The following is a 55,321-nucleotide window of genomic DNA, read 5'->3' on the forward strand; positions in this document are numbered from 1 at the left end:
CCTGCCGACTCGTGCTATTTGAGGTCAATGACCCCATCAGGGGTGAATGCGCCGAGCGGGGTTTCGATCAACGCGCCCGATCCGCCGGGGCCCCGAACGCTGGTCACGGTGGTCCACACGCCGATGCTGGCGGGCATGCCGCCACGCGCCGCGACGCTGATCGTCAGCGGCCCTTTCACCGCCTCGCCGTTGACGTGACCCTCCCAGCTGAAGCTGATGGCCCCTTTCGCGGCGCTGACGTGATGTTCGGTGTGAACCACGACGCCATTGGCATCGGTGAACGTGACGTCCACCTCGGCCGGGCCATCGACCAGCACCTCGCCGGCGTAGCTGCCGTCTTCACGGGGCAAGGCCTTGCTCGACGGCACCAGCGCCGATCGACCGAGCCACGCGGCCGGGTCGTATGTCGAACCTTTCCCGAGAAGTTGCCTCAACAGCCCGCTGATTTCCTGAAGCGAGGACACCTGCGTCAGTGCAGCCAGTTGCTGCACGGTTTCCCCGGGATCGGCCGGCGACAGCGGATCCTGGTGCTGCAACTGGGTCACCAGCAATTTCAGAAACGCCTGACTGTCCAGGGGCGGCAAACCCGCATTGGCCGCAGGCAGACCACTGGACGGGCTTATTGCGCTCTGTAAAACATTAGGCTGGAGCATCGACGCGATCCTCATCGTTTATTGACGACCCCCTATGGCAAGCAAAGGTCGATGAACTTGTGCGGAAACGCTACCTACTAGAAGGTAGTTTATTAGGTCAAAAAAAACGGCCGCGCAGCGACCGCTTTCCCTGATCAGGCAATCATGAGTTTTTCGATCATCGGCTGGGTGATCACACCGAACATTTCAGGATCCCCATAGGCCCGTGCGGACAGCATCGCGCCATGGACTGTCGCCATGAAGCGTTCCGCTTCGCCACGGGCATCGCCGGACAGCGTCATGCTGCCCTGTGCATGTCCGCGTTCGAACACAGAAGTGAGCCAGGCGGACAAAGCGCGGAAGTGCGCCCTGACCTCCACGACGATTTCCTGGGGCAGCACCGGGATCTGGGTTGCCAGCAAGGCGCAGACGCAATAGCCTTTCGCGGCATCCGCTATGCATCCCTGCCAGTAGCCCGTGTAAGCTCGAAGCTGATCCGCCGGCCCTGCGCTGACACGCTCGATATGGGCGATGCCGGCTTCTGCTTCTTGCCGATACTGACTGACCAGCGACCGGACAAGGTCGACCTTGGTGGGAAAATGATGATGGATGCTCGCTTTGCGGATACCCACGGTTTCAGCGATGTCCGCATAGCTGAAGCCACTGTATCCGCCTGCAATGATCAGCGAGCGAGCGCAATTGAGAATTTCGTAGAAGGTGTTCGAGTGATTAGCCATAGGGCCAACCTACCTTTCAGTAGGTTTTGAGTCAAGCTCTGATCTTCTAAATTGCGCAGCGTGTGCGTAGAAGAGGCAACTGAATTCCGGTTGACCAGGACGGGCTCACCTCACCATGTTTAATGCTGCGGACGCCGCGTTGCGCGACCTCAACCGCTCGCGGCTGCACACTTCGAAGAATGCATTCATGCGAGGGATCCTTGATGTCGGCCGCCCATTTGTCAGGTTAACTGAGACGTTTCGAGACTAAGTTCCTTCACCCATCGGGCTCAGACTAACGGGAGATGTAACGCTCGAATCGCGAGTTGCACCGATACCTACCTTCTAGTAGGTTAATAATCTCGATGCCGCTTGCTTACCCAAACATCCGCCCCTGTCCGCCGAGGTCATCCCATGGAAATACCCGTCTATACCTACCTTCTCAAACCCTGGTTACCGTATGCGCTGGCGGCCATGGCATTCGCTGCGTTCAATGCCTCTGCCAAGTCGATGGAACCGGGCGCATCCGGTCCAGGCCCCGAAGCCTTGAAGCCGCTGCTGATGACGATCAAGGAGCGAATCGAAATCGCTGATCAAGTGGCGCTGACTAAATGGGACAGCGCGCAACCCGTCCAGGACGCGGAGAGAGAAGCCAGGGTTATCAGCGACGCCCGACAGCAGTCGGGGGGTTACATGCTCGCAGCGGACGACGCAGCCCAGCTACTCGCCGCCCAGATTGAGGCGAACAAGCTGGTCCAGTACGGTTTGCTGGCGGCTTGGCACACCGCGGGGAAAGCCCCGGAGACGGAACGTCCGGATCTGAAGAACAACATTCGGCCGCAGTTGGACAAACTTCAGGACCGGCTGCTTCGGTCTTACGCGACGTTCAGCCCGTTCAGAACCAGCAAGGCCTGCCCCGGCTGGTTGAGCCAGACGCTGCCTCGGCTGGCCAAGGACGAACTGCACAAGCTGGCGCTGATCCGCGCGACGGGCGAGCTGTGCGTTCGGCACGTCTCCGTCGCCGTTCCGCAGTCCTGAGAGCTCGGCTGTCGTTCTGAAATTTGCGCGCTGCGTGTCTGCAAGCTGGACCACGTCATTGTCGAGCGATTGGAGTCGAATTAGGGCGCGCTGCAGGATGCGCGGTTAAACGGCCACGCTTGTCTGCGGAAACTGGGCCTGATGACAATGATCGTAATGCCACTGAAAAATGCTGCCGACCAGCTTCGCGAATATGACCAGAACGTCGATCGCTTCTTGCCCCTCCAGCCGGTCTGCATCGGGATCAAGCACACAGAGCGACCCGAACAGACTATCGTCGCGCAGGAAAATAGGAATCGAAATCGAGCTTTCAAAGCCGAATCGCTGGGAAGCGACATTGCCTCGATGGACCGGACTCTGGCTCACGCAACCCACAATGAGATTGGAGGGATCCGACAGCAGATTGCTGCACATCGAATGCTCTAAAGGAAACCGCTCACCGTCCTTGATGCCCAGACAGATCTCGTCATTTACGCTGCAGGCCACCCACTCCTTTTCGCAGAACTTGACGATCGCCGCAAAGCGCATGCCAGTGAGTCGCACAATGAGTTTCAGAATATTGGTGGTCGCCTCGATTTCGGCGATAGCATTGAGCTCCTCGACCGACAGCTGAGCATTTTGCTTTTTATCCACGGTGAAAACCTCGTTCCATGACACTGTCTCGGTTTCTTGACAGCTACCGACCGGGTATACCAGAAGCTAAAACGCGTAGCAATGCGCTATCAGATGAGCGTGTACTGCCTGATTGCGTACCGGCAATGAAGCGCAGTGGAGGGCTTGCGGCTGGTCAAGTCGAGGAATCAGCAGTAGATCCAGAACAAGCACAAGACAATGCCTACCCACATGATCGGAAGCAAAAATAATAACCCCTTAACGCCTGAATCCAAGGTGCCACCGAAGTCCACATGCATTGATAGAGGTCTGAAAGGTCGGCGTCGGGCCCATACACATCCAGCGCGGGAACGGTTTGCTGTACCGCTGTAAGTCATCTCCATTTTGGGCGGGGCTCCTTTCCGGCCTTCCTGCGTGCTCGAATACCCAGTGTTGTCCGATTAAAGCACCCAGCTCGGCTCGCATAGCAGCCGCCACCTGGTACGGGATACGACGCAAGCTCCCAGGTGCCAGCTGCCGACGCAACGCATTTGCAGCCAGCGCCAGGGATGCAAACACAACATTGAACATCCTGCACCTCGTCGCCTTTCGAAGACATAAGCAGGTGCTACAAGAGACCGGTGAGTCATCCGTCACAGGATTGAACAGGTCTGTAAGCGGCCTCGACAGGATAACCGGATACTGTATATATATACACTTTTCAATGAGAAATTTTTTGCATTTCTGAGCGCCACGGCTTTGACATAGTCTGTTTACTGACAGACTTCATTGATGTAAGCCTGCGCCGCCTTCAGGGCCGCTTGATCGGCAATGATCCCGGCGCGGATATCGAGAACAGATCGTCCAGCCGCTGTAGAGAGTTCGATGGAGCCTGCATGACCCACGCTGGCGGCGTTGGTGGCTTCGGACACGTTCCCGCCACCGGCACGACAACTTCCCGCGATGCGCAACCGACGAGTGCCATCAGCGACAGCGCGGCGCAAAATTTCGTTTTCAGCATGGGCCTTTTCCTTCTGTTCAATGGCGTCTTTGTCCAGAGCGGCGAGTCTCCGCTCCGCGTCCCGCTGGTTGGCCAGCGCCTGCCGGGCCTGCGCGGCGCCGGCATTGGCGATTGCGACAAGATCTGCCTGGCGGCTGGCCTCGTGGGTTGCGATGATTCTGCCGTACGCGTTTGCCTGCCAGCACCAGGCGACACTGAATCCGATGCCAAACAACGCGAGGACTGCAAACCCGTAAGCCAACAGCTTTACGCGAATATCTGTCACGACAGCGCTCTCCGCACGCCCTCGGCGATCACTGCCGTCGAGTACGGCACGCCGCCATTCTCATGCTTGATGATTGCGACCGTGATGGCCGTCAGCGTTTGCAGGCTGCGCAGGTCGATCGGCTGATTGGGCTGCGCACCAACACCCGCAGCCACGGCCGTAATGTAAGACTCGGTATCGTTCTCCATACCCGGCGCCCACCGGTTGATCACTTCCCTCACGGTATCGATTCCAGTACCGCCCACGCGGGGCATTCCGTCCTTACCCCTGTAGGCCAAAATCAGCCTGGCCAGCGCGCGGATACCGTTCTCGGCAGTGTCAAACCTCGCGAAGCGCTTCTCGATAGCCGGATCCGGAGCCAACTGGCCCTGCCATTGATTGCGCGGGTTGTAGTCGATGTTGCCAGGGTTGTTGTTTCGAACGCCTCGGGTCATTGGGGGCATCTACTTTTCTCCAGACGTAAAAAACCCCGAACTTGTCGGGGTCTTGGTATATGGGGGGTTAATCGCCGAGCCTGATGCCCAGTCAGAAAGTTGCGGCCCGCCATTGCCTGGTGGGCATTCCTCTTCCTTAAGGGGCTTTGGGCTGCATCCTCCGCAGCTCTCATGAAAATGTCATGTGCGTTTAGGGTACGGAGTACGTCACCTCAAGGAGGCTCGGTTCAATATGTCCCTGCTTTCGACCAGCGATTACGGGATCATCTCACCGATTCGACGCGGCAGCATGCGGGCCATGTTGCCTCGCGCGTAGATCACGAAGAACAGGACGCAGACCATTACCAGCGTGAGCGGTGGCTGAACCACGGATGTAAACGAAGTGAAGTTGTAGGCAATCCGGTAGGCCTCTGCGGCATTGGCCCCGGCGAATATCCCGGCGACCGTACCGACGGCCTTGCGGTGGCTATGGGTGGGGGCTCGATAGCCGACCACGAACAGGAAGATCAACAGATGGCAGACGCCTCGCGTACCGAGGAGAAAATCGGGCATCACACTGGCAAGCCAGCTCAGTCCTTCATGGACGTAGTACAGGAATTCATTCATCGCGCTTGCCCCGCTGCATAAACGCCGGCATGAACCCTGCCAGCCATTCAACCCAGTCTGGTCGTGGGCCTCCATCAGCCCAACGCTTGAGAGAACCGACGACCCATGATGCGAGCGCCGATACGATACAGGCCGCGATTGCCGCAAGCCCGTTATATGACCCAAGTCCAAGGATAAATACCCCGACCAGGTATCCGATGATGCAGGAGCCGATCGCGTAGAACAGGCGAGAGCTCCAAGGCAGCGATGCTGACGCAGCGAGGAACATAAAGCATCCGCCGATCGAGCCCATCGCGAGCCCTTGATCGAACGTAAGGAGTGACCAGGACATAGCTACCCCTTCTCCATTTGCGGCACCAGTCACTGCGGCGCTGCTCACTATACTTACAGCGACCATACGGACCTCGTCCGACTCTTTCTCATAATGCCTCTATCGGGAAGCTGCTCATCTCGTGGCACCCAGAATCGGTGCGCATGACGAAGCCAGCGTTGAGGGCCTGAACAGGCCCATTCAGAAACGAAAAAGCCCGACACAGTGGTCGGGCTTTCGGTGTCAATCTGCTACAGACGCGGATATGACAGGATGGAAACATATTCGGACAGTCGGCCACGCTCTGTCAAGCTGCCGTTTCGTGAAACAAGCCCCGCTCGTCGAGCAACTGAATTCCAGCCTTGATCGCTTCGTCCAGCATGCCATTCATTGTCTCGTGGATGCTTGCCCGCCAACGTCTGCGCGTGCGCTCGGGCGTGCCCATGTTGTCGTCCCACCTGTTCATGTCGTAGATGTCGGCCTGCAGCACTCCGGTCGAGCGCTTCCCTTCCATGCCCGGTTTCTGCGGCTCAGCCCAGGTGAGCACTGCGTAAAACTTGAAGTGCTGGTGCGCGTGCGTGGCCACGATGCGCCCCAGCGCCTTGATGCTCTGCCCACGCACGGCAGGGTCCAGCGTGTACCGCGCAATCAAGGCGTCCCAGTGACGGGGCAGCAAGTGCTGGTGCAGGTGCCGGCGATGGTCGCAGTCCAACTTGAATCGTTCCTGCCGACCAAGGCCGCCATAACCTGCGCAGCCGCGATCGGCATCGACCCATCCCGCTGACGCTGGTTTACCCTCAGAGCCTGCGAGGAGGATGCGGACCAATACGGATACTTTGTTCATGCTGCTCTCCCCTTCAGCTCTCGCGTCAGCGAACGGTAATGCGCCGTCAGCGCCTTCAAATCGGCAGTCGAGTACCTTTCGAACTCATAAGGCTTTGTGGCTGCGCGCTCAGCTTTGTGATGCAGGCCGTAACTGGCTATCAAGACGATGGTCAGGACGATCCAGATTCGGTTGCTCATGCCGTGGCGCTCCGCTTGCGAAGTTCTTCGATGGCCGCCATGTGCTTGATCACGCGCTCATTGAGGTCGCGACGTTCGCGGCGGCGACGGTGAGCCTCGACCAGCTTGCGCTTGGTGTTTTGCAGGTACATGGCCTGCTTCAGTTCGCGAATCTTTTGAGCGACGTTTGCGGACGGCCCCGCAACTGTCCTGGTGAGCAAGCCCGCGATAGCACGACCGTCTTCTGTGACTGGTTCATGGCTCATGTCGGCGATCAGCAGCCGCGCACGCTCTTGAGAAATGCGCTGCAGCTCGGCGGCTTTGTTGATTGCTGCCACGCGGTGACCAGCGTCGAACCCAAGCGAGATGTGCCAGTTCACCGCAAGAGCGTGGGTGCGAGCCTCGGTGACAAACCGGTCGTAAGCGCTGATGAACGCCATGCGTGCGCCGATCTTGTCGCCGAGGTCCAGCACCGGGCGGGCGGCATTCAGGGCCAGCTGGATTTCGTCGGTCATCGCGACTGTGTCGAATTCATCGCTCGAGGTCAGTGCGATCGCCCACGCCTCATCGCGACCTGGACGGCCGTCCGCGGCCTGGATACGGCTGAGTACTGCAGCCAAGGTCAACTTGCTGGTCAGTTCCCGGCGGCAGGACTGAAGCGCCTGACGGATATCTGCCGCGGAGTGCTCAGCGAGATCTTCGGCGATCAGCTGAGCAGCGCCGGCGCTGAGGGTCTGGCCCAGCGTTTCGGCAGTGGCGCAGATCGCCCCGGCCAGTTGGGCGATTTCGTCATAGGAAAGCATTGCGCCGTCCTCCTTCGCGGATGTTCCGGGCAGCTTGCTGCGCGGCGTTGATATTGGCCTGGGTGTCTTCGATCTGGCGTGCGGTGCGGCCATTCATCTGGCGGCCGGTGGCCCACTGGGTGTGAAAAGCCTCGGCCTTGGCGATCAGGTTTGTCAGGCTGTGGCAATCGTTGACGATTCGGGCGTCGTTGATGGTCAGGTAGTACGCCGCGACACTGTGAGCAACGTCGATGCCGAGACGGTCAACCAGCTTGCCCAGCATTCCACCGGCCGCGGCGTTCCAGACCGGCCAGCACTGGTATCGCTTGCGATAAGCCATGGCGTAGTTAGCCCAGGCCTTGAAGGTTTTACAGGCTTGATCTTTGGGGCCCGGCATGTCGGCCGGAATCTCGACTCGGGGAGCGTCTGAACGGTCAACCTCAAGCACCAGACTACCGGACTGGGTCGGCCGCGCCGCACCCTCCGGCAAGTCCTGACTTCTATCCTGATGGGTATCCTGATGATTGATATCCTGATTTGTCGGAGATTTTTCCGATCCTTGCTCGGACTTTTCTCCGACCTTGTTCGGAGATTTATCCGAGATAGACCGGATTCTTTTCCGACCTTTATTTTCAGGTGGGGTGGGATATTTTTCCGACCCATCGCGCTTCTGATTCCACTCGGCAGCTTTCGCGGTCAGGCGAAAGAGCGTGATGCTCGACGTGCTCGACAGTTGGATAAGCCCCGCCTCGTCCAGCGCCTTCAACAGACGGTACGCCGTGTCTGGCTTGTCAGTGATCAACGGCAGTTCCTCAACGATCTTTGCCTTGCTCAGCGCGAAGAAGACGCCGTCGTCCGTGGTGACCGGCCTGGTCCAACTCGGGCAGCCGTAGAGGAATGCGAACAGCAGAGCTTGCTGCGAGTTAAGCCCCCACTCCAGCGCTTTTATCTGGTTGATGGTCACAGTGAATTGCATATCAGGCCTTCCCGACCATTCTGGCCAGTTCAACGAAGCGATCACCGTACCAATGCGGCTGCGTTTCGCGAGGGGATTGGGGGCTGGTGAGGTTCTTGCCGTAGGCGAGGCCCTTTTCAGTAACGCACCAGAAATCGACGGTTTCGCCCTTGGAGTTCCTGCGCTGCATCTGCTTCAGGTAGCCCAGACATGCAAGCGCGCGATTGAACGTCGCTGGCGCATACCGGATGCCGTGCTCTTTAAGCAGCGCGGTAGCAGATTTGGTGGGCATGGAGCTACCACCGGCGGCATCAGGCGCGGCGTCCACCGCATAGCCCGGCAGAAACTTCGGATCGAGACCGTTGTTCTCCGCGATCTTGATCAGCATGAGCATCTGGCTGGACGGCGCGGGCTTAAGCAGGCGCGTGAAGCATTCCATGATGGCGATCTCGCCGATCACCTTGGTGCCGTTCGCCTTGACGGTTTGGCGCCACGCGGCTTTGTCCTCAAGGTCGCTCCAGCGACGAATGACCGCATAGCGTATGCAGGCGCTATATCTGGTCATAAGCGTATCGGTGAGGTCACGGTCGAGATGAAAAGCGGTGGTGTATCCACACGCGTCTTTTTCCTCAGCGAAGCGGCCCAGAATCGGACCCTCTTTTTCGAGATCGCACATCATCTCGCGGATGTCGCGGAGCACATGCTTGTGTGCTTTGCGCGTGACGCTTGCGATTTCCCTGGATGACATCGTGCACGCAGTGTTTTGCCGACTATGAAAACGTGGCCCGACTTCTGGGGTACTGATCAAGGTTGGATGGCTGTGCATACTGGCCTCACTCGATTTACAAACAACCACCCTCTCCGGTGGCTTTTCTGTATCTGAACTTCAGGCGACCTTCAGAAACTGCTGGAGCACTTTCAGGCTGACAGTCACCTCGTTGACCCCATGTCGCCGATGTGCAGGAACACGCCGCACACGTGCTCGATGGTCAGGTGGCGGGCATCGTTGTCCGCATTTGCACACTGCAGCAGGCTCACATGCGCAACTCCGGTCTGCGCGGCCAGTGCCTCGGGCTGGCTGCCTTGCGCCGCCGGCGGGCACGCATCCAAAGAGTCTTCCATTCGTAACCTGACCAGCTCGTCGTGCATAAAATCGACGGCCTTCCCGGTGAGATAGCCTGGGTTGCCGAGGTGGTCGTTGTGAATTTGGCAATTGGTTGAGATATCGCATTTGACACGCTCTGAAATGGCCTTGCAGGTCGTGCCCGAGCCCAGCAGCGCATCCAGTTTTTTCGGAAGATCGGTAGCGGTCATGGCTGCCTCCCTGGTGGTTATGCACATGATCATGCACTGGTGCATATCTGTCAACGTTCCCCCTCTCTTGATGTATGCACCGCGCACAGCGACGATTGCACTTATGCATAAATCCATTGATAAAATTTTGGCCGAACTGATGCGACGGGACCGCCTGAGCCAGGTCGAAGTTTCCGCGCGCTCCAAAGTCGGTCAGTCCACTATCTCCAGAATCCTCAAGCCGAATGGGCCTAAAGGGATCAAAGAGCCGACTGACAAGCAGGTACGCCCGTTAGCCGAACTGTTCGGGATAACCACCGACCAATTGCGTGGCTATGCCCCTCTGGAAATCGGGATTGGTAACGAAACTCGAGAGGGTTCGGAGGCAGCGTCCGCAGCGGACAAGATTCGCGAGATGCTGGCGGGTAAGATGCTGGGCGATGATCGCCTGCAAAAGCTTCTGGCGGTTGCAGAAGGCGAGGAACCTGAAGACACAGTCGAAGTACTGGTAAACGATGCCTACAAGCCAGGCATCGGCAAGGTCGGCGATGAGGTATGGATCGCCCACTACGACGTGCGCGGCGCGCTGGGTGGCGGGGAGATTGCTCACGACTTCCCTGAAATGCTCCAGGATGTACGCGTCAGCCCTTCTCAACTTCGATCGATGGGCGTTGAATTCAAAGAGCACTATCACCTTAAGGTGATCACTGGCTGGGGTCAGTCGATGACGCCGACCATCAAGCATGGCGACCCTTGCCTGGTCGACATCAGCATCAAGGAATTTATCGGCGACGGTATCTACTACTTCTCGTATCAGGGCTTTCAGTACATCAAGCGCCTGCAGATGAAGGGCAAGGACAAATTCAAGATGATCTCGGATAACCGCAAGCATAAGGCCGAGGACATTTTCATCGATGAGACCTACATACAAGCACGCGTGCTGTTCGTGTGGAACGGGAATCTGGTCTGAGGTGACGCGGTACGGCATGGCAATCGGAGAGCCACTGACCTGCTAGCTCCCGGCTGAGCGGAAATTCAAGCGGAGGACCGCATGACTGGCCCAAGATCAGAGGAGGCGGCTGGACATGCCCTGGACGCCAGCCTCTTCCGCGTGCTGTTCTACCGGATGGCAGCGTGCCGCTTGTCGAAGCCGACAACTGGCTCACAGTAATCCCGCAAATCTCGGGCTTCTCCTGTCAGAAAGGCGCCGGCTCCTCGCTTTCAAACGGGTCCGCTGCTTGCGCGGGTTTTTCTTCCTTCTCTGACGGCTCCCACCTCAGCGTGATCGAAGCATCCTCATGGTTATGCGTCAGATCGATACCGTCCGCTTCTGAGATCGCATTCACGATCTCGTTCCACTCCCGCTCCCCGTCCGTATCCAGCCGATGAATTCTGACCTCGCGCCTTTCCTGCGCGATCGGGTGGTTGATCATCGACGACACGCGCAATGCCAAGCGCTCCATCCCGCTCATGCCGCTAGGTTGTGCGGATTTTACATCTCCATGAAGTGCCATAACTGCCTCCTTTGAATGCTGTATGTACATACAGTAATAGAGGACCTTTCTCACGAGCAAGGGGAAAATTTCGGAAATTTATATGCACCAGTGCATTGACATGCGGATTGCACGGGTGCATATTTTGCCCATCGCACCGTTAAACAGTGTGATAGGACCTCGATAGATCCGCAGCTCTTTAACAACCAGCGCCATGAACGACTACCTGGCTAAACCGGTCAGGTCACTCCCGGCACCATCGATGGGAGGTCAGTAAACCGAAGGAATGAACCGCTGCGCTTGTAAGGCGGACCGCGCCAGTTGAAGCCGTTGAGGGGCTCAGTCTGGCGAGGAGATGACCGAACTGTGCGAATGGCCCTTACAGGGGGGTGAGTGATATCCAACGATTTACTGATGCCGCTTCTACGCGGCGGCATTGGAAATACAAGGGAGGGTCAATGACGAAAAACCTGAGCCGAGTGGGTGATCCATCTCGCCAACTTCAGCGTGTATCGAGACAAGCACCGTGGCTGCGCGGCTCAGAGGCGCGTCGCGGCATTCCCGTCTTAACCAACTGCAGCCGTACACATCCTGAACCATCCTCCTGCGCATTCCGAGAGTGCGCAGTGGGATGCGGATGCCCGCATCGACCGTTGGAAGGCAATCGTGCCAGGCCAATGATCTTTATTGTCAGGAGTATTCATCATGACCGTAAACGTCAGTAATCTTACGATCGCAACACCGGTAGCAACATCGGCAACCAACCCGGTTGCACTTGAGCTGAATGGGGCTCAAGCCATTGCGCAGTTCCCCAGCGTTGTCACCGTCCTTCCGGACGGATCGCTGCAACTGTCGGCGCCCACCAAAGGCGCATCCAGCAAGAGCACGCACCGAACACGGTGCGAATGGAAAGAGTCGGTCTACTGGTCGCTCGCCAGTGCTTTGGAACACATCAACTATCAAGAGATGACCGTGACGAAGGTCAACTCCGCTCAGAAAGTCGTCATCTCGCAGATGCATGTGAAAGGTGACGACAGTCCCGCGATCAAGGTGTTCTGGCAAAAAGGGAACATCACCATGGGCTTCCGCCAGAGCTACAACCAGACGGACCCGGTCAACACGACCGTGCTGAAAGGTGTGCCGCTGGGCGCGAAGTTCAAAGTCACCATCCGCGTGACATCGGCGGGCCTCGCGAAGGTGACCGTCAACTACAACGGCAACGTGGGCACGTCCGCAGACCTGCAGCTTGATTCGTCGTGGAATTCGCAGGTGTTCGACTTCCATGGCGGCGTCTACAACCAGATCGACTTCACCGACGCAACGCCGGCTGAGGATGGCTCGATCTGCATCATCAGCGATCTGTCGATTACGCACGCTTGACAAGCTGACAGCCGGGAAAGACCGGCACCCTCTCCCACTCGCAAGACCGCATCAGCAGATGCCTGGCCACCTTCACGGTGGGTTTGGTCACCCGGGTCAGGCATCTGACTCATGCGATCTACTGACTCGGCACGCAGGCGACTCGCAATAAACCTTCCCTGTTTGATCGCAGCGCCACGGCAACGGCATGGCGCAAGGAGCTTTTGTGTCCACACGTAATCCAGCGCCAGTGGCGCACGAGCAGCAGCTTCACATCATCCCGCATGCCGCCACCAGCACCAGCGCCCTCGTTCTGGATGGCGACAGTCTGGACAAGATGATGCGCCTGGCGGAAGTCATGGCCACCGGCCGCGTCACCTTGCCGAAGCACTTCATCGGCAACTCCGCCGACTGTCTGGCCGTGATCATGCAGTCCATGCAGTGGAAGATGAACCCTTTCGCAGTGGCGCAGAAAACGTACTTGGTCAATGGCGTTATCGGCTACGAAGCACAGCTCGTCAACGCGGTGATCGCCACCTGCGCACCAGTCGTGGATCGACTGCACTACGAGTGGTTCGGCGAGTGGGAAAAGGTGGTCGGCAGGTTCACGATCAAGAGCGGCGACAAGGGCGAGTACCGCGTACCCGGCTGGAAGATGCAGGACGAGGAAGGCTTGGGCGTGAAGGTCTGGGCCACCTTCCGCGGTGAAGACGAACCGCGAGTGCTGGAGCTGCTGCTCGCTCAAGCCCGAACCCGCAACAGCACGCTGTGGGCAGACGACCCCCGCCAGCAACTGGCCTATCTCGCGACCAAACGCTGGTCGCGCCTCTATTGCCCTGATGTGATCCTCGGCGTCTGCAGCCCTGATGAACTTGAAGAAAGCGCTCCGCGCCTTCGAGACATGCCCCCGGTTCGCGAAGAACCCTCAGGTGGCCTGCCGCCCTACCCCGATGACAAACTCAACGAGAACCTGCCGAAGTGGCAGAAGTCAGTCGACGCTGGCAAATCCTCGCCTGAGCACCTGATCGCCACCATCAGCGGCAAATACACCCTGAACGAGCAACAGATCGAGCAGATCAACAATCTCGCGCCCATCGAAGGAAAATCCGCATGAAGATCGTTAACGTTGCCCACGGTTCTCTCGGGTCGCATGCGCTTCGTGGCAACTTGCACACCGCGTAAGCCCCCCGGGCGATGATGGGCGACGCGAAGCAGATGAAGCAGAGTTGCTGCACGCCAGGAAGACCGGTCTTGATCCGGATATCCCTGCCCCGCGCTGAGCATCGAGGTCACGGGCACGGTTACCGCCAGCAATCTAAAACAGTTTGGGGCTCATTCACTGGCTATCTTCGGGTCCATCAACACTGTCCTGCAGACAAACTTCCATTTTGCCGATGCCGAGAAAACACGATGGCAATGGCGGAATTGTCTGCGCACTCAGTTCTGTCAGCCCGCAGTAACCGCCACAAGTTACATTCCGAAAAGTAACCTGTCTTGGTTACAGAAATACCACGCTCAGCGAAAGCGGTCGACGCCGCCAAATGTCGAAGCTCTCCTTTGCAACCAAGGCTGGAAGAAAAAAGATGCCGGACTTTCATGAGGTCAAACCGCCCTCGCGGCATCTGTACAAAGAAGGCGGAAAAGACGGGCAGAAGATTGCCGGGCGCGCCAGCGAGGAAATGACTGAAAGCTCTCAGGGGATGACGCAGAGGTCGTATGGTCGGACGCTATTCCAGACCTCGGTATCAGCAAAATCGCTAGATAGTCTTGCGCGGGTTTTGCGCCGCCCAAAAATGAAAAAGGGAATCAAGCCGGTAAGTGGCTGATTCCCTTTACAAAATATGGTCGGGACGGAGTGATTCGAACACTCGACCCCTAGCACCCCATGCTAGTGCGCTACCGGACTGCGCTACGCCCCGACTAGGCGTGAATCTGTTGCGGCTTCTTGCGAAAGCGTCGAGGAATATACCCTAAGCTTTTGAATGATGGAAGTATTTCAGTGAACAACGTCAGTGACGTAGCACTACCAAGACATCTTCCAGCTCTGCAATCATCTGCTTGATCAACTGCTTGTACTGCAGGGAATCATCCTTGACCTCATCGCTGGACATGCGCAGACGCGCGCCGCCTATGGTGAAGCCCTGATCGTAAAGCAGTGCGCGGATCTGCCGGATCATCAGCACATCCTGGCGCTGATAATACCGGCGATTCCCGCGACGCTTGACCGGGTTGAGCTGAGGAAATTCCTGTTCCCAATAACGCAGAACGTGCGGTTTCACCGCGCAGAGCTCGCTGACTTCACCGATGGTGAAGTAGCGTTTGCCGGGAATGGGCGGTAGCTCGTCGTTATGACTTGGTTCCAGCATAAGCCTCAACTCGGGCCTTCAGTTTCTGCCCTGGGCGAAAGGTGACCACACGGCGAGCCGTAATCGGAATTTCTTCCCCTGTCTTGGGATTTCGACCCGGTCGCTGGCGTTTATCTCGCAGGTCGAAATTGCCGAAACCGGACAATTTGACCTGCTCGTTATCTTCCAGAGCGTGCCTGATTTCCTCAAAGAACAGCTCAACCAGTTCCTTGGCTTCTCGTTTATTCAGGCCTAGCTCTTCGTACAGACGTTCGGCCATCTCAGCTTTCGTCAGAGCCCCCATACGCTACTTCCTTAACGTGGCGTTTAACCTTTCCTCAAGCGAGGTGAGAATTTGCTGCGTCGAAGCGTTTACCTCATCGTCAGTAAGAGTGCGCGATGGATGTTGCCAGGTCAAGCCAACTGCAAGGCTTTTTCTATGCGGATCAATGCCTTTACCCTGATAAACATCAAATAGCCTGAGGTCCGTCATCCATTCCCCTGCATTTTCACGGATAACGTCCAGAACGGCGGTCGCCGCTACGTCACGATCGGCCAGCAAGGCCAAGTCGCGGCGCACTTCCGGGAAGCGCGACAGCTCACGGAATTTCGGCAGACGCCCCTCCGCCACCTCCGCCAGCACCAGTTCGAAAACAAACACCGGGCGATCCAGCCCGAGGGTTTTCGCCAGCTCCGGGTGCAACGCTCCGAGATAACCGACCTCACGACCGTTACGTTCGATCCGGGCGGTCTGGCCGGGATGCAGCGCTGGATGCTTGCCCGGTACGAAACGGAAATCATCCAGTGCGCCCGCGAAGCCCAGAACGGCTTCGACATCGGCCTTGACGTCGAAGAAATCGACCGCATCACGACCCTGCGCCCAACCTTCCGGCAGACGACTGCCGCAAATCACACCTGCCAGCATAGGCTCTTGTTTCAAACCTTCCAGCTGGCCGACGAAACGCAGGCCACTCTCGAACAGGCGTACGCGATCCTGCTGGCGATTGAGGTTGTGCTGCAAGGCCTTGACCAGCCCCGGCCACAGCGAAGAGCGCATTGCGGCCATGTCGGCGGAAATCGGATTGGCAAGCAGCAGTGGCTCGACACCCGGATTGAACAGCTCGAACCATTTCTGATCGATGAAGCTGTAAGTGATCGCTTCCTGATAGCCGCGGGCAACCAGCAGACGGCGCAGCGCAGGCAGATCGCCCTTCGCTTCGGTGCGTGGCTGCGGAGCCAGGCGTGCTTGTGGATAGCGGACAGGCAAGCGGTTGTAGCCGTAGAGGCGCGCCAGCTCTTCGATCAGATCGACTTCCAGAGTGATGTCGAAACGATGACTAGGCACGTCCACACGCCATTGACCGCCCGACTCGGCCGTCACAGTCAGACCCAGCGCGGTGAGCAGACGCTCGACCTCGGCGGTGTCCATTTTCATGCCGAGCATCTGCTCGATGCGATCGGCGCGCAGTGTCACTGGCGCGACAGACGGCAGATGCTGCTCGCTGACCGCTTCAATGACCGGGCCCGCTTCGCCACCGGTGATTTCCAGCAACAGACCCGTGGCCCGCTCCATCGCTTCACGAGCCAGCTGCCAGTCAACGCCGCGCTCGTAACGATGCGATGCGTCAGTGTGCAGACCGTAGGAACGCGCCTTGCCGGCAACCGCGATGGTGTCGAAAAATGCGCTTTCAAGGAAAATGTCGCGGGTGCTGGCAGAAACGCCGCTGTGCTCGCCACCCATCACACCGGCGATTGCCAGCGCACGCTGATGGTCAGCGATCACCAGTGTATCGGCGCGCAGGCTGACCTCCTGCCCATCGAGCAGTACCAGTTTCTCACCCTCTTGCGCCAGGCGCACGCGGATCCCGCCGTTGATTTCGGCGAGATCGAAGGCGTGCAGCGGCTGCCCCAGTTCGAGCATCACGTAGTTGGTGATGTCGACAATGGCATCGATGCTGCGCACTTCCGAACGACGCAGGCGCTCGACCATCCACAGCGGCGTTGGCTTGCTCACGTCGACGTTACGGATTACACGACCCAGGTAACGCGGACAGGCATCCGGCGCCAGCACCTCGACCGGACGCACTTCATCGTGAGTCGCAGGAATGGTGGCCACCTGAGGACGTGTGACTTCGGCGTCGTACAGAGCGCCGACCTCGCGGGCCAGACCTGCAACCGACAGGCAGTCGCCGCGGTTAGGCGTAAGGTCGACCTCGATGCTGGCATCGTCCAGCTGCAGGAATTCACGGAAATCCTTGCCCACCGGCGCGTCAGCCGGCAACTCCATCAAGCCGTCGTTGCCTTCGCCGACCTGCAGCTCCGCCTGAGAGCACAACATGCCTTTGGACTCGACGCCGCGCAGCTTGGCCTTCTTGATCTTGAAGTCGCCGGGCAGTTGCGCGCCAATCATCGCGAACGGAATCTTCAGGCCAGGGCGCACATTGGGTGCGCCACAGACCACCTGAAAGGTTTCGGCGCCATTGCTCACCTGACACACGCGCAGTTTGTCGGCGTCGGGGTGCTGTTCGGTGCTCAGCACTTCGCCCACGATCACACCGCTGAATTCACCGGCAGCCGGGGTCACACTGTCGACTTCCAGACCGGCCATCGACAGACGGGCCACCAGATCGTCACGGGAGACTTGCGGGCTTACCCAGCCACGCAGCCATTGTTCACTGAATTTCATCCTGCTCTCCTAATAAGTTCGTTACGGGCGACCTAGCGAAATTGCGCGAGGAACCGCAAGTCGTTGTCGAAGAACAGGCGCAAGTCATTGACGCCGTAACGCAGCATGGCCAGACGCTCTGCGCCCATGCCGAAAGCGAAGCCCTGGAACTCTTCCGGGTCGATGCCGGACATGCGAAGCACGTTCGGGTGAACCATGCCGCAACCCATCACTTCCAGCCAGCCGGTCTGCTTGCAGACACGACAGCCTTTACCGCTGCACATCACGCATTCCATGTCGACTTCGGCGGATGGCTCGGTGAACGGGAAGTAGGAAGGACGGAAACGCACTGCCAGTTCTTTTTCAAAGAACACGCGCAGGAACTCTTCGATGGTGCCTTTCAGGTCCGCGAAGTTGATATCGCGGTCCACCAGCAGGCCTTCGACCTGATGGAACATCGGAGAGTGAGTAATATCGGAGTCGCTGCGATACACGCGTCCAGGACAGACAATGCGGATCGGCGGCGTGTTCGCTTCCATGGTGCGGACCTGAACCGGCGAGGTGTGGGTGCGCAGCAGCATGTTGGCGTTGAAATAGAAGGTGTCGTGCATCGACCGGGCCGGGTGATGGCCTGGGATGTTGAGCGCCTCGAAGTTGTGATAGTCGTCCTCGACCTCTGGGCCCTCGGCGATGCCGTAGCCGATGTGGGTGAAGAACTGTTCGATTCGTTCCAGAGTCCGGGTGACCGGATGCAGGCCACCGGTGGTCTGGCCGCGGCCAGGCAGGGTGACGTCAATCGACTCGGCGGCGAGCTTGGCGGCGAGATCCGCCTGCTCGAACGACGCCTTGCGCGCGTTGAGAACCTCTGTGACACGCTCCTTGGCAACGTTGATCAGCGCACCGACTTGCGGACGCTCTTCAGCGGGCAGATTCCCCAGGGTCTTCATCACCTGAGTCAATTCACCCTTCTTGCCGAGGTAGTGAACCCGGATTTGCTCCAGGGCGTTGATATCTTCGGCGCTTTGCACAGCCTCAAGTGCTTGAGAGACCAGCGCGTCCAGGTTTTCCATGTACAGACTCCAGATACGAAATAGGGGAAGAGCTTACAAGGCTCTTCCCCTATTTATGACGTTTAACACCGAACCCCGAGCGGGGTCCGGTGATTGCCGGGGACTTAGGCCAGAGTGGCTTTAGCTTTCTCGACAATCGCAGCAAACGCCGCTTTTTCGTTCACTGCCAGATCAGCCAGAACCTTACGGTCGATTTCGATCGACGCTTTTTTCAGGCCAGCGATGAAACGGCTGTAGGACAGACCGTTGATACGCGCACCGGCGTTGATACGAGCGATCCACAGAGCGCGGAACTGACGTTTTTTCTGACGACGGTCACGGTAGGCGTATTGGCCTGCCTTGATTACCGCTTGCTTGGCAACACGGAATACGCGTGAACGCGCGCCGTAGTAGCCTTTAGCAAGTTTCAGAATTTTTTTGTGACGCTTACGGGCAATGACGCCACGCTTTACACGAGCCATGAGTTACTTCCTCTATTCTTGATCAAAATTAACGAAGGCGCAGCATGCGCTCGACTTTTGCCACGTCGGACGGATGCAGCAGGCTGCTTCCGCGCAGTTGACGCTTACGCTTGGTCGACATTTTGGTCAGGATGTGGCTCTTGAAAGCGTGCTTGTGCTTGATGCCATTCGCGGTTTTCAGAAACCGCTTAGCTGCACCACTTTTAGTCTTCATCTTTGGCATGTTCGGATACTCCGCATTCAGTTGATAAACATAACCGCAAGGCCTGCCGTGCCCTGGTGGTTATTTCTTCTTTTTCGGGGCGATGACCATGATCAGCTGGCGTCCTTCCATCTTAGGATGCTGTTCGACCGAACCGTATTCGAGCAGGTCAGCTTCAACCCGCTTCAACAGCTCCATCCCCAGCTCCTGGTGGGCCATCTCACGACCGCGAAATCTCAAGGAAATCTTGGCCCTGTCCCCGTCACTCAGGAAACGTACCAGGTTGCGTAGTTTTACCTGGTAATCCCCTTCCTCCGTCCCTGGACGAAACTTGATTTCTTTAATCTGTACTTGCTTCTGGTTCTTCTTCGCCGCAGCTACCTGCTTCTTCTTCTCGAAGATGTGCTTGCCGTAGTCCATGACGCGACAGACAGGTGGTACTGCGTCGGCAGAAATTTCCACCAAATCCAGTTTGGCTTCTTCAGCGATACGAAGCGCTTCATCAATCGAGACGATGCCAATCTGCTCGCCGTCAGCGCCAATTAACCGAACCTCGCGTGCCGAGATATTCTCGTTGATCGGGGCTTTCGGTGCAGCTCGTTTATCTTGTCTCATTTCACGCTTAATAATAATTACTCCGAATCTTGGCGACCACGCCGGGAAACCGCTTGTGCGAGGAACTCCGAGAATTGGGCGACCGGCATGGAGCCGAGGTCTGCGCCTTCACGGGTACGCACAGCGACAGTTTGCGTTTCAACCTCCCGATCTCCGATGACGAGGAGATAAGGAACCTTGAGCAAAGTATGCTCGCGGATTTTAAAGCCGATCTTTTCATTTCTCAAGTCGGACTTGGCACGAAATCCGCTTTCGGCCAGTGTTTTTTCCACCTCAAGGGCAAAATCTGCCTGTTTATCAGTGATATTCATGATCACTGCCTGAGTCGGAGCCAGCCACGCAGGGAAAGCACCTTCGTAGTGCTCGATCAGAATTCCGATGAAACGCTCGAAGGAACCCAGGATCGCGCGGTGCAGCATGACCGGATGCTTGCGTCCGTTGTCCTCCGAAACGAATTCGGCGCCCAGACGGATCGGCAGGTTGAAATCGAGCTGCAATGTACCGCATTGCCAGACGCGACCCAAGCAGTCCTTCAGGGAAAATTCGATTTTCGGACCATAGAATGCACCCTCGCCCGGCTGCAGATCATAAGGCAGGCCCGCGCTGTCGAGCGCTGCCGCCAGGGCCGCTTCGGCGCGATCCCACAGATCGTCCGAGCCGACGCGTTTTTCAGGACGGGTCGAGAGCTTCATTTCGATGTCGTGGAAACCGAAATCCGCGTAGACATCCATGGTCAGCTTGATGAACGCCGCCGACTCCGCTTGCATCTGCTCTTCAGTGCAGAAAATGTGCGCGTCGTCCTGGGTAAACGCGCGCACGCGCATGATGCCGTGCAGTGCGCCAGAGGGTTCGTTGCGATGGCATGCGCCGAATTCGGCCAGACGCATCGGCAGCTCGCGGTAGCTTTTCAGACCCTGGTTGAACACCTGCACGTGGCACGGGCAGTTCATCGGCTTGATCGCGTAGTCGCGGCTTTCCGATTCGGTGGTGAACATGTTCTCGGCGTAGTTGGCCCAGTGCCCGGACTTCTCCCACAGGGAGCGGTCCACGACCTGCGGAGTCTTGATCTCCAGATAGCCGTTTTCGCGCTGAGTCTTGCGCATGTACTGCTCGAGAACCTGGTACAGGGTCCAGCCGTTCGGGTGCCAGAACACCATGCCAGGCGCTTCTTCCTGGGTGTGGAACAGGCCCAGACGCTTGCCGATCTTGCGATGGTCGCGTTTCTCGGCTTCTTCGATGCGCTGGATGTATGCGGCGAGCTGCTTCTTGTCTGCCCAGGCGGTGCCATAAACACGCTGCAATTGCTCGTTCTTGGCGTCGCCGCGCCAGTAAGCGCCGGACAACTTGGTCAGTTTGAACGACTTGAGGAAACGCGTGTTCGGCACGTGCGGGCCACGGCACATGTCGACGTATTCTTCGTGGTAATAAAGGCCCATGGCCTTCTCGTTCGGCATGTCTTCGACCAGACGCAGCTTGTAGTCTTCGCCGCGGGCCTTGAACACTTCGATCACTTCCGCGCGCGGGGTGACCTTCTTGATGACGTCGTAATCCTTTTCGATCAGCTGCTGCATACGCTGCTCGATCGCCGCCATGTCATCAGGCGTGAAGGGGCGCTCGTAGGCAATATCGTAATAGAAGCCGTCATCGATGACCGGGCCGATGACCATCTTGGCCGTCGGGTACAACTGTTTGACCGCGTGACCGACCAGGTGCGCGCAGGAGTGACGAATGATCTCCAGGCCTTCCTGATCTTTCGGGGTGATGATCTGCAGGCTCGCGTCGGCATCAATGATGTCGCTGGCATCGACCAGTTGGCCGTTGACCTTGCCTGCGACGGTGGCTTTTGCCAGGCCTGCGCCGATGGAAGCCGCGACTTCCGCTACGGAAACCGGGTGATCGAAAGAACGTTGACTGCCGTCGGGAAGAGTAATAGTTGGCATGGCGCCTCCTCTCCTAGTGGTGACCCCTACCAAAGGTCACGTGGGTTGGGATAGAGCCAGTACGCGATTCGGTGGTGTACCTGCCTCACAGTGGCAGGAGCCCAAAGGGCCAACCTTTAACCGAACCAGAGTGACTGGAATTTAACGAAATCGACAGAACCAGCAGCATGAAAAAACTGCACTGCGAACCGCGAGCGAATCTGCAGGACGCGCATCCTAGCACAGCCGCGCCGCGCGAGGTCAGATAAACGGTATTAGATGGCCGTGAAAGCCGCCCACCCGTTGCGTGGGAAATGTCAGCGCACTGAACTGGCGCGAATCGACGCCGTCAGATGAACCGAGGCCCGGATCAAGGCCTGCCAAATTCGAAGGTCCATCGACAAAAAGGAACAAGCCATGAAGCTCCTACGTGTTGCCGCCCTCCTCGCGCCGCTGGCGTTGACTCTCCCGATCAGCGCTCACGCCGCCATGGACGCAAAGACCAAAAACACCTATATGACCGAATGCACCGCCGCAGCCACCCAGAACAACCCGGGTCTGGACGCCAGTGCGGTGAAAGCGCATTGCGAATGTGGGGCGCAGCAGATCAACAAGAACTTCTCGGACAAGGAGATCGCGTCGCTGAATGACAAAACGACGCCTCCGAGTACCGAAATGACCTCGCGACTGCAGAAAGCCGTGGGTGAAAATTGCCTGAAGGGCAAAAAATAAAAAATTTACATTTCGTCGTAGTGGCCGTTTGAGCACATGTCACCGGTGCCATCAGTTAGCCGCTGAAGCCCCCGTATTTCGTGGGCTTCAGCCAGGCCGGACGCCTCGGCACTGCGAGAAAAGCGTCATTGAAGTGAGCTCATGACAAATCATTTCGGCGTATATATTCAGTGCTGCGCCGCAAAGTTCTAATCGAAAAAGTCCAGCATTCACACAATTCGACTATGATAGCCCTCGTGTGCCCAGTTGGCCTGAGCAGCACAGCACTACTGAAAATTATGTTTCTGGAGATACACCATGTCTAATCGCCAAACCGGCACCGTAAAATGGTTCAACGATGAAAAAGGCTTCGGCTTTATCACTCCACAAGGTGGCGGTGACGACCTGTTCGTACACTTCAAGGCCATTGAGTCCGACGGTTTCAAAAGCCTGAAAGAAGGCCAGACTGTCTCCTTCGTGGCTGAGAAAGGCCAAAAGGGCATGCAAGCCGCTCAGGTTCGTCCGGAGTAATCCGAGCGTGCTGAAAAAACCCCGTCACTGACGGGGTTTTTTTATGCCTGTCACGACGCTCAACCGCAGTTGACCCGGTTAACGGTGCCTGCCTGATCGGTGTTCAGGTTCAGGCGTTCGGAACGGTATTCCAGCGTGACCATATCGTTGGGGCCCAGCACACGGGCCATTTGAGCACCCGCTTTGGCTCGGGCCTGATCCAGCAAGGCCGGGGATGCCGATTTGCCGACCGCGAACTGAGCGGCGGCTGCATCACAACGGGAATCACTGGCAGCGGCAGCGCTTGAGCTTTCAGCAGGCTGCGATGAGGAATCGGATGTACTGCTGCAACCTGCCAGCAATGCCGCCATTAATACCAGACCCGATGATGCGTATTTCCAGGGCATACAGCCTCCTTTAGTAAACGTGAACCAGCCTCACTGCGACAGCGACCTGCCAGCTTTGTTTCGCCGACGTAGGCCAAAAGGGGCGCGCACGGCTCAAGGTTCAGAAGTCTGCCCGAGCCATCCTCGGATCGGGGCAAACAAATCGTCACAAAACGTTTGCTACCTTACGCTGCGCACCGGCCGCGTCAGTAGATGTCCACATAATCGGAAACCGGATTGGCCCAATTGTCGCGCAGCGCGTTGTAGATCTGCGCGACCCACACCGCGTCGCTCGCGGCGACAGGCCCCACGCACCCGGAGCCCGCCGCCCAGGTTTCCAGGCGAAACAGCAAGCCTTCAAGGTCGGTTCCGCCTACGGCCTGCGAGGACATCCAGGCCTGGCCCGCGCGACTGACGCGCAGTTGGTTGTGCACGCGGTCATCAGCAGCGGCGATCATGTCGCGGACAGCGTCATGGGTAAACGCCTGGGGGTTGGTCAGATCGATAGACACGGGAATCTTCCTGGCTTGATGACAGACAATTCTGTCACGCGCCGTTCCCTCATGCCTAAGTAGCAGTGCGTTATGACCAATGAAGTGCTCTACTGCACCGCCTGTGCAAGATCTCAGAAGCAGGCTTTGGAATCAGGTTTCGATATTTTCAGGGTGAACGAACGACATGGCCATCGTCTCTATCGATGCTGACATCAAGGCCAAATGGCCGCAGGGGCATTGCGCCCACAGCCCGGGCAGTGCGGAAGAGCTGGCGATCATCGCGATTGATCTGCTGGTCAAGGAACTGGGCACCGACGGTGCCCAGGGATTCATGAATCAGGTGTTTCTGCGCCACACGGTGGGCGCCCTGAGCGACGCCTGATGCCGATTACTTGAGCCGCCCCAGGCGCTGGGTCAGCAGGTCGAAGAAACCCTGTGCATCGCCATTGCCGACCCAGAACACATTTTTGTTCTGAGCCAGCGTGTCGTACCAGTCAGCGATGGTCTGACCGAAACCCGGGCCCTCACGGTTGTCGATGACCAGATTCACCGACCTGCCGCTGAACAGCTCCGGCTTGAGCAACCAGGCAATGACGCTGGCGTCGTGCACCGGCCCACCGGGCAGCCCGTAATGGATCATGTCGGCTTTCACGTACTCGTTGAGGATGCTGCTGACCAGCTTGCCGGCCTGATTGTTCAACCCTTCAAGCTGGCGAATGCGCGAGTCGCTGGTGAGGATTTTGTGCGTTACGTCGAGCGGCACGTAGGTGAGCTTGACGCCGCTGGCCAGCACGACTTTGGCCGCATCCGGATCGGCGTAAATGTTGAATTCGGCCACTGGCGTGATGTTGCCGCCGTTGAAGTGCGCGCCGCCCATCACCACCACTTCTTTGATCCCTTGAGTGATTTCGGGGGCCTGAACCAACGCCAGCGCCAGATTGGTCTGCGGCCCGAGCATCGCGATCGTGATGCTGTGGGGCGCCGCCTTGCTCAGCGTATCGACCAGGTATTGCACCGCATTGCCGGTGGCCAGCGGTTTAGCCGGCTCATGCACGTCGACGCCCGGCAAGCCCTCCTTGCCGTGAATGTTTTCCGCGTAAATCGGCGAGCGCACGAGCGGTCTGCCGGCGCCTGCGTAAACCGGCACGTCCTCGCGCCCCGCCCACTCCCGCGCCAGTCGCGCATTGCGCGAGGTCTTGTCGATGCGCACGTTGCCCGCCACCGTGGTGATGGCGAGCACGTTCAATTCCTGCGGCGACGCCAGTGCCAGCAGCAGCGCCACCACGTCGTCGGCACCCGGATCGGTGTCGATGATGAGGTCGCGCTTTTCAGCCGCATGCAGCGCTCCGGCAGATAAAAGGGTCAATAGTGCGGCACTCCTGAGCAATCCAGAAAAATAACGACGGCATGTGTGCATAGGAAACTCCCTGTTTCTCGTTTGAATCGGGTCGGTCAAAAAACCACGCCGGCCACCAGCGCGATATTGGTATAGGGCTGGCATTCGCCCGTGCGCACGATCGCGCGAGCGTTGCGGCTGAGCTGCTTGAGCGCGTCATGGCTGACCAGACGACGTTCGCCGAGCTGCCCCGATGCGGTCAGCGTATCCACCGATGCCAGCGCAGGGGGCTGCCTGACCAGCATTTCATCGGCCAGCACATGGTGTTCGACCTGCATCTCCGTCAGCACTGTGTCGAGCACGCTGAGGAAATCCGGGACGCCATGGGTCAGCGCCAGGTCGATCAGCTCAACGCCCGGCGGCACAGGCATGCCAGCGTCGACAATCATCAGAATGTCACCGTGCCCCAGTGACGCGACGACGCGAGACAGGGCGATATTGAGCAAAGGTGTCTTTTTCATAACGGCTGGCCTTATGGCGTGTAAGCGAGGACTTCGGATGCTGCTGGAATGGAAGGCTGCGCCCCCGAACGGGTGACAGACAACGCCGCAGCGATCTGTCCGAAGCGGATGGCTTCGGATTCGGATTTGCCTTCGGCCAGCGCCGCCGCAAAGCCGCCCACGAACGTGTCGCCGGCAGCCGTCGTGTCGACCGGCTTGACCTTCGGCGCCGGGAAGTGCTCGGAGCGCGCACTGGTCGCAAACAACGCGCCCTGCTCGCCCAGTGTCACGATGACTTTGCTCACACCCGCAGCCAGCAGGGCCGAGGCGGCGGGGTCTGCCGTCGCGATGCTGTCCACCGCAAGCCCCGTGAGCGCGGCAGCCTCGCTCTCGTTGGGGATCAGGTAATCGATCCAGGCGTACCATTCGGCCGGCAACGGACCACTGGCCGGTGCCGGATTGAGGATCACGGTCTTGCCCAGTTCCCTGCCCCGCTTGAGGACGTGTCCTACCGTTTCCATCGGCACTTCCAGCTGACAGACGATCACTTGGGCCTGATCCAGCAACGCGTCGAAGCTGTCGACGACCGAGGGCGTCACGTGCCCGTTGCCGCCTGCGACGATCACGATCGCGTTCTGACTGCTGTCATCGACAACGATCAGGGCCACACCGGTGGACTCACCGTCTACACGGGTCACGGCCTGGCAGTCGATGCCTTCGTCGATCAACGCCTCGCGCAGTTGCTCGCCATAAGCGTCGTCGCCCACGCAGCCGATCATGGCGACACTGGCGCCCAGCCTCGCGGCCGCCACGGCCTGATTCGCGCCCTTGCCACCCGGCACGGTCACGAACGACTGACCGGCGAGGGTCTCCCCGGCGCGCGGCAGACGTGGCGCACGGGTCACCAGATCCATGTTCAGGCTGCCTACTATCACTACTTTTGCTTGCATGACGTCTTTACTCTTCAATCCGGACCCAGTGCCCGGCTCAACGAAACTCGGTGAATGCATTGATGGGTGGCGCGGTGGACTCACGCAACACGATGCTCGGCGCGACGATCAGTTGTTCGACCGGCGTGGAGCCCGGCGTCGAGATGCGCCTGAGCAGCAGTTCGGCCGCACGCTCGCCCAGTTGCAGAATCGACTGCCCGACAGTGGTGAGCGCCGGGTACACATACTGGCTCATCTGAATATCGTCGAAACCGATCACTGACAGATCGGCCGGTACGCGGATATTTCGCTCGGCAGCCGCACGCAACACGCCTATGCCAACCATGTCGTTGGCCGCGAAGATCGCCGTGGGCCGATCGTCAGACAGCAGTTTGCCTGCCGCCTGATAGCCGCTCGGCCCGGTGAAATCGCTTTCCACGATCCAGCGCTCAGGCACCTCGATCGCCGCTTCCTGCATGGCCCGCCGATAACCGGCCAGACGCATCCGCGCCACGCTGGTCTCGGCCGGACCGCAGATGCAGGCGACATGCCGATGGCCCAGCGACAGCAGATGCGACGTCGCCAGATACGCGCCCAGCTCATGATCGATGCGCACCAGATCCGCGGTGACGTTTTCCAGATCGCGGTCGACGATGACCATCGGCGTTCGGACCGTCGACAGCCCTTCGACCAGACTGTCGCCGCCGCCCACGGAGGACACAATCAGGCCATCCACGCGCTTTTCCAGCAAGACCCGCAAATAATTGCGCTGCTTGTCGGGGTTATCGTCGGAGTTGCAGAGGATCACGCAGAAGCCGTTGCGCTCGCAGTAGTCCTCGATTCCCCGCGCCAGCTCGGCGAAATACGGGTTGATACCGTTGGGGATCAGCAGCCCGATGGTCGCGGTCGCCTTGGCCTTGAGCGAGCGGGCAACGGCACTGGGGACATAATTCAACTGTTCGATGGCCGCTTCGACTTTCTTGCGCACCTCGTCACTCACCGGCCGGGTTCTGTTCAGAACATGCGACACCGTGGTGTAGGAAATGCCGGCAATCGCCGCTACATCCTTGATGGTGGCCATATCAGCCGCGCCGCCGTGCGCGGTTGCTGCGGTAGGTGTCGAGCACGACGGCGACGACGATCACTGCACCTGTGATGATGCGTTTGGTTGGCTCGGTGGCGCCGATCTGGGCAAGCCCTGCGGCCAGCACTGAGATGATAAGGACCCCGAAGAACGTGCTGATCACCGAACCGCGCCCGCCCATCAGGCTGGTACCGCCGATGACCACCGCCGCAATGACTTGCAGCTCCAGCCCGGAACCTGCGTTGGGATCGGCAGCCTCCAGCCGGGAGATCTGGAACAGCGCGGCAACACCGGCCAGCAGACCCATCAGCGAAAACACCAGGATTTTGTACGGCTTGGGATTGATGCCCGCCAGACGCACGGCTTCTTCGTTAGTGCCGATGCCGATCAGGTAACGGCCAAACACCGTACGGGTCAGCACCGCCTGGGCGGCAAAGATGACGATCAGCGCAATCACGAACGACGGCGAGATGCCGAAAGCAAACGGATTGGACAGCCAGGCAAAGGAGTCGCCAATGTACGCAGTGCGCGAATCCGTCAGTTGATAGGCGACGCCGCGAGCCATTTCCAGCACGCCCAGCGAGACGATGAATGAAGGAATCCGCCAGGCAACTGTGATCGAGCCGGTCAGGGTGCCCGCCGCGGTTGCGCAAGCCATGCCCAGCAATGCCGAGGGCAGAACGCCCCAGCCCCAGCCGAGCATCGCAACACTGACGGCCGATGCCGCCAGGGCCAGCACAGAACCGACCGACAGGTCGATGCCGCCGATGATCAGGATAAAGGTCATGCCCACCGCCAGGACCATCAGATCGGGAATCTGGTTGGCCAGCGTGCTGAAGGTTTCGTAGGACAGAAAGTGATCGCTGAGCAGCGAGAACAGCACGATCATCGCCAGCAGTGCGCCCGCCAGACCCAAGTAGGTGCCCAGGCCGAAATAGTGACCGCTGCGCTTGCCTGGCGATGGCAATGCGGCTGAAGGAGTGGAGGTTTTCATCAGTCGATCCTGGGCGCGGCTTCGGAGAGCAGCGCATCACGTTTTTGATAGCCCGCGAAAGCAGCGGCAAGTAGCTCGTCCTGCGTCCAGCTGTCGCGTTCGAAAGTGTCGATCAGGCGCCCGGCGGACAACACGCCGATGCGGTCACAGATCAGCATCAGTTCGCGCAGGTCGCTGGACACCACGACCAGCGCCCGGCCCTGACGGGTCAGTTCGCCGAGCAAGGCGTAGATGTCGAATTTGGCGCCGACGTCGATGCCGCGGGTCGGCTCATCGAACAGCATCACCTGGCAGTCCCGTTCCAGCCAGCGGCCGATGACCACCTTCTGCTGATTGCCGCCCGACAACTCAGACACCAGCTGCGTCGGGCTTGAGCTGCGGATTCGCATCGCGTCCACCTGACGTCTGGCCAGCGCCATTTCGGCACCGCCATTGACCAGGCCAGCGCTCGAAATCGCCTCCATGTTGCCCAGCGCGATGTTGGCGCTGATCGATTGCGAGAGCAGCAGCCCTTCGCCCTTGCGGTCCTCAGTGATCAAGGCGATGCCATGGCTGACGGCGTCGACCGGGGAATTGACGCGCACGCTGCGCAGCGGGGTGCCGACCTCAATGGAGCCGCTGTCGGCTGCATCGGCGCCGTAGATCAGCCGCAGCAACTCGGTCCGACCCGCGCCGATCAGGCCGGAGATGCCGAAGATTTCCCCGGCGCGCACCTCGAACGACACGTCCCGGACCTTGTCGGCCCGGCTCAGCCCCTTGACCGACAGGGCGACCTTGCCGATGGTGCGCTGGCCCAGATCGATGTGCTCGCCAAGCTCGCGCCCCACCATCAGCGTTACCAGCTGCTCGCTGTTGTAATGGGCCATTGCGTCGACGCACACCAATTTGCCGTCACGCAGCACAGCGATGCGCTGCGCCACGCGGGCGAGCTCTTCAAGGCGATGGGAAATATAAATGATGGACACGCCGCGAGCCTGCAGACGAGTGATCTGCTCGAAGAGCATCTCCACCTCGCGCGCGGTCAGCATGGCGGTCGGCTCGTCGAGAATCAGGACATGACAATCACCGATGAGGTTGCGGGCGATTTCGACCATTTGCTGATGACCGATCCCCAACTCGCCCACCAGGGTGTCGGGGTCGATGGCTTCCAGGCCCACCTGGGCCATGGCCTTGATCGAATCCTCACGCAATTGACGACGATTGATGAACCCGACGCGACTGGGCAGGTTGTCGAGAAACAGGTTCTCGGCGACCGATAGCGTCGGCAGCAGATTCAATTCCTGCATGACCATGCGCACCCCGAGCTTTTCTGCCTGGGTGCGACTGGCGGGCTGATACGGCTGCCCTTGAAACTGCATCTGGCCGGTGGTCGGCGTGACCAGACCGCCGATGATTTTGGACAGGGTACTTTTGCCTGCGCCGTTCTCGCCGGTCAGGGCCAACACTTCCCCGCGCATCAGCGTCAGGTCAATGTCACCCAGCACAGGCTGGGCGTAGGTTTTGCCGATACCACTGACAGATAGAACAGCGGCCTGAGCAGACGCTGACATAACGATCTCCACGCGCCTGCCCTTGCGGACAGGCGGTATTTACGGATAGATGAAGCCGGCCTGACTTACTGAGGCTTGGCAACCAGTTCGACCGGGGTTTCGATCACGCCATCCTTGATGTCGAGCTTGTCGCCCTTGATCATTTTCAGCGCGGTATCGATGCCGAATACCGCCTGACGCGCTGCGAACTGATCGGCCGTTGCCAGCACGCGACCATCCTTGAGCATCGGCTTGATCGCGTTGATGTTGTCGTAGCCTACGACCTGGACCTTGCCAGCCTTGCCGGCGGCACGAACGGCCGAGACCGCACCCAGCGCCATGCTGTCATTACCGGCCAGCAGTGCTTTGAGGTTCGGATATTCGTTGAGCATGGCGGAGGCGACCGCGTTGCCCTTGTCGATTTCCCAGTTACCCGATTGCGTGGAGACGATCTTCATCTGCGCGGCGTCCATCGCATCCTTGAAACCGGCGGTGCGTTGCTGCGCATTGGTGGTAGTCGGTACGCCTTCGATGATGCCGACCTGATCGCCCGCGGTCAGCTGTTTCGCCAGGTAATCACCCACCAGTTTCGCGCCCTTGCGGTTGTTCGGGCCTACGAACGGCACTTCGATGTTTTTGCTTTTCAGCACGTCGGCGTCGAGCTGGTTGTCGATGTTGACGACCTTGATGCCGGCGTCCATCGCCTTCTTGATCACCGATGCCAGCGCCTTGGAATCGGCGGGCGCGATGACCAGTGCGTCGACCTTCTTGACGATCATCTGGTTGACGATGTCGATCTGCGCGGCGGTGTCGGACTCGTTCTTGATACCATTGGAAATCAGGTCGAAATCAGCGGCGTGGTCTTTCTGATAGGCCTTGGCGCCGTCTTCCATGGTCAGGAAGAACTCGTTGGCCAACGATTTCATCACCAGCGCGACGGTCGGCTTTTTCGCGTCGTCAGCAAAGGCGGATGAAAGCGGCAGGGTTACAGCGGAAGCGGTGAGCATGGCAACAGCAAGAAGACGTGCAGCGAATGGCAGCTTCATGGAATCACTCCGACATTATGATTATTGTATCGGCAGCGAATGCGCTTCGAGTTGAGCAGGGTCGACCCGATCGCAAACGTTTGCGTGAGTGAAACTATGAGAATCGTTGCAACGTTTGTCAACTAGGTCACGACGTTTTGTTGCGCTTTCAGAAACGTACTACATATTCAGTCGCGAAGCCGACCATCTGCGCTCGCTGAACCCGCGATCAGAGCTTAGCGGTTGGCGACACGCGGCGGGCCTTACCCCACCCGAGATGCATCGGCTTCGTGTTTGTGGGTGTGCCCGTGCATCAATGAGACGCGCGTGTCGGGCGTACGACGATTTCATTCACGTCGACGTCCTCCGGCTGCTCGAGGGCATAGCGCACCGCACGTCCGATCGCGTCCGGCTGCAACGCGATGGCCCGGTAACTGGCCATGGCCGAAATCGCCGTTGCATCGGTAATGGTCGACGCCAGTTCGCTCTCGACCACCCCCGGATGAATGCAAGTAACGCGGATGTCCGGGCGTTCCTGACGCAGACCATCGGAGATGGCCCGCACGGCGAACTTGGTCGCACAGTAAACAGCCGCCGTGGGTGATACGGCCAGCGCGCCGATAGAGGCAATGTTGATCACGTGCCCGGCGCCGCGCTCGGCAAACTCGGGAAGCACCGCGGCAATGCCGTTCAGCACGCCCTTAATGTTCACGTCGACCATGCTGTTCCATTCATCGGTCTTCATCGAAGCCATCGGCGACAGCGGCATGATACCGGCGTTATTGATGATCACGTCCACCCTGCCCCAACGCTCGCGCGCGGCGTCGGCAAACGCGGCGACATCGGCCTGGTCGGTCACGTCCAGACGGCGCCATTCGGCGTTTCCGCCAGCGGCGTTGATCTGTTCGGCGATGACCTGCAGACGTTCGGTGCGGCGCGCCCCCAGCATCAGGGTGGCGCCTGCCGCGCCGAGTTCGCGGGCGATGCCTTCGCCAATGCCGCTGGACGCCCCGGTAATCAGGATGACTTTATCGATGCTCATGTTCAGTACTCGCGCAGTGGATTTGACTGACACATTAACCTCAGGGCATTGTCGCGATAAGACTCTCTGAAGTGACCGTATTGGTTAGTTTTACTTACCAATGAGACCAACGATGGACATTGACCTCAACCTGTTGAAAGTCTTCGAAGCCGTGGCACAGCTGCATAATTTTCGCGCGGCCGCCGATCGTCTCGATATCAGCCGCTCAGCCGTCAGCCAGAGCATTCGCAGACTGGAAGACACGCTGGGCGTCTCTCTCGTCCAGCGCTCCACGCGCAATGTCCGACTGACCGAAGCCGGCGAACAGTTGTATCGGCAGACCGCCGAGGCCCTGGCTGCACTGACCGGCGCACTGGACGCAGCGGCGATCAAGGGCCCGCCAAGGGGCCTGCTGCGCATCGCCGTGACTTCGATTGCCGAACGTTTTCTGGATGGCCCGCTGATCGCAGATTTCGTGCAGGCGTACCCCGGCGTGACCCTGGATGTCACGGTCACCGATGAAGAGTTCGATATCGTCGAGCGCGGCTTTGACGCGGGCGTGCGGTTGGGAGAGGTCATCGAGCAAGACATGATCGCCGTGCCGGTGACCGATGAGCAGCGTGAGGTCGCGGTCGCGACGCCGGATTACCTGGCGCGCCATGGCACGCCGTTGCATCCGCGCGACCTGACCGGGCATCGCTGCATCGGCTGGCGCCCTGCCCCCGGGGTTGCGCCTTATCGCTGGGAGTTCACCGAGCAAGGCCGCGCATTTGATGTCGCCGTGGCGCCGCAGATCACTACCAACGACATGTTACTGATGGTGCGTACCGCGCTCGCAGGCGGGGGAATCACATTCGGCATCGAAGACACCTTCCGCCCCTACATTGAGCGTGGCGAGCTGGTCACGGTACTGGATGATTATCTGGCACCGTTTCCCGGATTCTTCCTGTACTACCCGAACCGCCACAATCTGGCACCGAAGCTGCGGGCGCTGATCGACCACGTCCGGGAGTACAGAAACGCCCGTTTATGACCCATTGGCCTGCAGGGCGTGAAGTTCCTCACGCCGCGCCTGGCGCATCACTTCAAGCTCCTTCGGCGTTTTCGCGAGCAAGCGCAGGGCGAAATCGTAAGGATCGGTGTCCGGCTCATCGACGGCGCGCAGATACGCCGACTACGCATGCCGAATGCGACGCTCTTCAACGAAAAGGCCGCCGGGCTGACGGCTGAGGCTCGCCAGTTTCCGCTCCAGCTGTACCTTGCAAACGATGAAGGTCTCGAGCACCTTGGTTGGAAGTCAGGCCTTCAATCGCGACGGGCATCATCCGCCCCGTAAGGCCCGTGGCGTGCACTCGAAACAAAAAAAACGGCGATCACCCGATAACCGGGCGATCGCCGTTGGCCGCCGCAAGCGGGCTCAGAGAATCGGCTTGCCGCCTGTCACGCCATAGCGCGAACCGGAAATGTAACTGGCTTCGTCAGAGGCCAGCAGAACATAAATCGGCGCGACTTCGACGGGTTGCCCAGGTCTGCCGAGCGGCGTCTGTTTGCCGAACTCCTTGACCTGATCATCCGGCATGGTCGATACGATCAACGGCGTCCAGATCGGGCCGGGCGCCACGCTGTTCACCCGAATGCCGCGCTCGGCCACCATCTGCGCAAACCCCGCCGTGAAGTTGGCAATCGCGCCTTTGGTGGCCGCGTAGGGCACCAGCGTGGCGTTGGGCATGTCCGAGTTGACCGAACTGGTGTTGATGATCGAGCCGCCGGGCTTCATGTGTGGCAACGCCGCCTTGCAGATCCTGAACATCGCATGGACGTTCACGTCGAACGTTCGCACCCACTCCTCGTCAGAGATTTCCTCGAGGGTCTTGTGGGTCATCTGGAACGCCGCATTATTGACCAGCACGTCGATGCGGCCGAATTTGCCGACCGTCTCGTTTACGATAGCCGAGCACTGTTCCTTCTGCGCCAGATCACCTGGCAGCAAAATGCATTGCCGCCCGGCCTCCTCCACCCAGCGCGCGGTTTCCTTGGCGTCTTCGTGCTCGTCCAGATAGGAAATCGCGACATCGGCGCCTTCCCGCGCGAACGCGATGGCCACAGCGCGGCCGATGCCACTGTCAGCGCCGGTGATCAACGCGATTTTGTTAGCCAGCCTGCCCGAGCCCTTGTAGCTGTTCTCGCCGCAGTCCGGGTACGGTTCCATCTTGCTCTGATCGCCGGGCACGGCTTGCTGTTGGGATGCAAAGGGCGGTTTAGGATAATCGGTCATGTCAGTCTTCCTGTCTCGTCGTGGGTTGAAGAGACGAATTTCGTCCACTCACGTTATGTGTCAGAAAGAACGGGGCAGTCGTTCAACAAAATGTCGACCCCGACGGATGAGCGGTGCGCGGTGTGTCACTCAGGCAGACACGCGGAATTTCCACGAACGGGAGGCTCTGTCTCGCAGTTCCCAACTGAACATGCTCACACCCGGTCATCGTGCCCCTGACACCTCATTTCCCCAAAGGACGCGTCAGACCGGGCGATAGCCACCACCGGCCGGGTCGGCCATTTCGGTGATTTTTGGCGTTTTGCGCTCCCCGTTGAGTTGCCCTTCGAGTTTGAAATCCACAGGCTCGTGTTGCGCTCTGGCGTAGTTGAAGGTGATCTCGCCCCGCAGCCGCTCCACGCTCAGGTTGCTGCCGCTGCGGTAGTTCAGCCACACGCCGGGCACAGTGAGCGAGTCTTCTTTGCCCGCGGTGCGGAAGACGGAAATACTCTTGATCCGGAGGTTATTCTGGTCGCTCAAGATCCGTTTCAGCCCATCGTCGTTCAGCCTGCCGGCAATCGCCTCTTCATCTATGCGCGCCTTGGCGGTGTCGGTGACTTCCAGCTTGATCTCGGCGCGGGTCGTGCCCTTGCGCCCTTGCAGCTCCTTGATCAGGCCGGCGAGCTGCGGATCCTTTGCCATGAATGCCGCAACCTTTTCGGCGTTCCCCGGGTTGGTATGGCCGACGAGCCAGGCGCGCGTCGGGTCGGAGGCGCGTTTGCCATAGCTCGCGTGGTCGATGCGATTGACATTGCTCTGCTTGACGGTCAGGTCCATCGTGGTCATCAGGCGCATGTGCTGATCGGCCGCCTGATTCTGGCGCAGGGACTGCCTGAGGCTGTTGAGCGCCGCGTACTGAGCGCCGGACAACGTCGCTGCAGCCTGGGCCGGCGTGTCATAGGCCGCGCTCAATAGCGCCATTTGCTGCCTGGCATCCTGATTGTCGAGGGCCGGCGCCTCAATCAGCGGAAAGACTTTTTCCAGACTGCTTGCCAGGGCTTTGGCCTCACGGGTCTGGATCGGCAGCGAGTCCTTGAAGCGCACATCGAATGCCTTTCCGGTCTTGTTATCCAGCGCCACGTTGACGCTGAATCCCGTCGGGATGCCACCGGATATGAATGCGCCGCTGGGCTGCGCACTGAACGCAGCATCGGCCAGGCGGGCATACGCGGTGAGGCCGCCCTTCTCCAGGAACCGGACGCGGTTGTCGCTGCGTATGTCGGTGCGCAACCCATCGGACCCTCGTCCCTGCACCTGCTCGCTTTCATAGCTGGCAAGGTTGGCGTTACCGACCGCGCCGACGGAAAAGCGCATGAAGCCCTTCACCGGCTGGGCGCCGATCTGCCCCTTGTTGACGCGGTACTCGGCCCCCGCGTTCAAGTCCACGTCGTAGTTGCGTTTGGAGCCGGTGCGCAGCTCCTGCTCGGTGCTGCCGTCGAGGAAGTTCAGTGGGTGCAGCCGTCCCGCGACCGCTCCGGCCTGTTCGCCGCTCTTCTCCAGTGGTGTTTTGATCAGGTCGTCGACGAAGCCATCGATGTCCTCGTCGCGGATGAAGAAACTCATGACGTTGCTTTGCGTGGACTTGTACTTGAGGTCGGCGCTGACGCCCAGCCAGCTGCTGTTCTGCAGCAGGTTGGCGGTGGTGTCCTCCTTGGGCGCCTTGTGGTCCGAAAAGCCTGCGCCCACGCCCACATTACCGCCCAGGCTGATCGCGCCGTCGCGGTTGATCGCAACTTTCAACCCGCGCTCATAGCGGGTGAAGGTCACCCCGTAGGTTCGCTCCGGCTCGATGTTGACACGGCCGCCCATGTAAACCGGGTCGGCCACCGGACCGCTGACGCCACCGTTGATATTGGCAGCGTAGTTGCGGCTGATTTTCAGATTTTCCCGTGGTTTGAGCTGGCGCAGTGCCTTGCTCAGCTCGTCACGTATCTGCTCACGCGGCACATCCATGCCGACCCGCAAGTTCTGCGTCATCGGGTGGTTATCGTCACGGAAATACTTGAGCAGAGTCTTGCTCGCATCGTAGCTGGCCTCCAGCTCGCGATGGCTGCGAAAGCCTGCGTCGGTGTATTTGCGCAGCGGCCTGTCGACATAGCCCTTGGCGTAGGTCTGTTCGAGCTGATTGGCCATAAGATCGAGCAGATTGTCCGCAGGCTGCTCCTTGCGCATCTCCGAAAGTACGCCCAACTGGGAATTCAGGCGCGACAGCACGTCAGCGTTCAGTGCAAGGCGCGCCTTGACCAGCGCTTGTGCATCTGCGGTATCGCGTCCGGCCTGAGGGTCGCGACGGCCGATCTGAAAATGGCTGGCCTGCAACTGCGTCATCAACGCATTGAGTGGCGTGCCCGCGACACCGGAGGCCGCCAGGGACCGGGCCAGTTCACCGAGCATGTCCTGGCTCACCGGTTTGCCGGGCCGATAGTCGTCGCGAACCTTGCCATCCATGCCCACCGCGCCTTGGTCCTGCGCGAGCGAGCGCAGCAAGCGTTCGGTGTCGTCGACCACGGTTTTGGTGGCCTGCTCGATCACATCGGTCATGAGTGCGACTTTCGGGTTGAGTGAGAACTGCCGTTCGGCGCGTATCTGCGTCAGCAGGGTGTCGGTCGAGGCGGCGGCGGGAGGGGCGAACGCCCCGCGATCCGCCAGACGGCTCAGCAGTTGCGCCTCATCACGGTAAACGTCGGCCAGCCCCGCGCGGCCTTTGTTGGCGTGGTTCACCTTGTCGACCGGCTTTTGCAGGGCCGCGCCGATGCGCAGGTGGGATTTGAGGTATTGCAGCGAGGTCGGCGCGGTTTCCCGAGGCCGGACGGTTTCCATGTTGGCGCGTCCGAACACGCTGGCGCCCACCTTCAGATTGCCATGGCGGGCCAGCTTGCCAAGGGTCTGTTCGCGCTCGCTCAGACGATGATGCAAATCGTGATTCTGGGTCAGCCGCGACCTCTGAGCGGGCGGCGCTGCGCTGAGCGTGCCATCAGCACTCAGGTGCTGTTCGGTGCCGTTCTGACGCACCAGCAATTCGCCGCTCGCCGCCGTCCGGATACTTTGCGGGGCGACGCCTTCGGGCAGATCGACCAGTTGCCAGGCCGCTTTATCATCCTGATGCACGCCCACGCCCGACTTGCCGCCCTGCCAGTGTTCGGCCGCCATGCGAAACACCGCACCGCCCTTAAGCACATACAGATCGCCGCCAGCAATGGTCAAGTCCTCGATATGGCGCTGATCCGCTTCGTGATCGGTGAGCCAGCCGAGCGTTTCGTCCTGACCTTGCCCCGGTAATGAGGGTAACTGCTGGCGCGTGCCTTTCTGATCGTGAACCCGCAGACGGCCATCGCTCAAAGTGACGTAGCGGTCGTCATTGAGCACCGCGATCTTTTCCGCTACGACGTCGTTGGCGCCGCGCAATGCAGCGCCCGCCTTGGCTTCGGTACCCTGTCCGATGCTGAGGTCCGGTCCGCTTCCCATGGTCCGGGACAGCGCCTGCGCCTGCACGGCCAGCCGCTTGACCGCCCCCTCCTTGTCGACGGCGTAAGCGAAGCCGTCGTTGCCCTGATGCAGGTCCTGCAGATCCGCTTCCGAGCCCTTGCTCCAGGCATTGGTTCTAGGATCGCGGACCAGCAGCTGGCCATCCTTCTGCGCGACGCTGCCACCGTCCAGGTGAATCATCTCGGCGGCGTCGGGGATCAGTGCCGGCAGACCATTCTGGCGGGTGACCGCAGTCGACTGGCTGAGGTTCCAGCCCGGATCGAAATCCCCGCGCGCCGGGTCCCACTGCGCCGTGTGTTCCTTGCCGTGGGTGTCCTTGAAGCGCGCGTGCAGGTGGCCGGCCTGATCGTTGAACAGGCCGCTGAAGCTCAGGTGACCGAAACCTTCGAGCGCCAGTCGCTGCGGCGTAAAGGGTCTGAGGTCCATTTGCGCTGACCACTGCCTGCGCGCCGGCAGCGTGCCGACATGCAATCTGCCGCCGCCGTCGACCATGAACAGCGTGGTTCCGGCAGTGGCAATCGCCGACGGTTTATCAGCCTTGCGATCACCGACAGGGACGTGGCCGATTGTCAGCTCAGTGGAGCGGCCAGCCGTACCCGATTCCTGCAAGCGATAGGTGCCGCCCTGCTGTGTCACCCCGAGCCAGTCCTCACCGTGGGCTGTCAGCGCACTCACCGGATGGGCGAATGGCACCTGCGTCGGCGGTTCACCACCGAGCTTCCAGGCCTGCCCCTGCTCATCCAGCGCGTAAACATCGTCGTCCTTCTGCGTCAGCGCCTTGAACTGGCCGCCATGCCCGCCCGGCAAGGTCGCGGCGTGCCACTGAAGGCCGTCCGCCAAGCGGTGCAACCGCTTGTCATGAAGCGTCCAGACACTGGCGTTGGCGCCCTCGAACAGGCCGGTTTTCTGCGCCAGATGCGCCTTGTCGAACCGACCCACCGGTGCCGCGCCGCTGCCGGCGTGATGCGACCGCGATGAAACAAACGCATACACCGTATGGGGGTTAGCACCCGCCATCACGACGAAGCCTTGGCCATCCACCAGACGACCGTCGCGCTGGTGATGAGCAAAGGCCTGGCCCGGTTTGTTGAGGATCTGGCTCAGCAACTCGCATGCATGAGCCAGCTCGCCCGTGGGGGCCGTCAGCTCGACTTGCCCGTTACGCACGGCCACGCGCAGATCGCCGCTCACGCCAAGCGGCATCAGCTCAGTGCCGTCCCGCTGGTGGCGGGCGTCGTGGCGCGCAGCGGCTGCGCCAAGTTGCTGCATATTCGAGCGGGACGGCAAAAACTGGAGGGGCATGGCAGGCATCCGTGTGGGCGTGCCATTGGGTGGCGCGCCCGACGGTTTCGGTTCCGCGCCAGGGCCGCTGGAGCCTGAAGCGATTGCTCTCGTTGCCCTTCGCCCGCAGAGCGAGCATCGCAAAAAAGGGCCAGGCAGCCGCAGGTGAAATTCCGGGAAATCGCTCTCGGGTCGCAACGTCAACCAGGCTGGCGTCGCGACCGTATGGCGACGGGTCAGGCGACAGGAATCACATGGGGCGCTTCAATGCGCTCCTTGAGCTTGTCGGCGAAAGCGACCGCTTCCTCCATGCTGCGAAATGTCACTGGATAGTCATTCAACGTTACCAGCCAGTCCGGTCCAAAAAGCGCTTTCTCGACTTTGATCTTCACGATGCGGTCCTCCTGGGTCAGTCATCAACCACCGAAGACAACCTGAATGCTCAGCAACGGTGCGCCTGTGTTGCGCCGCACATACTACCGCTGCCAATCGGCCAGTTCGATGACAGCCGACGGCAGGCCTGATCGCGACCTCGACCGGCGTCAGCCGGCTGTCTGCGCAACGCGAAGCCGGCGCAGCAGATCACGCTTCTTGTGACGGTGCGCGCGCATTCGCTCGAGCACGTCATCCAGGCACTCGATGGCCTTGAGAATGTGCGGCCCTTTGTTCAACATCACGCATTCGGCCCGCGTGGCGGTGGCCGCGTCGGTGATTTCGGCGCGCGACGGGCTGCCGGTCTTGGCCAGGGTTTCGAGCACCTGCGTGGCCCAGATGACCGGCACGTGAGCCGCTTCGCAGATGCAGAGGATTTCCTCCTGCAATTCGGCCGTGCGTTCGAAGCCGTTCTCGATCGCCAGATCGCCTCGGGCGATCATCACACCCAGCCGTGGCAGACGCATGCCGGTCAGCAGCAATTCGGCCAGATTCTCGAATCCCCTGCGCGTCTCGATCTTCAGCACGACACCGATGTGCAACGCATTCAGGCGCTCAAGTTCGACAATCAACGCGCGTACGTCTTGCGCGCTGTTGACGAATGACATCTGCACGACATCGGCATGCTCACAGGCGAATGCCAAGGCTTGCAAGTCATCGGCCGAAAGCGCCTCGACGCGAAGCTCGCTGTGCGGCAGATTAATGCCCTTGTCGCTGCGGAGTTTTGCCCCGCCCGGCGCATGGGTGATGAGCACCTGCAACGCGTCAGGCTCGACGCTCTCGATGACGCCGCCGATCTTGCCATCATCGAACCAGATCGGTTCGCCTGCTCGGACGTCGTCGAAAACCGTCGCTAACGTGCAGCCGACGCTCGCTGGCCGCACCACTTGTCCGCTGGCGTCAAGGACGGCAGCGCGTCCGCCATGAATGTCGGCGTTGAGGATCAAGCGGTCGCCTTCATTCAGCCGGATGGCCTGCGCCTGCGTCCTGCACACATCGATCACCCGCGCCGAGCGCTTGCGGCCTTTGCGTTTTTTCAGATCAAGGGTCACACCCGGCACGACATACGCGGTCTTGTGCAATTCGGCCCGGCAACCGTGCTCACTGACCTCGACGATGTGCAGCTTGCGTCTGGATGCCCGCGCATCGCGAAGCCCGATGACATCCCCCGCCACCAGCTGCGACAACCATTCGCCCGGCACCGTGATGGCAGCGGCCCCTTCGCCGGGCGCGGTCTCGCCGTCATGCAGCCAGACCTGCGCCGGTTGAGTGACCCGGCCGAAGACATCTCGCGTCGGGCGAATACGCACGACCGCGGGCGCAGGGTCGATCTTGCCCGTACGCAGTTTCGGGCCGGCCAGGTCCATCATCACGCTGCAGCTTCTGGCCGATGCCTTCGCGGCGCGGCGCGCATGATCGATCATCTGCCGCCAGGCATCCGGCGCGTCATGGGCGCAATTGATCCGCTGACAATCCATGCCGGCCTTCAGAAGGTCTTTGACGAAGGTATAGTCTTCGGCCGCCTCGCTTGGCATGGTGACCATGATCCGGGTGCCACGTGTCGGAACCTGCCCGCCGAACAGCGCCTGGGTGTGGGCGGACAGAGCCGCGTCACCCTGTTCCGGGGAAATGTCGGCCGCCGGCCTGCGCCGTGCGGGTTGTCGCGTCAGCCGCCGAAGGACTTCGATGACCCGGTCCAGCGAAGCCAGCACGTCAGCCTCGCAGCGGCCCAACGATGACAGGCCAAGCCTGGCCAGCCTGTCCTGCAGCGGCCGGATATCGTGCCGCCGCAGCGCCAGATAACCCATGAGGTTTTGCGCACTCGGCACGTGGTCGGGATGAATGTCTATCGTCTGCACCCGTGCCTGGGCGTCGACGATGCGCGTTCGCAGAAACAGGGTTTCGCGCAGTGCGGCGTCGATCGCATCGACGTCCAGTGCCATACCGGAGGCAACCTGTACAGGCGTCATGTTTGCAGCTGAAGTGTTCACGTTGTCTTCTCGGCGCCGATGAACCTTCAACGTAGTCAGCGCAGATGACGCTTTTCTTACCGGGCGCCCTTAAAGCCTGTATATCCGTGGTCTTTAGACTAACGGCAGCGGAAGCGACCCGATCATCAGCCTGCCCGCTCCAGCGTGGTCAGCAGGTCGACAAACTGCGACGTCAGTTTGTGCCGGGGTTCGAGGTGTATGAGCGGCACCGAAGCTTCATGGGATTCACGCATCTTCACCGAACTGTTGAGGTAGACCGGCAACACCGGCAGGCCTTCGGTAATCAGTTCGTCGATCAGCGTCTGATGCAGGCTGGCGCGGGCGACGAACTGGTTGACCACGATCCCCTCCACTCTCAGCGACTCATTGTGATCGGCGCGCAGTTCAGCGACCTGCGCCACCACGTTGTAGAGCGCCTGGCGCGAAAAGCTGTCGCAGTCGAACGGAATCAAAACCCGCTGCGCCGCAATCAGCGCACTGAAGGAATAGAAATTCAAGGCGGGCGGCGTGTCGATGTAAATGCGCTCGTATTCCTGCGACAGCTCGACCAATAATCGGCGCAGCTTGTTGATCTTGAATTTGGCTTCAAGCTTGGGTTGCAGGTCGGACAGTTCGGCGCTGGCGGTCACCAGATGCAGGTTGTCGTAACGGGTCTGGCAGATCTCGACTCGGTTCTTCTTGCTCGCCGCCGGCCCTGACAACGTTTGCTTGAAAAAATCGGCGATTCCCACCGGGATGTCATCCCCGGTCAGGCCGGTGAGGTAATGGGTGGAGTTGGCTTGAGCATCCAGATCGACCAGCAGGGTTCTATACCCTTCCGCGGCACTGACGGCAGCCAGATTGCAGGCAATGCTGGATTTGCCGACCCCACCTTTCTGATTGAATATTGCGCGGCGCATGGAGCAGATGACCGAAAAAAATGTGCCCGATCATACCAGTGCAAAAGGCACTTAAACGTTGCACGCTCACTACAGTTGCATGACATTTTAAAGACAGCTCTACGTCGAGCTGGCCTCCTCTTGTCACCCCGTGCGCCCAGTCATCGGGCAGTCATCGTTTCGTCATTCGGTAATGGTAATTTGCCACCACCTCACGGCAGGAATATGACGTGTGACCCGCCGATCGTTCTCCTCCCTCAGCTTCCTCCAATGGCTACTGATGACGCTCTGCGCGGCGACCCTGGTGTTTCTGTGGGCGCTGTACGTGCAACAGAAAGAGACCTCACGCCATGAAGCGCTGACGGCAAAGGCCGCAGAACATCTCAACCTGGCGACCATCGCCGCCGAAAACTTGCGTCAACTGGTGGACCGCGCGCAGGCCATCGGCCGGGTCACTCGCGATGACATGCAAGACCTGGGGCAACGGCATCAAGGCATGGTAAGAATGCTGGCCGAGGATCCGGTGCTAAAGCGCATGAGCCTGTATACCGGCGATGGCCGTCTGCTGTCGGGCAGTCACGCCGATGAGCCCGGGCAATTGCCCGCGCCCTGGCTGGAGCGACTGCAAGACCACGCCGGGCATTACGGTTTCAAGCCGCTGCTGCCACAGGCGGCGTCGCCCGTCACTCAGGCGTTGGCACCCGATTGGCGCCTGCCATTTCTGCTGCCGCTGGTGGACGCGTCGACGGGCAAGATGGACAGCATCCTCGTGGTGCAGCTGGATGTCGGGTATCTCGCCGCGTTATTCGAACACATCGACCTTGGCCAGACCGGCATGCTGCGCCTGCTCGACAGCGCCGGTCGGGAGCGGCTGCGCATCAGCAGCAGCGGCGTGGTCTTCGCCGGCATGCCAATGAGCCCTGAACTGCCCACCGAGGGCGACACGGTCGGCCTGCTCACACAGTATGCCGCCACCGGCAGCTATCAGAGCATGTACCTGCGCGTGCCGCAGCGCGGGTTCAGCGTGATGGTCAGTCAGGCAGAAGACGAAATCCTCGCGTCCTCGCGGCTCACGTACCAGCGCCAGCTGTGGCTGAACCTTTGCATGACGCTGCTGATCCTCGGCAGCCTGCTCTGGACACTGCGCGTGCTGCGCAAACGTCAAGAGGCGTTCAACGCGCTGGAGCTGGCGCAACAGGTCAATCAGGAACTGATCGGCCGCCTGGAGGAAGAGCATCGCCGAAGCAGTCACGCGGCGGCGACCGATCACTTGAGCGGGCTGCACAACCGCCGCCAGTTCCTTGAAGTCGCCACGCCCGTGCTGTCCAGGCAACGGGGCAAGCGCCGTCTGATGGCCATTCTGTTCATCGACATGGACCGTTTCAAATCGATTAACGACTCACTGGGCCACAAGATCGGCGACATGCTTCTGCAGGCAGTAGCCGGGCGCATCAGCCGCATGCTGGAACCTGAAGACAAGGCGGCGCGCTTTGGCGGCGATGAGTTCGTCGTGTTACTGGCCGGCGAACGCACCGAGGAGCAGATCGACGCCTGGGTGCGCTCGCTGGTGCAGAAGCTGTCCGCCGTCTACTCGCTCAACGAACACGAGGTGAGCACCAGCCCCAGCGTCGGCGTCAGCATCTGCCCGCGCGACGGGCAAGACATCGAAGAGCTGATCCGGGGTGCCGACGCCGCCATGTATTCGGCCAAGCGCGCCGGACGCGGTCAGTACCGTTTCTTTGACGCATCGCTCAATGTTGCCGACGTCGAGGAATTCAGCCTGGAGCAGGCGTTCGGGGCGGCGTTGAGCGAGCGTCAGTTCGTCCTGCACTACCAGCCGCAGATTCGCCTGGACTGCATGCGCGTCGGTGGTTACGAAGCATTGGTGCGCTGGGAACACCCGGAATTCGGCTTGCTGTTTCCGGATCGGTTCATTTCACTGGCCGAGCGCAGCGGCTTCATCATCGCCCTGGGCTGGGAAGTGGTTCGCCTGGCCTGCGAGGATCTGGCGCTGTGGCACGAACAGGGGCGCGACATCCACCTGGCGGTCAACGTCTCGGCGATCCAGCTGCATCAACCCGATTTCAGCGAGCGTCTGCTCGACGAACTGGCACGGCACGCCATCGACCCGCCAGCTCTGGAGATTGAGATCACCGAGACAACGCTGCTCGATCAGGAAGGCCAGGCCATCGAGCATCTCCAGCGCCTGCGCAGAGCCGGGCTGAACATCAGCCTCGATGACTTCGGCAAGGGTTACGCCGGTTTCGCCCACCTGCAATCGTTGCCGCTGACCCGACTGAAGATCGACCGCTCGCTTATCGCGCCGCTGTCCAACAGTCCCGACGACAGCCCCATCGTCTCCTCGACCATCATCCTGGCCAAACGCCTGGGTCTGGAAGTGGTGGCCGAAGGCGTTGAAACCCGCGAGCAAGTGGTCTGCCTGAAACTGGCGGGCTGCGACATCGCGCAGGGTTATCACTTCAGCCGTCCCTTATCGGCAGCGCAACTGCGCGGCTATCTCCCGTTCATCAACTCGGTCGACGACGCATGCGTGCAATAACATTACTGATCGTCATGCTCGTCGCCTGCCTGTTCGCAGGCCCGGCGATGGCCCGTTGCACGCAGCAAAGTCTGCGCATTGCAGTGATCCCGAAGAAAAGCATGGAAACCCTCCTGCAGGAACAGAAACCGTTGATCGAGCGCCTGAGCGACGTCACCGGAATGCCGGTGGAGATCGTCCCGTCCTCTTCGTATGAAAGCGTCGTCGATGCGATCGTGTCGGGCGGCGTCGACATTGCCTGGCTGGGGCCGGCGTCCTACGTGCTGGCGGACCAGCGCGACCCGCGAATCGAGCCGTTCGCCAGCCTGACCATCAGCCGCGGCTATTTCACGCCGGCAGGCCATCACTATCAGGCCCTGCTGCTGGCGCGCAAAGAGCCGGTGGGCGACATCGGCGCGCTGCGCGGTAAACGGGTGATCCTGACCGACCCAGCCAGCACGTCCGGAAGCGTGGTCCCCAACGCCGAATTCTCGCGAAGAATCGGCCAGCCACTTTCGCAGTTCTTCGGCGCGGTGGTGTATTCCGGGTCCCACGACAAGTCCCTCGACGCGCTGCTGGAGAAAAAAGTCGAAGCCGCGTTCGTCTCCAGCGTGCGGGCAGATGCCTACCTCAATGCGACAAAGATCGAACGTGACACCTTTAGCGTGCTCTGGCGCTCCGAGCCGATCTACTACGATCCCTTCGTGTTCCGCGGCGGGCTGTGCGAAGCACTTAAACAACGCGTGCGCGACGCCATGCTCAACGATCAGCACGCACTGAGCACGTTTCTCGAATCCCAGGAAGCGTCGGCCATCGTGCCGGTGAGTCGGGCCGAGTACGCTCCGCTGTTCAACGCGATGACAGCGTCCGCTGCCGACAAATAGCGGCAATTAACGCGGTGCAGGCTTGCCCTTCGCGGCACGTGGCGGCAGTATCTTCGCCACCGCAGCCAGACTGGCTCTGGCTCACCGGAGAGATCGTTTTGGATCTTCAGCAGCGCAACAACGTCAACGTTCTCGGCCAAGGACCCTCGACGCTGATTTTTTCTCACGGGTTTGGTTGCGATCAGAGCATGTGGGGCTACCTCTACGGGCACTTCACCTCGCGATTCCGAGTGGTGATCTACGACCTGGTGGGCGCGGGAAAGTCTGATCTGGGTGCCTATGACCGAGACAAGTACGACTCGCTCGCCGGATACGCCCGGGACCTCAACGAAATCATCGACCAGTACGCCGTGGGCCCGGTCATCATCGTCGCGCATTCGGTCAGCGCCATGATCGCCGCGCTGGCCGATCGCTTGCGTCCGGGCCGGATCGCCGCACACGTCATGGTCGGGCCGTCACCCTGCTACATCGATTCGGGCGACTACGTCGGCGGTTTCCGGCGCGAAGACATCCATTCGCTGCTCGACACCCTGGACAGCAATTATCTGGGCTGGTCCAGCGCCATGGCGCCGGTGATCATGGGCGCGCCCGGTCAACCGGCCCTCAGCGAAGAACTGACCAACAGTTTCTGCCGCACCGAACCGGACATCGCCCGGCAGTTCGCCCGCGTGACGTTCATGTCGGACAACCGCGACGACGTGGCCGGCCTCACCACGCCGACGCTGATTCTGCAATCGACCGAAGACCTCATCGCGCCGGTGGCGGTCGGCGAATACTTGCACGCGACGCTGACGGACAGCACGCTCTGCCTGGTCGCCAACGTCGGCCATTGCCCGCACATGAGCGCGCCCGCTGCCTGCGCCGCGGCAATGGACAGTTTCCTGAAGCCGTGGGCGGGCGAACATGTCGACTGATCAGGTGCCCCTGCCGGACACCGCCGTCCTGTTCGACGGCGCCGCGTGCGGTCTGGTCGTGACCGCCGCAGACGGCCACATTCTGCGTGCCAACCAGACCTTCTGCAGCTGGGTCGGCATGACCCCGGCAGCACTCGAGGGGCGTCGTTTTCAGAACCTCCTGACCATGGGCGGCAAGATTTTTCACCAGACGCACTGGGCCCCCTTGATGCAAATGCAAGGGTCGGTCGCCGAGGTTAAACTCGAGCTGCTGCATGAGCGGGGTCATACCGTCACCATGCTGCTCAACGGCGTCAGGCGCGAACACGCTGGCAGCGTGTTTCATGAGCTCGCGCTGCTTGTCACGGCCGACCGCGATCAGTTCGAGCGCGAGCTGATCGCCGCGCGCAAACGCGCTGAAGAATTGCTGTGGGAGAAGACTGCCGCCGAAGCCGCGTTGCAGCAGGCCAAAGTAGAATTGAGTGTCGCTTACGAGCAGTCCCAGCGCAGGGCGCTGTTTGCCGAACAGATGGTCGCCATTGCCAGCCATGACCTGAAAAACCCGCTGACCGCGATAAAAATGGCCGCGGATCTGCTCGCGCAAGGTGAGCTTGATGCCCGCGAGGCCCGCCTGCTGGGGCATATCAGTCAGTCTTCCGAGCGCGCCCAGCGCATGATCGCCGATCTGCTCGACTTCGCGCTGGTCAGGGTCGGCCATGGCATCGGCATCCATCGACGGCCGCTGGACCTGCATCAGGTGATCGGCAACAGCGTGAACGAACTGCGCATGGCCTTCCCACAAGCCAGCCTTGTGCACCATCGCCAAGGCATGGGCGATGCAGAATTCGATGCGGATCGGATAACTCAGATCGTTGGCAATCTGATCGCCAACAGCGTGGCCTATGGCGATCTGGACCAGCCAGTGGTGATCGCTTCACGAGTGGAGGATGGCGTGGCTTCGGTGTCGGTGCACAACCGTGGCGCGAGCATCTCGCCCGCCTCGATGACCAGCCTGTTCGAGCCGATGACCCGGGGTAGCGAACGCGATGACGACGTCCGCAGCGTTGGCCTTGGCCTGTTCATCGTCAAGGAAATCGCGAGGGCCCATGGCGGGGACGTCAGCGCGCAGTCCAGTGACGCTGACGGCACCACCTTCTGCGTACGTTTCCCCGCCCGCTGATGACTTTGCAGCCCAACGCTGACCGCTAAGCCTGCTTTTGTATCACCCCACTGCGACCGGCCGGGCGCAGCCTCAAGTCGTCTTTGAGGGACGCGATGAGCATGGCGATGGCGCGGCTGGAACCCAGCGTGCTGGTGGGAATGCCAGACGCCAGCAAATCCGCATGACCACGACCGCGGTCGAAAATCTGAATCATCATCTGATCGTTCGCATCGATGGTGCATTTGCATTTGGCAGGCAGGAAGCCGGATTCAACGATATGGCAGAGTTCAAGGGCAGAGATCATGGCAACATCCTTATTGATTTATGTTCTGTCGATTCCGCGTCGCGGGATCAATTCCACGAATTTCACCGGCAAGGGACGAATGGTGACCGACTAGTCACTCTCCCCCTCATTTGATCCGGCGCCCCGTTTGAGCAGATACGTGTCCATGATCCAGCCATTGGCCTGCCGGGCTTGGGCGCGAACCCGATCGATCTGGTCGGCGACATCCTTGAGGCGCCCGGCGATGAGGATTTCTTCCGGCGTCCCCACGTACGCACCCCAGAAGATATCAAGGTTCTGGTCGAGCAGGGTGTGGTAAGCGTTGCCGGCGTCGAGCATGACCACCACGCTGTCGATATCCGCCGGAAAAGCTTCAGCCAGACGCCGCCCGGTGGTAATGGCAATCGACCCGCCGATGCTGTTCAGCGCCACCTTGTGCTGCGCCGCCAGTGCCTGGACGCTGGTGATGCCAGGAATGACCCGGTATTCGAGCGGCAGCCGACCGCTTTTGATGATCGCGTCTAGAATCCGCAGGGTGCTGTCGTACAGCGACGGGTCGCCCCACACCAGCAGCGCTCCGCACTCGCCCTCCTCCAGCTCATCGGCGATCAGCCGTTCGAGCGTCCGCTGCTTGTCGGCATTGAGCGCGGCGACGGTCGCCCGGTAATCGCTCCCCTCGCGCTGGCGCTCCGGATTCACCGCCTCGACCACGCGATAACGTCGGTGGGTGATGTAACGCTCGCATAGGTCACGGCGCAGGCGATTGAGCGATCCCTTGTCGGCGCCTTTGTCCATGAAGAAGAACACGTCGACGCGGTTCAGCGCGTTCACCGCCTCGAGGGTGAGGTGTTCCGGATTTCCGGCGCCGATGCCGATGACGAGGATCTGTTTCATGAGCGGGTCCGCCCCGTGGGATAGATGTCAGGTACGACCGTCAGCGTAGGCCGTGCCGGCTCAGACGGACAGCGGCACAGAAAACCGGAGCGCGGCTGGCATGCTCCGGTGGGTGTCGCCGCGAGCCGTCAGGCCAGTTCAGTGCGCAACATGCGCGCCGCCGCAACCATGTGCACCAGCGCCGCTTCGGTCTCTGCCCAGCCGCGGGTTTTCAGGCCGCAGTCCGGGTTGACCCACAAGCGTTCGGCCGGAATGCGGCGGGCAGCCTTGCGCAGCAGGCTGACCATCTCCGACGCATCGGGAACCCGTGGCGAGTGGATGTCGTAGACACCCGGACCGATCTCGTTGGGGTAAGCGAAGGCTTCGAACGCGTCCAGTAGCTCCATATCCGAGCGCGACGTCTCGATGGTGATCACGTCCGCGTCCATGGCGGCGATGGACTCGATCACGTCGTTGAATTCGCTGTAGCACATGTGCGTGTGGATCTGGGTGTGATCGCCGACACCGGACGCGCACAGGCGAAACACCTCAGTGGCCCAGTTTAGATACGGTTGCCATTGCGCCTTGCGCAGCGGCAGGCCTTCACGGAACGCCGCTTCATCGATCTGCACGATCCGTATGCCGGCCGCTTCCAGATCCACCACTTCATCGCGGATCGCCAGCGCCAGTTGCCGCGCCTGCGTTTCGCGGCTCACGTCCTCACGCGGGAAAGACCACATCAGCATGGTCACCGGGCCGGTGAGCATGCCCTTCATCACCTTGTCGGTGAGGCCCTGCGCATACCGGATCCATTCCACGGTCATGGCCTGCGGACGGCTGAGATCGCCGACGATCACCGCCGGCTTCACGCAGCGCGAGCCATAGCTCTGCACCCAGCCAAAACGGGTGAAAGCATAGCCGTCGAGCTGTTCGGCGAAGTATTCGACCATGTCGTTGCGCTCGGCCTCGCCGTGCACCAGCACATCCAGCCCCAGACGCTCCTGCACCTGGACGGCATGGCGAATTTCGCTGTGCATCGCTTCGGTGTACTCGGCGTCGGTCAGCTTGCCCTGCTTCCAGGAATGCCGAGCGAGGCGAATGGCCGGCGTCTGCGGGAAGGAACCGATGGTGGTAGTGGGAAATGCCGGCAATGCCAGCCGCGCGCGCTGCTGCTCGATCCGTCGGGCAAAGGGCGACTGACGCTGGCTGTCGCGGGCGCCGATGGCCGTCACCCGGTCTTGCACCGCGGGTTTGTGAATACGCGGCGAGACGGCGCGAGCGGCGTGGATCGCGCGGCTCTGTTCAAGTGCCGCGCTGACGCCGGCCGCGTCAGGGTCATTGAGGGCCTCGGTGAGCACCGCCACTTCCTCGCATTTCTGGACGGCGAAGGCCAGCCAGCTTTTCAGCTCGGCGTCGAGCCCGTCCTCACGCTCAACATCCACCGGACTGTGCAATAACGAGCACGAGGGCGCGATCCACAGGCGATCGCCGAGGCGTTCATGGGCATGGCGCAGTGTGAGCAGTATCTGTTCGAGATCGGCGCGCCAGACGTTGCGCCCGTTGACCACGCCCAGCGACAGCACTTTGTACGCCGGCAGACGGTCGAGAATGGTCGGGTATTGTTCGGGCGCTCGCACCAGATCGATGTGCAGACCGTCCACCGGTAACGTGGCGGCCAGGCCAAGGTTCTCTTCCAGACCACCGAAATAGGTCGCGATGAGTTTTTTCAGCGGGTCTCGCTGGATGATGTTGTAGGCACGCTCGAACGCGTTTTTCCAGTCCTGCGGCAAGTCGAGCACGAGGATCGGCTCATCGATCTGCACCCAGTCCACGCCCAGCTCGGCCAGGCGCTGGAAGATCTGCCCGTAAACCGGCAGCAGACGCTCCAGCAGGTCGAGCTTGTCGAAATCGCCGCCCTTGGCCTTGCCCAGCCACAGATAAGTGAGCGGACCCAGAATCACCGGCTTGACGGTATGGCCCAGGGCGCGCGCTTCGGCGACCTCTTCGAACAACTGGTGCCAGCCCAGCTGGAACGACTGACCGACACTGAATTCAGGTACCAGATAGTGATAGTTGGTGTCGAACCACTTGGTCATTTCCTGCGCATGAGCCCCGCCGCAGCAACTGTCACTGACGCCGCGCGCCATGGCGAACAGCGTCTGCAGGGTAGCCGGCCCCTGCTCTGGGCGGAAGCGCTCAGGAACCACGCCGACCATCAGCGAATGCGTCAGCACCTGGTCGTACCAGGCAAAGTCGCCGACTGGCAACAGTTCGATCCCCGCCTGCTTCTGCACCTCCCAGTGCGTCTTGCGCAACGCACGGCCGACTTCGCGAAGCCCGGCTTCGTCCAGCTCACCTTTCCAGAACGCTTCTTGCGCTTTCTTCAGTTCGCGATCGCGACCGATGCGGGGGAACCCCAGGGAATGGGCCAAGGCCATGACAGACAACTCCAATGCGTTTGAATGGCGCCATTGTCGATACCTGCCCATACTGAGACAAACTCATTCTGATCGTGATGACCACGAATATTATTCATGATCATCACATCAAGTGTCTTGCGTTTCAGCCCTCAAGCGTCATGACCATCTCGTGCCAGGCCATGCCGCCGTGGTCCGAAGGCGATGGCTTGACGTATTGATAACCCATTCGCTGGTACAGCGGAACGTGCCGCTCCTTGCACATCAGATGAATGCTGCTCTTGCCCAGCGCGTTCATGCGCGACACGAATTCGCGCATCAGCAGCGTTGCGTAACCCTTGCCCTGCTCAGCAGGATCGACCACCACCGACATGATCACCACGTTCAGCGCGTCGGCCGAATGACCGATCAATTCTTTGAAGTCTTCGTCGGACATCACCACATCGTGGGCGCAGCCACTGTTGATGAAACCGACGATTGCGCCCGCGTCCTCCAGGATCAGGAAGCCCTGCGGGTATTGGGCGATCCGGGTCTGGATCTTCGCCAGCGTGGCCGCTTCGTCGCCTTCGTAGGCAGTGGATTCGATCTGATAGCAACGCGCCGCGTCAGACGCCACGGCGTCGCGAAAAGTGAAGGTGGACATGGATCTGTAAACCTTATGAAAAGTGGCATGACCGCAGGTACGCAGCGACGCCATGGAATTTGCGTGACGGGAAAGCCAGGCAACGCCTGGCTTCGGCGACGCAGCGCCTGTGGCGCTTGCCTCAGCTGGCCGAACGCGCGGCCGCACTGGCGCGGGCACTGTGCAGCTTCTTGTAGCTGTCGATCAGGCGCAGATGACGATCAAGTCCTTCCAGCTTCACGCTGGCCGGCGTCAGGCCGTAGAAACGGACGCTGCCGTCCACCGAGCCGAGCACCGCTTCCACGCGGGCATCGCCAAACATGCGGCGCAGGTTGACCTGGTAGTCGTCCAGTTCCAGCTCATCGTCCAGCTGGATCTCCAGCACTACGTTCAGCGCCTGATAAAACAGCCCACGCTCGACCGTGTTGTCGTTGTACTGCAGGAACATCTCCACCAGTTCCTTGGCGTCGTCGAAGCGTTTCAACGCCAGATGGATCAGCAACTTGAGCTCAAGAATCGTCAGTTGGCCCCACGCCGTGTTGTCGTCGAACTCGATGCCGATCAGCGTGGTGATGTCGGTGTAATCGTCCAGCTCGCTGTCTTCCAGACGTTTGCCCAGCGCTCTGAGCGCACGATTATCCAGGCTGTGCAGGTTGAGGATGTCGGCGCGAAACGCCAGCGCTTTATTGGTATTGTCCCAGATCAGGTCTTCGACCGGGTAAATCTCGGAATAATCAGGCACCAGGATGCGGCAGGCCGTGGCGCCCAGGTCGTCATAGACGGCCATGTACGCCTCTTTGCCCATGTCTTCGAGAATGCCGAACAACGTCGCCGCTTCCTCCTCGTTGGAGTTCTCGCCCTGCCCGGAGAAGTCCCACTCGACGAATTCGTAATCGCCTTTGGCGCTGAAAAAGCGCCACGACACCACGCCGCTGGAATCGATGAAATGTTCGACGAAGTTGTTCGGCTCGGTCACTGCGTGGCTTTCGAACGTCGGCTGCGGCAAGTCGTTGAGGCCCTCGAAGCTGCGGCCCTGCAGCAGCTCGGTCAGGCTGCGCTCCAGCGCCACTTCAAAGCTTGGGTGCGCGCCGAACGAGGCGAATACGCCGCCGGTGCGCGGGTTCATCAGGGTCACGCACATGACCGGAAACTCGCCGCCCAGCGACGCGTCCTTCACCAGCACCGGGAAGCCCTGTTCCTCAAGCCCCCGGATGCCGGCGAGAATGCCCGGGTATTTCGCCAGCACGTTCTGCGGCACATCCGGCAACGCCAGCTCGCCCTCGAGAATCTCACGCTTGACTGCCCGCTCGAAGATTTCCGACAAACACTGCACCTGCGCTTCCGCCAACGTGTTGCCGGCGCTCATGCCGTTGCTCAAGAACAGGTTTTCGATCAGGTTGGACGGGAAGTAGACCGTTTCGCCGTCCGACTGACGCACGAACGGCAGCGCACAAATGCCGCGCTCGGTGTTGCCGGAGTTGGTGTCGTACAGATGCGAGCCGCGCAGTTCGCCGTCAGGATTGTAAATCCCCAGGCAATAGTCATCGAGCATGTCGGCGGGCAGTTCGTCCTTGCGGCCCGGCTTGAACCAGCGCTCGTTCGGATAATGCACGAACGCCGCCTGCGCGATGTCCTCGCCCCAGAACTGATCGTTGTAGAAGAAGTTGCAATTGAGCCGCTCGATGAACTCGCCCAGCGCCGAGGCCAGCGCGCCTTCCTTTGTCGCGCCCTTGCCATTGGTGAAGCACATCGGCGAGTGCGCGTCGCGGATGTGCAGCGACCACACGTTGGGCACGATATTGCGCCACGACGCGATCTCGATCTTCATGCCCAGGCGCGCGAGGATCCCCGACATGTTGGCGATGGTCTGCTCCAGCGGCAGGTCCTTGCCGGCAATATACGTGCGAGTCTGCGCGTCGGAATCGAGCATCAGCAAGGCCTGGGCGTCGGCGTCCAGGTTGTCGACCTCTTCGATGACGAACTCGGGACCTGTCTGCACCACTTTCTTGACCGTGCAACGGTCGATGGAGCGCAGGATGCCTTGACGATCTTTCGCGGAAATATCAGCGGGCAGCTCGACCTGGATCTTGAAGATCTGGTTGTAGCGATTTTCCGGATCGACGATGTTGTTCTGCGACAGGCGAATATTGTCGGTGGGAATGTTGCGGGTCTCGCAATACAACTTCACGAAGTAGGCAGCGCACAATGCGGAAGACGCCAGGAAATAGTCGAACGGACCCGGTGCGGAGCCATCGCCCTTGTATCGGATCGGCTGATCGGCGATGACGGTGAAATCATCGAACTTGGCTTCAAGTCGAAGATTATCGAGAAAGTTAACTTTGATTTCCATGCGGAACTACCATAAGAGCGAGCGAAACGATGGCCGCCATTATCCTGTTTTTCCGCCGGAAGTCTTGCTCGTCGGGCAAATGGTCCGATTTCCCCCCGCCCATCACGCGGGCGGCTGCGGCTCCCTTCACTACGAGGCTGGTTCTCTGCATTGAATGGCCTGAGCGACCCTGGCAGCGATGTCGGCACGACTGAATGGTTTGGCCAGGACCTCGAATCCATGCAGCTGCGCCGCCGTCTGCTGGGTGTAACCGGTGATGATCAGCACCGGCAAGTCGGGAAGGCGGGTGCGCAACTTAGTTGCCAGCTGCGCGCCGTTCTGGTCGGCCATCAACTGGTCGGTGACCAGAATGTCGGGGCTCAGCCCCGCCTCGACCATGCGTACCGCCACCGACGCCGAGCTTGCCTCGGTCACCTGATACCCCAGATCGCGCAATTGCAGCGCAGTGGTGTAGCGGACCAGTTCTTCATCGTCGACAAGCAGAACGTGAAAAGGCTGAGCGGCGACCGGGACCGGCTCGGCTTCGCAAGACCGTCCTTCCCCCGCGTCGGCAGTCGATACGGGCAGCCACACATCGACCTGCGTGCCGGTACCCGGGGCCGATTGAATGCTGAACCCGCCGC

At 60.3% G+C, this 55,321-nt stretch carries 58 protein-coding genes and 1 tRNA gene (1 of these 59 cut by a window edge); 15 read left to right on the plus strand and 44 right to left on the minus strand.

Features of this window, described 5'->3' with window-relative positions; translation table 11 throughout:
- Nucleotides 1-14: 14 nt before the first annotated feature.
- Nucleotides 15-653 (minus strand): flagellar hook assembly protein FlgD, encoded by a 639-nt coding sequence (locus BMZ10_RS05625; protein WP_177182044.1) that lies wholly within the window; start codon nucleotides 651-653, stop codon nucleotides 15-17.
- 134 nt (nucleotides 654-787) lie between these two features.
- Nucleotides 788-1,369, minus strand: a complete 582-nt coding sequence (locus tag BMZ10_RS05630; RefSeq protein ID WP_093459026.1) for a TetR/AcrR family transcriptional regulator — start codon at nucleotides 1,367-1,369, stop codon at nucleotides 788-790.
- Between the two features lie 393 nt (nucleotides 1,370-1,762).
- On the opposite strand from BMZ10_RS05630, the gene BMZ10_RS05635 reads away from it, so the two are divergent.
- Nucleotides 1,763-2,386, plus strand: a complete 624-nt coding sequence (locus BMZ10_RS05635; protein ID WP_256214356.1) for a chorismate mutase — start codon at nucleotides 1,763-1,765, stop codon at nucleotides 2,384-2,386.
- A 105-nt stretch (nucleotides 2,387-2,491) separates the two neighbouring features.
- On the opposite strand, the gene BMZ10_RS05640 is transcribed toward BMZ10_RS05635, so the two are convergent.
- The 11 genes from BMZ10_RS05640 to BMZ10_RS27965 form a co-directional block, all read right to left on the minus strand.
- Nucleotides 2,492-3,019 (minus strand): GAF domain-containing protein, encoded by a 528-nt coding sequence (locus BMZ10_RS05640; RefSeq protein ID WP_143070261.1) that lies wholly within the window; start codon nucleotides 3,017-3,019, stop codon nucleotides 2,492-2,494.
- Between the two features lie 731 nt (nucleotides 3,020-3,750).
- Nucleotides 3,751-4,263 (minus strand): lysis protein, encoded by a 513-nt coding sequence (locus tag BMZ10_RS27960; RefSeq protein ID WP_256214357.1) that lies wholly within the window; start codon nucleotides 4,261-4,263, stop codon nucleotides 3,751-3,753.
- Nucleotides 4,260-4,706 carry a structural protein P5 gene (locus tag BMZ10_RS05650; RefSeq protein ID WP_371265926.1) on the minus strand — a complete coding sequence of 149 codons (447 nt, stop codon included), beginning with the start codon at nucleotides 4,704-4,706 and terminating at the stop codon, nucleotides 4,260-4,262. Before BMZ10_RS05650 ends, BMZ10_RS27960 begins: the two co-directional genes overlap by 4 nt.
- A 246-nt stretch (nucleotides 4,707-4,952) precedes the next feature.
- Nucleotides 4,953-5,303, minus strand: a complete 351-nt coding sequence (locus tag BMZ10_RS05655; RefSeq protein ID WP_093459030.1) for a phage holin family protein — start codon at nucleotides 5,301-5,303, stop codon at nucleotides 4,953-4,955.
- Nucleotides 5,296-5,634 carry a putative holin gene (locus tag BMZ10_RS05660; RefSeq protein WP_093459031.1) on the minus strand — a complete coding sequence of 113 codons (339 nt, stop codon included), beginning with the start codon at nucleotides 5,632-5,634 and terminating at the stop codon, nucleotides 5,296-5,298. Before BMZ10_RS05660 ends, BMZ10_RS05655 begins: the two co-directional genes overlap by 8 nt.
- Nucleotides 5,635-5,920: 286 nt before the next feature.
- Nucleotides 5,921-6,457, minus strand: coding sequence for a hypothetical protein (locus BMZ10_RS05665; protein WP_093459032.1), 537 nt, complete (start codon nucleotides 6,455-6,457; stop codon nucleotides 5,921-5,923).
- Nucleotides 6,454-6,636: a hypothetical protein gene (locus tag BMZ10_RS05670; RefSeq protein ID WP_093459033.1), complete on the minus strand. Its 183-nt coding sequence runs from the start codon at nucleotides 6,634-6,636 to the stop codon at nucleotides 6,454-6,456. The genes BMZ10_RS05665 and BMZ10_RS05670 overlap by 4 nt, the downstream gene beginning before the upstream one ends.
- Complete coding sequence (locus BMZ10_RS05675; protein WP_093459034.1) at nucleotides 6,633-7,418, minus strand: hypothetical protein; 786 nt, start codon at nucleotides 7,416-7,418, stop codon at nucleotides 6,633-6,635. Before BMZ10_RS05675 ends, BMZ10_RS05670 begins: the two co-directional genes overlap by 4 nt.
- A complete protein-coding gene (locus BMZ10_RS05680) occupies nucleotides 7,405-8,373 on the minus strand; it encodes a phage replication protein (RefSeq protein WP_093459035.1) in 969 nt (322 codons plus the stop codon). Before BMZ10_RS05680 ends, BMZ10_RS05675 begins: the two co-directional genes overlap by 14 nt.
- 1 nt (nucleotide 8,374) lies before the next feature.
- Nucleotides 8,375-9,178 (minus strand): Rha family transcriptional regulator, encoded by an 804-nt coding sequence (locus BMZ10_RS05685; RefSeq protein WP_093459036.1) that lies wholly within the window; start codon nucleotides 9,176-9,178, stop codon nucleotides 8,375-8,377.
- A 104-nt stretch (nucleotides 9,179-9,282) separates the two neighbouring features.
- The gene (locus BMZ10_RS27965) at nucleotides 9,283-9,666 is read right to left on the minus strand and encodes a hypothetical protein (RefSeq protein ID WP_256214359.1); all 384 of its coding nucleotides are present in this window, start codon (nucleotides 9,664-9,666) and stop codon (nucleotides 9,283-9,285) included.
- Nucleotides 9,667-9,769: 103 nt separating this feature from the next.
- Here BMZ10_RS27965 and BMZ10_RS05695 point away from each other — a divergent pair, with 103 nt between their 5' ends.
- Nucleotides 9,770-10,615, plus strand: a complete 846-nt coding sequence (locus BMZ10_RS05695; RefSeq protein WP_093459037.1) for a LexA family transcriptional regulator — start codon at nucleotides 9,770-9,772, stop codon at nucleotides 10,613-10,615.
- 226 nt (nucleotides 10,616-10,841) lie between these two features.
- Here BMZ10_RS05695 and BMZ10_RS05700 read toward each other — a convergent pair whose 3' ends face one another.
- Nucleotides 10,842-11,159 (minus strand): DUF1654 domain-containing protein, encoded by a 318-nt coding sequence (locus BMZ10_RS05700; protein WP_093459038.1) that lies wholly within the window; start codon nucleotides 11,157-11,159, stop codon nucleotides 10,842-10,844.
- 684 nt (nucleotides 11,160-11,843) lie between these two features.
- Here BMZ10_RS05700 and BMZ10_RS05705 point away from each other — a divergent pair.
- The 3 genes from BMZ10_RS05705 (at nucleotide 11,844) to BMZ10_RS05715 (ending at nucleotide 14,323) form a co-directional block, all read left to right on the plus strand.
- On the plus strand, nucleotides 11,844-12,518 hold the full coding sequence (locus tag BMZ10_RS05705) for a polysaccharide lyase family 7 protein (RefSeq protein ID WP_093459039.1): 675 nt from the start codon (nucleotides 11,844-11,846) through the stop codon (nucleotides 12,516-12,518).
- A 205-nt stretch (nucleotides 12,519-12,723) separates the two neighbouring features.
- The gene (locus tag BMZ10_RS05710) at nucleotides 12,724-13,611 is read left to right on the plus strand and encodes a RecT family recombinase (RefSeq protein WP_093459040.1); all 888 of its coding nucleotides are present in this window, start codon (nucleotides 12,724-12,726) and stop codon (nucleotides 13,609-13,611) included.
- A gap of 427 nt (nucleotides 13,612-14,038) precedes the next feature.
- Nucleotides 14,039-14,323 carry a hypothetical protein gene (locus tag BMZ10_RS05715; RefSeq protein WP_143070264.1) on the plus strand — a complete coding sequence of 95 codons (285 nt, stop codon included), beginning with the start codon at nucleotides 14,039-14,041 and terminating at the stop codon, nucleotides 14,321-14,323.
- A 16-nt stretch (nucleotides 14,324-14,339) separates the two neighbouring features.
- On the opposite strand, the gene BMZ10_RS05720 is transcribed toward BMZ10_RS05715, so the two are convergent.
- The 9 genes from BMZ10_RS05720 to thrS form a co-directional block, all read right to left on the minus strand.
- Nucleotides 14,340-14,416, minus strand: a tRNA-Pro gene (locus BMZ10_RS05720).
- A gap of 90 nt (nucleotides 14,417-14,506) precedes the next feature.
- Nucleotides 14,507-14,863, minus strand: coding sequence for a MerR family transcriptional regulator (locus BMZ10_RS05725; RefSeq protein ID WP_093459042.1), 357 nt, complete (start codon nucleotides 14,861-14,863; stop codon nucleotides 14,507-14,509).
- Nucleotides 14,844-15,146: an integration host factor subunit alpha gene (gene ihfA / locus BMZ10_RS05730; RefSeq protein ID WP_002553164.1), complete on the minus strand. Its 303-nt coding sequence runs from the start codon at nucleotides 15,144-15,146 to the stop codon at nucleotides 14,844-14,846. Before ihfA ends, BMZ10_RS05725 begins: the two co-directional genes overlap by 20 nt.
- Before the next feature lie 3 nt (nucleotides 15,147-15,149).
- Complete coding sequence (pheT, locus tag BMZ10_RS05735) at nucleotides 15,150-17,528, minus strand: phenylalanine--tRNA ligase subunit beta (RefSeq protein WP_093459043.1); 2,379 nt, start codon at nucleotides 17,526-17,528, stop codon at nucleotides 15,150-15,152.
- Between the two features lie 32 nt (nucleotides 17,529-17,560).
- Entirely contained in the window at nucleotides 17,561-18,577 is a 1,017-nt protein-coding gene (gene pheS / locus BMZ10_RS05740; RefSeq protein WP_093459044.1) for a phenylalanine--tRNA ligase subunit alpha, read from the minus strand.
- Nucleotides 18,578-18,681: 104 nt separating this feature from the next.
- A complete protein-coding gene (gene rplT, locus BMZ10_RS05745) occupies nucleotides 18,682-19,038 on the minus strand; it encodes a 50S ribosomal protein L20 (RefSeq protein WP_007905879.1) in 357 nt (118 codons plus the stop codon).
- Between the two features lie 28 nt (nucleotides 19,039-19,066).
- Nucleotides 19,067-19,261: a 50S ribosomal protein L35 gene (gene rpmI, locus BMZ10_RS05750; RefSeq protein WP_002553160.1), complete on the minus strand. Its 195-nt coding sequence runs from the start codon at nucleotides 19,259-19,261 to the stop codon at nucleotides 19,067-19,069.
- A 60-nt stretch (nucleotides 19,262-19,321) separates the two neighbouring features.
- Complete coding sequence (infC, locus tag BMZ10_RS05755; protein ID WP_177182079.1) at nucleotides 19,322-19,873, minus strand: translation initiation factor IF-3; 552 nt, start codon at nucleotides 19,871-19,873, stop codon at nucleotides 19,322-19,324.
- Nucleotides 19,873-21,795, minus strand: coding sequence for a threonine--tRNA ligase (thrS, locus tag BMZ10_RS05760; protein WP_093459046.1), 1,923 nt, complete (start codon nucleotides 21,793-21,795; stop codon nucleotides 19,873-19,875). Before thrS ends, infC begins: the two co-directional genes overlap by 1 nt.
- A 396-nt stretch (nucleotides 21,796-22,191) precedes the next feature.
- Here thrS and BMZ10_RS05765 point away from each other — a divergent pair, with 396 nt between their 5' ends.
- A complete protein-coding gene (locus BMZ10_RS05765) occupies nucleotides 22,192-22,506 on the plus strand; it encodes a hypothetical protein (protein ID WP_093459047.1) in 315 nt (104 codons plus the stop codon).
- Nucleotides 22,507-22,803: 297 nt separating this feature from the next.
- Nucleotides 22,804-23,016: a cold-shock protein gene (locus tag BMZ10_RS05770; protein WP_003179963.1), complete on the plus strand. Its 213-nt coding sequence runs from the start codon at nucleotides 22,804-22,806 to the stop codon at nucleotides 23,014-23,016.
- A 59-nt stretch (nucleotides 23,017-23,075) separates the two neighbouring features.
- On the opposite strand, the gene BMZ10_RS05775 is transcribed toward BMZ10_RS05770, so the two are convergent.
- Nucleotides 23,076-23,402, minus strand: coding sequence for an I78 family peptidase inhibitor (locus tag BMZ10_RS05775; protein WP_093459048.1), 327 nt, complete (start codon nucleotides 23,400-23,402; stop codon nucleotides 23,076-23,078).
- Nucleotides 23,403-23,587: 185 nt separating this feature from the next.
- Nucleotides 23,588-23,893, minus strand: coding sequence for a hypothetical protein (locus BMZ10_RS05780; RefSeq protein WP_093459049.1), 306 nt, complete (start codon nucleotides 23,891-23,893; stop codon nucleotides 23,588-23,590).
- Nucleotides 23,894-24,059: 166 nt separating this feature from the next.
- Here BMZ10_RS05780 and BMZ10_RS05785 point away from each other — a divergent pair, with 166 nt between their 5' ends.
- The gene (locus BMZ10_RS05785; RefSeq protein ID WP_093459050.1) at nucleotides 24,060-24,257 is read left to right on the plus strand and encodes a hypothetical protein; all 198 of its coding nucleotides are present in this window, start codon (nucleotides 24,060-24,062) and stop codon (nucleotides 24,255-24,257) included.
- Between the two features lie 6 nt (nucleotides 24,258-24,263).
- On the opposite strand, the gene BMZ10_RS05790 is transcribed toward BMZ10_RS05785, so the two are convergent.
- The 8 genes from BMZ10_RS05790 to BMZ10_RS05825 form a co-directional block, all read right to left on the minus strand.
- Complete coding sequence (locus BMZ10_RS05790) at nucleotides 24,264-25,292, minus strand: nucleoside hydrolase (RefSeq protein ID WP_093459051.1); 1,029 nt, start codon at nucleotides 25,290-25,292, stop codon at nucleotides 24,264-24,266.
- Between the two features lie 35 nt (nucleotides 25,293-25,327).
- Nucleotides 25,328-25,732, minus strand: coding sequence for a D-ribose pyranase (rbsD, locus tag BMZ10_RS05795; protein WP_093459052.1), 405 nt, complete (start codon nucleotides 25,730-25,732; stop codon nucleotides 25,328-25,330).
- A gap of 11 nt (nucleotides 25,733-25,743) precedes the next feature.
- The gene (gene rbsK / locus BMZ10_RS05800) at nucleotides 25,744-26,661 is read right to left on the minus strand and encodes a ribokinase (RefSeq protein ID WP_093459053.1); all 918 of its coding nucleotides are present in this window, start codon (nucleotides 26,659-26,661) and stop codon (nucleotides 25,744-25,746) included.
- Between the two features lie 37 nt (nucleotides 26,662-26,698).
- Nucleotides 26,699-27,721, minus strand: a complete 1,023-nt coding sequence (locus BMZ10_RS05805; protein WP_093459054.1) for a LacI family DNA-binding transcriptional regulator — start codon at nucleotides 27,719-27,721, stop codon at nucleotides 26,699-26,701.
- Nucleotide 27,722: 1 nt separating this feature from the next.
- Nucleotides 27,723-28,718 (minus strand): ABC transporter permease, encoded by a 996-nt coding sequence (locus BMZ10_RS05810; RefSeq protein ID WP_093459055.1) that lies wholly within the window; start codon nucleotides 28,716-28,718, stop codon nucleotides 27,723-27,725.
- The gene (locus tag BMZ10_RS05815) at nucleotides 28,718-30,268 is read right to left on the minus strand and encodes a sugar ABC transporter ATP-binding protein (RefSeq protein WP_093459056.1); all 1,551 of its coding nucleotides are present in this window, start codon (nucleotides 30,266-30,268) and stop codon (nucleotides 28,718-28,720) included. The genes BMZ10_RS05810 and BMZ10_RS05815 overlap by 1 nt, the downstream gene beginning before the upstream one ends.
- 65 nt (nucleotides 30,269-30,333) lie before the next feature.
- Nucleotides 30,334-31,293, minus strand: coding sequence for a sugar ABC transporter substrate-binding protein (locus BMZ10_RS05820; RefSeq protein WP_093459057.1), 960 nt, complete (start codon nucleotides 31,291-31,293; stop codon nucleotides 30,334-30,336).
- A gap of 292 nt (nucleotides 31,294-31,585) precedes the next feature.
- Complete coding sequence (locus tag BMZ10_RS05825; protein WP_093459058.1) at nucleotides 31,586-32,314, minus strand: SDR family oxidoreductase; 729 nt, start codon at nucleotides 32,312-32,314, stop codon at nucleotides 31,586-31,588.
- A 112-nt stretch (nucleotides 32,315-32,426) separates the two neighbouring features.
- Between BMZ10_RS05825 and BMZ10_RS05830 the strand changes: the two genes are divergently transcribed.
- A complete protein-coding gene (locus BMZ10_RS05830) occupies nucleotides 32,427-33,326 on the plus strand; it encodes a LysR family transcriptional regulator (RefSeq protein ID WP_093459059.1) in 900 nt (299 codons plus the stop codon).
- A gap of 18 nt (nucleotides 33,327-33,344) precedes the next feature.
- Nucleotides 33,345-33,629: a hypothetical protein gene (locus tag BMZ10_RS05835; RefSeq protein ID WP_093459060.1), complete on the plus strand. Its 285-nt coding sequence runs from the start codon at nucleotides 33,345-33,347 to the stop codon at nucleotides 33,627-33,629.
- Between the two features lie 81 nt (nucleotides 33,630-33,710).
- Here the strand turns inward: BMZ10_RS05835 and BMZ10_RS05840 are convergent, their stop codons facing one another.
- Nucleotides 33,711-34,568, minus strand: a complete 858-nt coding sequence (locus tag BMZ10_RS05840) for an SDR family oxidoreductase (RefSeq protein WP_093459061.1) — start codon at nucleotides 34,566-34,568, stop codon at nucleotides 33,711-33,713.
- Nucleotides 34,569-34,811: 243 nt separating this feature from the next.
- A complete protein-coding gene (locus tag BMZ10_RS05845; RefSeq protein ID WP_177182045.1) occupies nucleotides 34,812-39,395 on the minus strand; it encodes an AvrE-family type 3 secretion system effector in 4,584 nt (1,527 codons plus the stop codon).
- Here BMZ10_RS05845 and BMZ10_RS27680 point away from each other — a divergent pair.
- Complete coding sequence (locus tag BMZ10_RS27680; RefSeq protein ID WP_177182046.1) at nucleotides 39,394-39,543, plus strand: hypothetical protein; 150 nt, start codon at nucleotides 39,394-39,396, stop codon at nucleotides 39,541-39,543. The two genes, BMZ10_RS05845 and BMZ10_RS27680, sit on opposite strands and share 2 nt — an antisense overlap.
- Nucleotides 39,544-39,610: 67 nt before the next feature.
- On the opposite strand, the gene BMZ10_RS27685 is transcribed toward BMZ10_RS27680, so the two are convergent.
- From BMZ10_RS27685 to BMZ10_RS05855, 3 genes are all read right to left on the minus strand, one after another.
- On the minus strand, nucleotides 39,611-39,766 hold the full coding sequence (locus tag BMZ10_RS27685) for a hypothetical protein (RefSeq protein ID WP_177182047.1): 156 nt from the start codon (nucleotides 39,764-39,766) through the stop codon (nucleotides 39,611-39,613).
- A gap of 150 nt (nucleotides 39,767-39,916) precedes the next feature.
- Nucleotides 39,917-41,797, minus strand: a complete 1,881-nt coding sequence (locus BMZ10_RS05850) for a pyruvate kinase (protein ID WP_256214361.1) — start codon at nucleotides 41,795-41,797, stop codon at nucleotides 39,917-39,919.
- Nucleotides 41,798-41,922: 125 nt separating this feature from the next.
- Nucleotides 41,923-42,696, minus strand: a complete 774-nt coding sequence (locus BMZ10_RS05855; RefSeq protein WP_093459064.1) for a ParA family protein — start codon at nucleotides 42,694-42,696, stop codon at nucleotides 41,923-41,925.
- 211 nt (nucleotides 42,697-42,907) lie between these two features.
- Here BMZ10_RS05855 and BMZ10_RS05860 point away from each other — a divergent pair, with 211 nt between their 5' ends.
- The 4 genes from BMZ10_RS05860 to BMZ10_RS05875 all read left to right on the plus strand — a co-directional run bounded on the left by BMZ10_RS05860 (nucleotide 42,908) and on the right by BMZ10_RS05875 (nucleotide 48,171).
- On the plus strand, nucleotides 42,908-45,235 hold the full coding sequence (locus tag BMZ10_RS05860) for a putative bifunctional diguanylate cyclase/phosphodiesterase (protein WP_093459065.1): 2,328 nt from the start codon (nucleotides 42,908-42,910) through the stop codon (nucleotides 45,233-45,235).
- Nucleotides 45,223-46,098 (plus strand): phosphate/phosphite/phosphonate ABC transporter substrate-binding protein, encoded by an 876-nt coding sequence (locus BMZ10_RS05865; protein WP_093459066.1) that lies wholly within the window; start codon nucleotides 45,223-45,225, stop codon nucleotides 46,096-46,098. Before BMZ10_RS05860 ends, BMZ10_RS05865 begins: the two co-directional genes overlap by 13 nt.
- Before the next feature lie 98 nt (nucleotides 46,099-46,196).
- Nucleotides 46,197-47,012 carry an alpha/beta fold hydrolase gene (locus BMZ10_RS05870; RefSeq protein ID WP_093459067.1) on the plus strand — a complete coding sequence of 272 codons (816 nt, stop codon included), beginning with the start codon at nucleotides 46,197-46,199 and terminating at the stop codon, nucleotides 47,010-47,012.
- The gene (locus BMZ10_RS05875; protein WP_093459068.1) at nucleotides 47,002-48,171 is read left to right on the plus strand and encodes a PAS domain-containing sensor histidine kinase; all 1,170 of its coding nucleotides are present in this window, start codon (nucleotides 47,002-47,004) and stop codon (nucleotides 48,169-48,171) included. Before BMZ10_RS05870 ends, BMZ10_RS05875 begins: the two co-directional genes overlap by 11 nt.
- Nucleotides 48,172-48,196: 25 nt before the next feature.
- Here BMZ10_RS05875 and BMZ10_RS05880 read toward each other — a convergent pair whose 3' ends face one another.
- The 6 genes from BMZ10_RS05880 to BMZ10_RS05905 form a co-directional block, all read right to left on the minus strand.
- The gene (locus BMZ10_RS05880; protein ID WP_093459069.1) at nucleotides 48,197-48,457 is read right to left on the minus strand and encodes a DUF1652 domain-containing protein; all 261 of its coding nucleotides are present in this window, start codon (nucleotides 48,455-48,457) and stop codon (nucleotides 48,197-48,199) included.
- Nucleotides 48,458-48,547: 90 nt separating this feature from the next.
- On the minus strand, nucleotides 48,548-49,330 hold the full coding sequence (gene cobF / locus BMZ10_RS05885) for a precorrin-6A synthase (deacetylating) (protein WP_093459070.1): 783 nt from the start codon (nucleotides 49,328-49,330) through the stop codon (nucleotides 48,548-48,550).
- A 128-nt stretch (nucleotides 49,331-49,458) separates the two neighbouring features.
- Nucleotides 49,459-51,747: a 5-methyltetrahydropteroyltriglutamate--homocysteine S-methyltransferase gene (gene metE / locus BMZ10_RS05890; protein WP_093459071.1), complete on the minus strand. Its 2,289-nt coding sequence runs from the start codon at nucleotides 51,745-51,747 to the stop codon at nucleotides 49,459-49,461.
- A gap of 124 nt (nucleotides 51,748-51,871) precedes the next feature.
- Nucleotides 51,872-52,369: a GNAT family N-acetyltransferase gene (locus BMZ10_RS05895; RefSeq protein ID WP_093460059.1), complete on the minus strand. Its 498-nt coding sequence runs from the start codon at nucleotides 52,367-52,369 to the stop codon at nucleotides 51,872-51,874.
- Between the two features lie 121 nt (nucleotides 52,370-52,490).
- Entirely contained in the window at nucleotides 52,491-54,698 is a 2,208-nt protein-coding gene (locus tag BMZ10_RS05900; protein WP_093459072.1) for an OsmC domain/YcaO domain-containing protein, read from the minus strand.
- A 129-nt stretch (nucleotides 54,699-54,827) separates the two neighbouring features.
- Nucleotides 54,828-55,321 carry the 3' portion of a PAS domain-containing protein gene (locus BMZ10_RS05905; protein WP_093459073.1) on the minus strand. Its footprint extends 2,083 nt past the window's final position, so the window shows 494 of its 2,577 coding nt (coding positions 2,084-2,577); its start codon lies off the right edge, out of view — the gene reads right to left on this strand; its stop codon occupies nucleotides 54,828-54,830.

Origin of the sequence: Pseudomonas sp. NFR16 (genome assembly GCF_900108875.1) — a bacterium.
Classification (GTDB): domain Bacteria; phylum Pseudomonadota; class Gammaproteobacteria; order Pseudomonadales; family Pseudomonadaceae; genus Aquipseudomonas.

Excerpts from the sequence above, each read along its gene's own strand:
- BMZ10_RS05625 (WP_177182044.1), bottom strand. The coding sequence starts at position 653 with ATGCTCCAGCCTAATGTTTTACAGAGCGCAATAAGCCCGTCCAGTGGT.
- BMZ10_RS05630 (WP_093459026.1), bottom strand. The coding sequence starts at position 1,369 with ATGGCTAATCACTCGAACACCTTCTACGAAATTCTCAATTGCGCTCGC.
- BMZ10_RS05635 (WP_256214356.1), top strand. The coding sequence starts at position 1,763 with ATGGAAATACCCGTCTATACCTACCTTCTCAAACCCTGGTTACCGTAT.
- BMZ10_RS05650 (WP_371265926.1), bottom strand. The coding sequence starts at position 4,706 with ATGCCCCCAATGACCCGAGGCGTTCGAAACAACAACCCTGGCAACATC.
- BMZ10_RS05655 (WP_093459030.1), bottom strand. The coding sequence starts at position 5,303 with ATGAATGAATTCCTGTACTACGTCCATGAAGGACTGAGCTGGCTTGCC.
- BMZ10_RS05660 (WP_093459031.1), bottom strand. The coding sequence starts at position 5,634 with ATGTCCTGGTCACTCCTTACGTTCGATCAAGGGCTCGCGATGGGCTCG.
- BMZ10_RS05665 (WP_093459032.1), bottom strand. The coding sequence starts at position 6,457 with ATGAACAAAGTATCCGTATTGGTCCGCATCCTCCTCGCAGGCTCTGAG.
- BMZ10_RS05670 (WP_093459033.1), bottom strand. The coding sequence starts at position 6,636 with ATGAGCAACCGAATCTGGATCGTCCTGACCATCGTCTTGATAGCCAGT.
- BMZ10_RS05675 (WP_093459034.1), bottom strand. The coding sequence starts at position 7,418 with ATGCTTTCCTATGACGAAATCGCCCAACTGGCCGGGGCGATCTGCGCC.
- BMZ10_RS05680 (WP_093459035.1), bottom strand. The coding sequence starts at position 8,373 with ATGCAATTCACTGTGACCATCAACCAGATAAAAGCGCTGGAGTGGGGG.
- BMZ10_RS05685 (WP_093459036.1), bottom strand. The coding sequence starts at position 9,178 with ATGCACAGCCATCCAACCTTGATCAGTACCCCAGAAGTCGGGCCACGT.
- BMZ10_RS27965 (WP_256214359.1), bottom strand. The coding sequence starts at position 9,666 with ATGACCGCTACCGATCTTCCGAAAAAACTGGATGCGCTGCTGGGCTCG.
- BMZ10_RS05695 (WP_093459037.1), top strand. The coding sequence starts at position 9,770 with ATGCATAAATCCATTGATAAAATTTTGGCCGAACTGATGCGACGGGAC.
- BMZ10_RS05700 (WP_093459038.1), bottom strand. The coding sequence starts at position 11,159 with ATGGCACTTCATGGAGATGTAAAATCCGCACAACCTAGCGGCATGAGC.
- BMZ10_RS05705 (WP_093459039.1), top strand. The coding sequence starts at position 11,844 with ATGACCGTAAACGTCAGTAATCTTACGATCGCAACACCGGTAGCAACA.
- BMZ10_RS05715 (WP_143070264.1), top strand. The coding sequence starts at position 14,039 with ATGTCGAAGCTCTCCTTTGCAACCAAGGCTGGAAGAAAAAAGATGCCG.
- BMZ10_RS05725 (WP_093459042.1), bottom strand. The coding sequence starts at position 14,863 with ATGCTGGAACCAAGTCATAACGACGAGCTACCGCCCATTCCCGGCAAA.
- ihfA (WP_002553164.1), bottom strand. The coding sequence starts at position 15,146 with ATGGGGGCTCTGACGAAAGCTGAGATGGCCGAACGTCTGTACGAAGAG.
- pheT (WP_093459043.1), bottom strand. The coding sequence starts at position 17,528 with ATGAAATTCAGTGAACAATGGCTGCGTGGCTGGGTAAGCCCGCAAGTC.
- pheS (WP_093459044.1), bottom strand. The coding sequence starts at position 18,577 with ATGGAAAACCTGGACGCGCTGGTCTCTCAAGCACTTGAGGCTGTGCAA.
- rplT (WP_007905879.1), bottom strand. The coding sequence starts at position 19,038 with ATGGCTCGTGTAAAGCGTGGCGTCATTGCCCGTAAGCGTCACAAAAAA.
- rpmI (WP_002553160.1), bottom strand. The coding sequence starts at position 19,261 with ATGCCAAAGATGAAGACTAAAAGTGGTGCAGCTAAGCGGTTTCTGAAA.
- thrS (WP_093459046.1), bottom strand. The coding sequence starts at position 21,795 with ATGCCAACTATTACTCTTCCCGACGGCAGTCAACGTTCTTTCGATCAC.
- BMZ10_RS05765 (WP_093459047.1), top strand. The coding sequence starts at position 22,192 with ATGAAGCTCCTACGTGTTGCCGCCCTCCTCGCGCCGCTGGCGTTGACT.
- BMZ10_RS05770 (WP_003179963.1), top strand. The coding sequence starts at position 22,804 with ATGTCTAATCGCCAAACCGGCACCGTAAAATGGTTCAACGATGAAAAA.
- BMZ10_RS05775 (WP_093459048.1), bottom strand. The coding sequence starts at position 23,402 with ATGCCCTGGAAATACGCATCATCGGGTCTGGTATTAATGGCGGCATTG.
- BMZ10_RS05785 (WP_093459050.1), top strand. The coding sequence starts at position 24,060 with ATGGCCATCGTCTCTATCGATGCTGACATCAAGGCCAAATGGCCGCAG.
- BMZ10_RS05790 (WP_093459051.1), bottom strand. The coding sequence starts at position 25,292 with ATGCACACATGCCGTCGTTATTTTTCTGGATTGCTCAGGAGTGCCGCA.
- rbsD (WP_093459052.1), bottom strand. The coding sequence starts at position 25,732 with ATGAAAAAGACACCTTTGCTCAATATCGCCCTGTCTCGCGTCGTCGCG.
- rbsK (WP_093459053.1), bottom strand. The coding sequence starts at position 26,661 with ATGCAAGCAAAAGTAGTGATAGTAGGCAGCCTGAACATGGATCTGGTG.
- BMZ10_RS05805 (WP_093459054.1), bottom strand. The coding sequence starts at position 27,721 with ATGGCCACCATCAAGGATGTAGCGGCGATTGCCGGCATTTCCTACACC.
- BMZ10_RS05810 (WP_093459055.1), bottom strand. The coding sequence starts at position 28,718 with ATGAAAACCTCCACTCCTTCAGCCGCATTGCCATCGCCAGGCAAGCGC.
- BMZ10_RS05815 (WP_093459056.1), bottom strand. The coding sequence starts at position 30,268 with ATGTCAGCGTCTGCTCAGGCCGCTGTTCTATCTGTCAGTGGTATCGGC.
- BMZ10_RS05820 (WP_093459057.1), bottom strand. The coding sequence starts at position 31,293 with ATGAAGCTGCCATTCGCTGCACGTCTTCTTGCTGTTGCCATGCTCACC.
- BMZ10_RS05825 (WP_093459058.1), bottom strand. The coding sequence starts at position 32,314 with ATGAGCATCGATAAAGTCATCCTGATTACCGGGGCGTCCAGCGGCATT.
- BMZ10_RS05830 (WP_093459059.1), top strand. The coding sequence starts at position 32,427 with ATGGACATTGACCTCAACCTGTTGAAAGTCTTCGAAGCCGTGGCACAG.
- BMZ10_RS05840 (WP_093459061.1), bottom strand. The coding sequence starts at position 34,568 with ATGACCGATTATCCTAAACCGCCCTTTGCATCCCAACAGCAAGCCGTG.
- BMZ10_RS27680 (WP_177182046.1), top strand. The coding sequence starts at position 39,394 with ATGGCAGGCATCCGTGTGGGCGTGCCATTGGGTGGCGCGCCCGACGGT.
- BMZ10_RS05845 (WP_177182045.1), bottom strand. The coding sequence starts at position 39,395 with ATGCCCCTCCAGTTTTTGCCGTCCCGCTCGAATATGCAGCAACTTGGC.
- BMZ10_RS05855 (WP_093459064.1), bottom strand. The coding sequence starts at position 42,696 with ATGCGCCGCGCAATATTCAATCAGAAAGGTGGGGTCGGCAAATCCAGC.
- BMZ10_RS05865 (WP_093459066.1), top strand. The coding sequence starts at position 45,223 with ATGCGTGCAATAACATTACTGATCGTCATGCTCGTCGCCTGCCTGTTC.
- BMZ10_RS05875 (WP_093459068.1), top strand. The coding sequence starts at position 47,002 with ATGTCGACTGATCAGGTGCCCCTGCCGGACACCGCCGTCCTGTTCGAC.
- BMZ10_RS05880 (WP_093459069.1), bottom strand. The coding sequence starts at position 48,457 with ATGATCTCTGCCCTTGAACTCTGCCATATCGTTGAATCCGGCTTCCTG.
- cobF (WP_093459070.1), bottom strand. The coding sequence starts at position 49,330 with ATGAAACAGATCCTCGTCATCGGCATCGGCGCCGGAAATCCGGAACAC.
- metE (WP_093459071.1), bottom strand. The coding sequence starts at position 51,747 with ATGGCCTTGGCCCATTCCCTGGGGTTCCCCCGCATCGGTCGCGATCGC.
- BMZ10_RS05895 (WP_093460059.1), bottom strand. The coding sequence starts at position 52,369 with ATGTCCACCTTCACTTTTCGCGACGCCGTGGCGTCTGACGCGGCGCGT.
- BMZ10_RS05900 (WP_093459072.1), bottom strand. The coding sequence starts at position 54,698 with ATGGAAATCAAAGTTAACTTTCTCGATAATCTTCGACTTGAAGCCAAG.